50 protein-coding genes, 4 pseudogenes and 1 riboswitch (1 of these 55 running past the window's edge) are annotated in these 57,671 nt (G+C 67.9%); of the genes and pseudogenes, 35 read left to right on the top strand and 19 right to left on the bottom strand.

Going from position 1 to position 57,671, the window contains the following annotated elements; translation table 11 throughout:
- The 6 genes and pseudogenes from BG28_RS12760 to pheT all read left to right on the top strand — a co-directional run.
- A protein-coding gene (locus tag BG28_RS12760; protein WP_036477548.1) for a carbohydrate ABC transporter permease crosses the window boundary here: on the top strand, positions 1-138 show its 3' end. It extends 801 nt beyond the left edge of the window; 138 of the gene's 939 nt are visible here — the last part of the coding sequence; its start codon lies beyond the left edge, outside the window; it ends in the stop codon at positions 136-138.
- Positions 138-1,058, top strand: coding sequence for a carbohydrate ABC transporter permease (locus BG28_RS12755; RefSeq protein WP_036477546.1), 921 nt, complete (start codon positions 138-140; stop codon positions 1,056-1,058). Before BG28_RS12760 ends, BG28_RS12755 begins: the two co-directional genes overlap by 1 nt.
- Complete coding sequence (locus tag BG28_RS12750; RefSeq protein ID WP_084479724.1) at positions 1,055-2,842, top strand: glycoside hydrolase family 13 protein; 1,788 nt, start codon at positions 1,055-1,057, stop codon at positions 2,840-2,842. The genes BG28_RS12755 and BG28_RS12750 overlap by 4 nt, the downstream gene beginning before the upstream one ends.
- Before the next feature lie 206 nt (positions 2,843-3,048).
- Positions 3,049-4,092 (top strand): hypothetical protein, encoded by a 1,044-nt coding sequence (locus BG28_RS12745; RefSeq protein WP_051501441.1) that lies wholly within the window; start codon positions 3,049-3,051, stop codon positions 4,090-4,092.
- Between the two features lie 50 nt (positions 4,093-4,142).
- Positions 4,143-5,191: pseudogene (gene pheS, locus BG28_RS12740) on the top strand (phenylalanine--tRNA ligase subunit alpha).
- Between the two features lie 3 nt (positions 5,192-5,194).
- Complete coding sequence (gene pheT, locus BG28_RS12735) at positions 5,195-7,750, top strand: phenylalanine--tRNA ligase subunit beta (protein ID WP_036477544.1); 2,556 nt, start codon at positions 5,195-5,197, stop codon at positions 7,748-7,750.
- An 84-nt stretch (positions 7,751-7,834) separates the two neighbouring features.
- Here the strand turns inward: pheT and BG28_RS12730 are convergent, their stop codons facing one another.
- Together BG28_RS12730 and BG28_RS12725 are read right to left on the bottom strand one after the other, a co-directional pair.
- The gene (locus BG28_RS12730) at positions 7,835-9,031 is read right to left on the bottom strand and encodes an N-acetylglucosamine-6-phosphate deacetylase (protein WP_036477541.1); all 1,197 of its coding nucleotides are present in this window, start codon (positions 9,029-9,031) and stop codon (positions 7,835-7,837) included.
- Positions 9,032-9,066: 35 nt separating this feature from the next.
- The gene (locus BG28_RS12725) at positions 9,067-10,074 is read right to left on the bottom strand and encodes a quinone oxidoreductase (protein WP_051501440.1); all 1,008 of its coding nucleotides are present in this window, start codon (positions 10,072-10,074) and stop codon (positions 9,067-9,069) included.
- Positions 10,075-10,176: 102 nt separating this feature from the next.
- On the opposite strand from BG28_RS12725, the gene argC reads away from it, so the two are divergent.
- From argC to BG28_RS12645, 16 genes are all read left to right on the top strand, one after another.
- Entirely contained in the window at positions 10,177-11,208 is a 1,032-nt protein-coding gene (gene argC, locus BG28_RS12720; protein ID WP_036477535.1) for an N-acetyl-gamma-glutamyl-phosphate reductase, read from the top strand.
- Positions 11,205-12,404, top strand: coding sequence for a bifunctional glutamate N-acetyltransferase/amino-acid acetyltransferase ArgJ (gene argJ, locus BG28_RS12715; RefSeq protein ID WP_036477533.1), 1,200 nt, complete (start codon positions 11,205-11,207; stop codon positions 12,402-12,404). Before argC ends, argJ begins: the two co-directional genes overlap by 4 nt.
- A gap of 11 nt (positions 12,405-12,415) precedes the next feature.
- Positions 12,416-13,360, top strand: a complete 945-nt coding sequence (gene argB, locus BG28_RS12710; RefSeq protein WP_036477530.1) for an acetylglutamate kinase — start codon at positions 12,416-12,418, stop codon at positions 13,358-13,360.
- Entirely contained in the window at positions 13,357-14,718 is a 1,362-nt protein-coding gene (locus BG28_RS12705) for an acetylornithine transaminase (protein WP_084479723.1), read from the top strand. Before argB ends, BG28_RS12705 begins: the two co-directional genes overlap by 4 nt.
- Positions 14,715-15,689, top strand: coding sequence for an ornithine carbamoyltransferase (gene argF / locus BG28_RS12700; RefSeq protein WP_036477525.1), 975 nt, complete (start codon positions 14,715-14,717; stop codon positions 15,687-15,689). The genes BG28_RS12705 and argF overlap by 4 nt, the downstream gene beginning before the upstream one ends.
- A gap of 1 nt (position 15,690) precedes the next feature.
- Positions 15,691-16,191: an arginine repressor gene (locus BG28_RS12695; protein WP_036477523.1), complete on the top strand. Its 501-nt coding sequence runs from the start codon at positions 15,691-15,693 to the stop codon at positions 16,189-16,191.
- A 104-nt stretch (positions 16,192-16,295) separates the two neighbouring features.
- Positions 16,296-17,138, top strand: coding sequence for a sirohydrochlorin chelatase (locus BG28_RS12690; RefSeq protein WP_084479722.1), 843 nt, complete (start codon positions 16,296-16,298; stop codon positions 17,136-17,138).
- Entirely contained in the window at positions 17,135-17,971 is an 837-nt protein-coding gene (locus tag BG28_RS12685; RefSeq protein WP_051501438.1) for a sulfurtransferase, read from the top strand. The genes BG28_RS12690 and BG28_RS12685 overlap by 4 nt, the downstream gene beginning before the upstream one ends.
- 74 nt (positions 17,972-18,045) lie before the next feature.
- A riboswitch (SAM riboswitch) is annotated at positions 18,046-18,142 on the top strand.
- A gap of 4 nt (positions 18,143-18,146) precedes the next feature.
- Positions 18,147-19,919 (top strand): nitrite/sulfite reductase, encoded by a 1,773-nt coding sequence (locus BG28_RS12680; protein ID WP_304412467.1) that lies wholly within the window; start codon positions 18,147-18,149, stop codon positions 19,917-19,919.
- Positions 19,916-20,710 (top strand): phosphoadenylyl-sulfate reductase, encoded by a 795-nt coding sequence (locus BG28_RS12675; RefSeq protein WP_036477520.1) that lies wholly within the window; start codon positions 19,916-19,918, stop codon positions 20,708-20,710. Before BG28_RS12680 ends, BG28_RS12675 begins: the two co-directional genes overlap by 4 nt.
- Positions 20,711-20,827: 117 nt before the next feature.
- Positions 20,828-21,769, top strand: a complete 942-nt coding sequence (cysD, locus tag BG28_RS12670) for a sulfate adenylyltransferase subunit CysD (RefSeq protein WP_036477517.1) — start codon at positions 20,828-20,830, stop codon at positions 21,767-21,769.
- Complete coding sequence (locus BG28_RS12665) at positions 21,769-23,238, top strand: sulfate adenylyltransferase subunit 1 (protein ID WP_036477514.1); 1,470 nt, start codon at positions 21,769-21,771, stop codon at positions 23,236-23,238. The genes cysD and BG28_RS12665 overlap by 1 nt, the downstream gene beginning before the upstream one ends.
- Positions 23,235-24,065: a uroporphyrinogen-III C-methyltransferase gene (gene cobA, locus BG28_RS12660; RefSeq protein WP_084479721.1), complete on the top strand. Its 831-nt coding sequence runs from the start codon at positions 23,235-23,237 to the stop codon at positions 24,063-24,065. Before BG28_RS12665 ends, cobA begins: the two co-directional genes overlap by 4 nt.
- Positions 24,058-25,470, top strand: a complete 1,413-nt coding sequence (locus tag BG28_RS12655) for an FAD-dependent oxidoreductase (RefSeq protein ID WP_036477511.1) — start codon at positions 24,058-24,060, stop codon at positions 25,468-25,470. The genes cobA and BG28_RS12655 overlap by 8 nt, the downstream gene beginning before the upstream one ends.
- Entirely contained in the window at positions 25,467-25,784 is a 318-nt protein-coding gene (gene fdxA / locus BG28_RS12650) for a ferredoxin (RefSeq protein ID WP_036477508.1), read from the top strand. The genes BG28_RS12655 and fdxA overlap by 4 nt, the downstream gene beginning before the upstream one ends.
- A 126-nt stretch (positions 25,785-25,910) precedes the next feature.
- A complete protein-coding gene (locus BG28_RS12645; RefSeq protein ID WP_036477583.1) occupies positions 25,911-26,162 on the top strand; it encodes a PspC domain-containing protein in 252 nt (83 codons plus the stop codon).
- Between the two features lie 131 nt (positions 26,163-26,293).
- On the opposite strand, the pseudogene BG28_RS12640 reads toward BG28_RS12645, so the two are convergent.
- From BG28_RS12640 to BG28_RS12620, 5 genes and pseudogenes are all read right to left on the bottom strand, one after another.
- Positions 26,294-27,362 (bottom strand): annotated as a pseudogene (locus tag BG28_RS12640) (IS3 family transposase).
- 198 nt (positions 27,363-27,560) lie between these two features.
- Complete coding sequence (locus tag BG28_RS12635) at positions 27,561-28,571, bottom strand: sulfate/molybdate ABC transporter ATP-binding protein (protein ID WP_036477505.1); 1,011 nt, start codon at positions 28,569-28,571, stop codon at positions 27,561-27,563.
- Positions 28,561-29,367 (bottom strand): ABC transporter permease subunit, encoded by an 807-nt coding sequence (locus tag BG28_RS12630; RefSeq protein WP_036477502.1) that lies wholly within the window; start codon positions 29,365-29,367, stop codon positions 28,561-28,563. Before BG28_RS12630 ends, BG28_RS12635 begins: the two co-directional genes overlap by 11 nt.
- Complete coding sequence (gene cysT / locus BG28_RS12625; RefSeq protein ID WP_036477499.1) at positions 29,364-30,248, bottom strand: sulfate ABC transporter permease subunit CysT; 885 nt, start codon at positions 30,246-30,248, stop codon at positions 29,364-29,366. The genes BG28_RS12630 and cysT overlap by 4 nt, the downstream gene beginning before the upstream one ends.
- Position 30,249: 1 nt before the next feature.
- On the bottom strand, positions 30,250-31,269 hold the full coding sequence (locus tag BG28_RS12620; protein WP_036477496.1) for a sulfate ABC transporter substrate-binding protein: 1,020 nt from the start codon (positions 31,267-31,269) through the stop codon (positions 30,250-30,252).
- Positions 31,270-31,462: 193 nt separating this feature from the next.
- Here BG28_RS12620 and BG28_RS12615 point away from each other — a divergent pair, with 193 nt between their 5' ends.
- Positions 31,463-32,359: a sulfurtransferase gene (locus BG28_RS12615; RefSeq protein ID WP_036477495.1), complete on the top strand. Its 897-nt coding sequence runs from the start codon at positions 31,463-31,465 to the stop codon at positions 32,357-32,359.
- The gene (locus BG28_RS12610) at positions 32,356-32,787 is read left to right on the top strand and encodes a SufE family protein (RefSeq protein WP_036477494.1); all 432 of its coding nucleotides are present in this window, start codon (positions 32,356-32,358) and stop codon (positions 32,785-32,787) included. Before BG28_RS12615 ends, BG28_RS12610 begins: the two co-directional genes overlap by 4 nt.
- Positions 32,788-32,862: 75 nt before the next feature.
- Here the strand turns inward: BG28_RS12610 and BG28_RS12605 are convergent, their stop codons facing one another.
- Positions 32,863-33,321 carry an ankyrin repeat domain-containing protein gene (locus tag BG28_RS12605; RefSeq protein WP_133726598.1) on the bottom strand — a complete coding sequence of 153 codons (459 nt, stop codon included), beginning with the start codon at positions 33,319-33,321 and terminating at the stop codon, positions 32,863-32,865.
- A 166-nt stretch (positions 33,322-33,487) separates the two neighbouring features.
- Here BG28_RS12605 and BG28_RS12600 point away from each other — a divergent pair, with 166 nt between their 5' ends.
- The 3 genes from BG28_RS12600 (at position 33,488) to BG28_RS12590 (ending at position 37,090) form a co-directional block, all read left to right on the top strand.
- Positions 33,488-34,726 (top strand): argininosuccinate synthase, encoded by a 1,239-nt coding sequence (locus tag BG28_RS12600; protein WP_036477492.1) that lies wholly within the window; start codon positions 33,488-33,490, stop codon positions 34,724-34,726.
- A gap of 2 nt (positions 34,727-34,728) precedes the next feature.
- On the top strand, positions 34,729-36,231 hold the full coding sequence (gene argH, locus BG28_RS12595; protein ID WP_051501436.1) for an argininosuccinate lyase: 1,503 nt from the start codon (positions 34,729-34,731) through the stop codon (positions 36,229-36,231).
- Positions 36,232-36,346: 115 nt separating this feature from the next.
- A complete protein-coding gene (locus tag BG28_RS12590) occupies positions 36,347-37,090 on the top strand; it encodes a lytic transglycosylase domain-containing protein (protein WP_235181106.1) in 744 nt (247 codons plus the stop codon).
- On the opposite strand, the gene ykgO is transcribed toward BG28_RS12590, so the two are convergent.
- Complete coding sequence (gene ykgO / locus BG28_RS15105) at positions 37,050-37,172, bottom strand: type B 50S ribosomal protein L36 (protein WP_084479720.1); 123 nt, start codon at positions 37,170-37,172, stop codon at positions 37,050-37,052. The genes BG28_RS12590 and ykgO overlap by 41 nt on opposite strands.
- A 59-nt stretch (positions 37,173-37,231) precedes the next feature.
- Here ykgO and BG28_RS12585 point away from each other — a divergent pair, with 59 nt between their 5' ends.
- The 4 genes and pseudogenes from BG28_RS12585 (at position 37,232) to tyrS (ending at position 42,790) form a co-directional block, all read left to right on the top strand.
- Complete coding sequence (locus BG28_RS12585) at positions 37,232-38,308, top strand: GTP-binding protein (RefSeq protein ID WP_084479719.1); 1,077 nt, start codon at positions 37,232-37,234, stop codon at positions 38,306-38,308.
- 40 nt (positions 38,309-38,348) lie between these two features.
- Positions 38,349-39,011, top strand: coding sequence for a DNA-3-methyladenine glycosylase (locus BG28_RS12580; RefSeq protein WP_036477491.1), 663 nt, complete (start codon positions 38,349-38,351; stop codon positions 39,009-39,011).
- Between the two features lie 124 nt (positions 39,012-39,135).
- Complete coding sequence (locus BG28_RS12575; RefSeq protein WP_235181109.1) at positions 39,136-41,400, top strand: AAA family ATPase; 2,265 nt, start codon at positions 39,136-39,138, stop codon at positions 41,398-41,400.
- A gap of 74 nt (positions 41,401-41,474) precedes the next feature.
- Positions 41,475-42,790, top strand: a pseudogene (tyrS, locus tag BG28_RS12570) (tyrosine--tRNA ligase).
- Between the two features lie 193 nt (positions 42,791-42,983).
- Here tyrS and BG28_RS12565 read toward each other — a convergent pair.
- The 5 genes from BG28_RS12565 to BG28_RS12545 form a co-directional block, all read right to left on the bottom strand.
- A complete protein-coding gene (locus BG28_RS12565) occupies positions 42,984-44,438 on the bottom strand; it encodes a hypothetical protein (RefSeq protein WP_036477489.1) in 1,455 nt (484 codons plus the stop codon).
- Between the two features lies 1 nt (position 44,439).
- Positions 44,440-45,432, bottom strand: a complete 993-nt coding sequence (gene rlmB, locus BG28_RS12560) for a 23S rRNA (guanosine(2251)-2'-O)-methyltransferase RlmB (protein ID WP_051501433.1) — start codon at positions 45,430-45,432, stop codon at positions 44,440-44,442.
- Positions 45,433-45,434: 2 nt separating this feature from the next.
- The gene (cysS, locus tag BG28_RS12555) at positions 45,435-46,925 is read right to left on the bottom strand and encodes a cysteine--tRNA ligase (protein ID WP_051501432.1); all 1,491 of its coding nucleotides are present in this window, start codon (positions 46,923-46,925) and stop codon (positions 45,435-45,437) included.
- Between the two features lie 25 nt (positions 46,926-46,950).
- Complete coding sequence (gene ispF / locus BG28_RS12550) at positions 46,951-48,324, bottom strand: 2-C-methyl-D-erythritol 2,4-cyclodiphosphate synthase (protein WP_084479717.1); 1,374 nt, start codon at positions 48,322-48,324, stop codon at positions 46,951-46,953.
- 65 nt (positions 48,325-48,389) lie between these two features.
- On the bottom strand, positions 48,390-48,908 hold the full coding sequence (locus BG28_RS12545) for a CarD family transcriptional regulator (protein ID WP_036477487.1): 519 nt from the start codon (positions 48,906-48,908) through the stop codon (positions 48,390-48,392).
- 271 nt (positions 48,909-49,179) lie between these two features.
- Here BG28_RS12545 and BG28_RS14575 point away from each other — a divergent pair, with 271 nt between their 5' ends.
- Positions 49,180-49,740: a hypothetical protein gene (locus tag BG28_RS14575; protein ID WP_051501430.1), complete on the top strand. Its 561-nt coding sequence runs from the start codon at positions 49,180-49,182 to the stop codon at positions 49,738-49,740.
- Positions 49,741-49,937: 197 nt separating this feature from the next.
- Here BG28_RS14575 and BG28_RS12535 read toward each other — a convergent pair whose 3' ends face one another.
- From BG28_RS12535 to BG28_RS12520, 5 genes are all read right to left on the bottom strand, one after another.
- The gene (locus BG28_RS12535) at positions 49,938-50,198 is read right to left on the bottom strand and encodes a glutaredoxin family protein (protein ID WP_036477485.1); all 261 of its coding nucleotides are present in this window, start codon (positions 50,196-50,198) and stop codon (positions 49,938-49,940) included.
- A gap of 92 nt (positions 50,199-50,290) precedes the next feature.
- Positions 50,291-50,389, bottom strand: coding sequence for a 30S ribosomal protein bS22 (locus tag BG28_RS15100; RefSeq protein WP_081652675.1), 99 nt, complete (start codon positions 50,387-50,389; stop codon positions 50,291-50,293).
- 259 nt (positions 50,390-50,648) lie between these two features.
- Positions 50,649-51,833 (bottom strand): acetoin utilization protein AcuC, encoded by a 1,185-nt coding sequence (locus BG28_RS12530; RefSeq protein WP_036477484.1) that lies wholly within the window; start codon positions 51,831-51,833, stop codon positions 50,649-50,651.
- A 10-nt stretch (positions 51,834-51,843) separates the two neighbouring features.
- Entirely contained in the window at positions 51,844-52,515 is a 672-nt protein-coding gene (locus BG28_RS12525) for a TrkA family potassium uptake protein (protein ID WP_036477482.1), read from the bottom strand.
- Positions 52,516-52,642: 127 nt separating this feature from the next.
- Positions 52,643-54,052, bottom strand: a complete 1,410-nt coding sequence (locus tag BG28_RS12520) for a TrkH family potassium uptake protein (protein ID WP_255342490.1) — start codon at positions 54,050-54,052, stop codon at positions 52,643-52,645.
- A gap of 220 nt (positions 54,053-54,272) precedes the next feature.
- Between BG28_RS12520 and BG28_RS12515 the strand changes: the two genes are divergently transcribed.
- The 3 genes and pseudogenes from BG28_RS12515 to BG28_RS16555 form a co-directional block, all read left to right on the top strand.
- Positions 54,273-55,154, top strand: coding sequence for a potassium channel family protein (locus BG28_RS12515; protein WP_036477478.1), 882 nt, complete (start codon positions 54,273-54,275; stop codon positions 55,152-55,154).
- 856 nt (positions 55,155-56,010) lie between these two features.
- Positions 56,011-57,189, top strand: a complete 1,179-nt coding sequence (locus tag BG28_RS12510) for a PP2C family protein-serine/threonine phosphatase (RefSeq protein WP_051501429.1) — start codon at positions 56,011-56,013, stop codon at positions 57,187-57,189.
- Positions 57,190-57,507: 318 nt separating this feature from the next.
- Positions 57,508-57,671, top strand: a pseudogene (locus tag BG28_RS16555) (ISL3 family transposase); the annotation flags it as partial.

Here is a 57,671-nt window from a genome sequence, read left to right as displayed (position 1 = left end):
GTGGCGATGACGATCTTCTCCGGCTTCGACAACGGCGACTACGCCTATCAGATGGCGAACTCCACGATCTTCTTCCTGATCACGCTGACCATCGCACTCATCCAGCTGCGCCTGACCCGAGGAAACGCGAGAATCTGATGACCCTGCCCACCACCACCATTCCCGGCGGCGCCGCCAGCACCACCCCGCGCCGCTCCACAGACAACTCTCGGCGCGCCGCGCTGCCGACCTCGCGACGCTCCGACCGGCACCGCTGGGGCACCACGGTGCTGCTGATGCTCGGCGCGCTCACCGTGATCCTGCCCTTCTACGTCACCATCTCGATGGCGTTCAAGACCGGAGAGCAGGCAGTGGAAGGCGAAGCCTTCGCGCTGCCGGCCCCGTTCAGCGTGGAGGGCTTCTCCACCGCCTGGGCGCTGACCGACTTCCCCCGCGCCTTCACGATCTCGATCCTGATCACTCTGGCCACGGTGATCGGCACGATCCTGCTCAGCGCGATGGCCTCCTACGCGATCTCCCGAAACTGGGAGAAGAAGGCCTACCGCTGGGCGTTCTACTACCTGCTCGCGGCGATGTTCCTGCCGTTCCCGGTGCTCGCGCTCTCCCAGGTCAAGCTCACCGGCATGGTCGAGCTGGCGAACCCGCTGGGCGTCGCGCTGCTGCACATCATGTTCCAGATCTCGTTCAGCACGCTGCTCTTCACCGCGTTCCTGCGCTCGCTTCCCGCGGAGCTGGAGGAGTCCGCCCGGATGGACGGCGCCTCCACCGCAGGAGCCTTCTGGCGGATCGTCTTCCCGCTGATGGCCCCGATGAGCGCCACGGTCGGGATCTTCGCGTTCCTGAAATCCTGGAACGACTTCATGATGCCCTCACTGATCATCGCGGACCCTTCGCTGCAGACGCTGCCAGTGATCCAGGAGATCTTCCAGACCCAGTTCAGCAATAATTACCACGTCTCCTTCGCCTCCTACCTGATGGCGATGGCACCGGCGATCATCGCCTATGTGATCTCCCAGCGCTGGGTGCTCTCCGGACTCACCCAGGGCGCCGTCAAATGATCGGCTCGGGCCTGGAAGCAGGCTCCGAGAAGCACGAACCCGAGACCCACCCGCAACAGCGAAAGGACGAGAAACCCTTGTCATCCACCACCACCGCAGCAGCCCCGACCACGGCTTCCGGACTCGGCACCGACCCCCACTGGTGGCGCCAGGCCGCGGTCTATCAGATCTACCCGCGCTCCTTCGCCGACGCCGATGGCAACGGCATCGGCGATCTGCGCGGGATCACCGAGCGGGTGGACTACCTGCAGGACCTCGGGGTCGACGCCGTCTGGCTCAGCCCCTTCTACCCCTCGGCGCTGGCCGACGGCGGCTACGACGTGGACGACTACCGCGACGTCGACCCCAAGATCGGCACGCTGGAGGACTTCGACGCCATGATCGCCGCGCTGCACGGCGCAGGGATCCGGCTGATCGTGGACATCGTGCCCAATCACACCTCGGACCGCCACGAATGGTTCGTCGAGGCGCTGCGCTCGCCCAAGGGCTCGGCCGCTCGGGATCGCTATATCTTCCGCGACGGCGCCGGTGAGGCGGGAGAGCTGCCGCCCTCGGACTGGACCTCGATCTTCGGAGGACCCGCCTGGACCCGGATCACCGAACCCGATGGGACACCGGGCCAGTGGTTCCTGCACAGCTTCGCCAAGGAGCAGCCCGACCTGAACTGGCACAACCGCGAGGTCCACGAGGACTTCCTGCAGACCCTGCGCTTCTGGTCCGACCGGGGCGTGGACGGGTTCCGGGTCGACGTCGCCCATGGACTCTCCAAGGACCTGCCGGCGAACCTGCCGAGCCAGGCCGAGCTGGACGCGACGCCGAAGGACGGGGCCCACCCCATCTGGGACCGCGATGAGGTCCATGAGATCTACCGCGAATGGCGCGGGGTCTTCAACGAATACGACCCGCCGAAGATCGGCGTGGCCGAGGCCTGGGTGGATTCCGCTCGGCGGCCGAAGTACGCCTCCGCCGAGGGCCTGGGCCAGGCGTTCAACTTCGATCTGCTCGAGGCCGGCTTCGACGCCGCCCAGTTCCGCGAGACGGTGACCTTCAACCTGGAGCTGGCCGCGAAGTCCGGGTCCTCCAGCACCTGGGTGCTCTCGAATCACGACGTGGTCCGCCACGCCACCCGCTACGGGCTCCCGGCCAAGGCCTCGGGTGAGGAGAAGGCAGGGACCAACTGGCTGCTCACCGCCGGCGCCACCCCGGAGCTGCAGGCCGAGAGCGGGCTGCGCAAGGCCCGTGCCGCCTCGCTGTTCGAACTCGCCCTGCCCGGCAGCGCCTACCTCTATCAGGGCGAGGAGCTGGGTCTGCACGAGGTCGCCGAGATCCCCGACGCCGACCGGCAGGACCCGACGTTCTTCCGCAGCCCCGGGCTCAGCGTGGGCCGTGACGGCTGCCGGGTCCCGCTGCCCTGGTCCAGCGCCGGGCAGAGCTTCGGGTTCGGCGAGGCCGAGGCGCACCTGCCGCAGCCCGAGTGGTTCTCCCGCTACAGCGTGCAGGCGCAGGACGCGGCGCAAGACTCGACGCTGAACCTCTACCGTCGTGCGCTGCGGCTGCGTCGCGAGCTTCAGGGCGAGGACACCCTGGAGTGGATCGAGCTGCCCGGAGCCGGAGATTCCACCACCGAGGTGCTGGCCTTCCGCCGTCCCGGGGGGTGGATCTGCGTGACCAACTTCGGTGAGCAGGCCGTCCCGCTGCCCGCCGGAGAGGTGCTGGTCAGCTCGCAGCCGCTGAACTCGGAGGTGCTGCCGGGGGAGACCACGGTCTGGCTGCGCGAGCACTGATTCGTCCCGGCCCTCCGGACGCCCCGTCCGTGCCCTCGCAGGCTCCCCGGAGCATCTGTCGCATCCTCATGCCATGTCCCATCGCTATTTCCGTGCATAGCCATGGGACATGGCATAGGGATGCGACGAACCTGACTGGGCGCTTGGGTAGTCCCGAATACAGCCCGATTCCAGGGTCGCTGTGGTTCACCGGTAGCGTGAACGCCATGGACAGCCCCGCCCCGACCTCCCAGACCCAGCGCCCGGGACTCCTGCTCAGCGCCATGTTCCTCGCCGTGACCCTGCCAGCCTGCGGCGCAAGCGCCGAGGCTCCTCAGGACGCCGCCGCGGAACAGCCCGGCGCCACCCCGGAAGGTGATGGCGACGCCGAAGAGTCAGCTGCGGGGGAGGACTCATCCGATGCTGAAGGCTCAGCTGACGGGGAGGAGCCCGAGGCCGAGCCCGAGGCTGAGCCCGCCGAGCTCCCGGGCGGAGGCGACACGCTCTTCCCGGACCGGCGCTTCCTCGCCGCCTACGGCGCGCCCGGCATCCCCGCGCTCGGAGTCCTCGGCGAGGGCACCCCCCAGGAGGCCGCCGAGCGGGTGAAGTTCTACGCCGAGCAGTACCAGGAACACTCTGAGGAGCCGGTCCAGCCGGCCTTCGAGATCATCACCTCGATCGCGATCACCGAGCCTGGCGTGGACGGGAACTACACCAACGCCCTGGACCCGGAGCTCATCGAGCCCTGGGTGGACCTGGCCGCGGAGGAGGACATCTACGTGGTGCTCGACCTGCAGCCGGGCCACGCAAGCTTCCTGGACCAGGCCCAGCAATACGAGGAGTTCCTCGCCCAGCCCCACGTCGGTCTGGCGCTGGACCCGGAGTGGCGGCTCAGCGAGGGTCAGCGACACATGGAACAGATCGGTTCGGTCAGCGCCGAGGAGATCAATCAGGTCTCCGACTGGCTGGCGGAGCTGACCCGAGAGCACGAGCTTCCGCAGAAGATGCTGGTGCTGCACCAGTTCAAGCACTCCATGATCTCGGACCGTGAGGACATCGACACCTCCCACGAGGAGCTCGCCCTCCTGCTGCACGCCGACGGCCACGGAACACCTGGGATGAAGACCGAGACCTATGAGACCCTGCAGCAGGACCTCAGCGAGGACATCTGGCTCGGCTGGAAGAACTTCTACGACGAGGACTCGCCGACCTTCACCTCGGAGCAGACCTTCCAGGTCGAGCCCAAACCGTGGTTCGTGTCCTACCAGTGACCCGCATAAACTGACCGGGATTGTTTCCACCCACCTGACCCGGGAGCAGAATGTCCACGCCCGAAACACCGCATCCGCTGGATGAATCCGCCATCGACCATGCTGTGCAGCAGGCCGTTGACGCCTTCGCCGCAGCCGGAGACCTCGAGGAGCTTAAGGCCGCACGGCTCGCGCACACCGGAGACAAGGCGCCGCTGGTGCTGGCCAACCGGGCGATCGGCTCGTTGGACAAGACCGAGAAGGCCGCCGCCGGCAAGCTGCTCGGCGGCGCTCGCGGGAAGATGCAGAAGGCCCTCGCCGCGCGCACCCAGGTGCTCGAGGTCGAGCACGCGGAGCGGATCCTGCTGGAGGAGACCGTCGACGTCACCGCCGCGCCGCGTCGTCGTCCGCTCGGTGCCCGGCACCCGCTCTCGGTGCTGCAGGAGCGGGTCTCCGACGTCTTCATCGCCATGGGCTGGGAGATCGCCGAAGGTCCCGAGGTGGAGTCCGAGTGTTCAACTTCGATGCGCTGAACATCGCCCCGGACCATCCCTCCCGGGAGATGCAGGACACCTTCTTCGTGGAGCCCCCGGAGGCGCACCTGGTGCTGCGCACCCACACCTCCCCCGTGCAGATCCGCTCGCTGCTCAACCGTGAGCTGCCGGTCTACGTGCTCTGCCCTGGAAAGACCTTTCGCACCGACGAGCTCGATGCCACTCACACCCCGGTGTTCCACCAGTTCGAGGGCCTTGCGGTGGACAAGGGCCTGACCATGGCTGATCTGAAGGGCACCCTGGAGCACTTCGCCCGGCAGATGTTCGGTCCCGACGCCGCCATCCGGCTGCGCCCGAGCTACTTCCCGTTCACCGAGCCCTCCGCGGAGCTCGACGTCTGGCACGCCCACGCCAAGGGCGGCCCGCGCTGGGTGGAATGGGGCGGCTGCGGCATGATGAATCCCGCCGTGCTGCGCGCCGCCGGAGTGGACCCGGAGGAGTACACCGGATTCGCCTTCGGGATGGGCATCGAGCGCACCCTGATGTTCCGCAACGGGGTCCCCGATATGCGCGACATGATCGAAGGCGACATCCGCTTCAGCCAGCACTTCGGAATGGAGGTCTGAGACATGCGCATTCCGCTTTCTTGGATTCGTGAATACACCCAGTTCCCTGCTTCGGGCACCGCGGAGGACCTGATGGCCGAGCTGGTCCAGGTCGGGCTCGAAGAGGAGGACGTGCACCGTCCCACCGATGAGCTCAGCGGCCCGATCGTCGTCGGCGAGGTGCTGGAGAAGATCCCCGAACCACAGTCCAACGGCAAGACCATCAACTGGTGCCAGGTCCGCGTGGTGCCCGAGGGCGCCGCCCAGACCCTGACCCACGAGGGCATAGACCCCTCGGGCATCCAGGGCGTGGTCTGCGGCGCGCACAACTTCGAGGTCGGCGACAAGGTCGTGGTCACCCTCCCCGGGGCCGTGCTCCCCGGCGACTTCCGGATCGCCGCGCGCAAGACCTACGGCCACGTCTCCGCCGGGATGATCGCCTCGGTGCGCGAACTCGGCATCGGCGAGGACCACGACGGAATCCTGGTGCTCTCGCGCCTGGGACTCGACCCGGAGCCGGGCACCGACGCCATGGAGCTGCTGGGCCTCTACGACTCCGCCGCGGAGATCAATGTGACCCCCGACCGGGGCTACGCCTTCTCGCTGCGCGGGATCGCCCGGGAGTATTCCCACGCCACCGGGACCCCGTTCATCGACCCCGCCGGCCAGATCAGCACCACGAAAGACGACGACGACGCCGCCCGACCCGGTCACGAGGTCAGCCTCACCGATGACACCCCCATCTACGGGGTGCAGGGCTGCAGCCGGTTCGTCACGCACAAGGTCACCGGGATCAACCCGACGGCGCCCACCCCGCCGTGGATGGCGGCACGGCTGCGCCTGGCCGGGATGCGCACGATCAGCATCGCCGTGGACGTCTCGAACTACGTGATGCTCGAACTGGGTCAGCCCAACCACTGCTATGACGCGGCCAAGCTCGACGGCGGCATCGAGGTCCGCCGCGCCCGGATCGGCGAGCAGCTCACCACCCTGGACGAGAAGGTCCGCACGCTGGACGCCGAGGACCTGGTGATCGCGGATCAGTCCGGGCCCATCGGGATCGCCGGGGTGATGGGCGGGGCGCGCACCGAGGTGGACGCGACCACCTCGGCCGTCATCGTGGAGGCCGCTCACTTCGACCCGATCAGCGTCAGCCGCAGCAAGCGCCGGCACAAGCTGCCCTCCGAGGCGTCCAAGCGCTTCGAACGCGGTGTGGACCCGCTGCTGCCCCCGCTCGCCGCCCAGCGCGTGGTGGACCTGCTGGTCCAGCTCGCCGGCGGAACCGACTCGCGCGAGGTCACCGACGCCGGTGCCGCCGCGCTACCGCAGCCGATCCGGCTGGACCCCGCGCTGCCGGAGAGGCTCACCGGGGTGGCCTACACGCAGGAGCAGATCAGCTCCACACTGGGCGCCATCGGTGCCGAGGTCGGCCAGGAGGGGGAACAGCTGCTGGTGACCCCGCCGAGCTGGCGCCCGGACCTGACCATCCCCGCCGCCCTGGTCGAAGAGATCGCCCGGCTCGTCGGCTACGACAAGATCCCCTCCCGGCTCCCGGTGCCACCGGCCGGCCGCGGGCTCACCACCGCCCATCAGCGCCGACGCGGCGTCTATGCCGGCATGGCCGCCGCCGGCTTCACCGAGGTGCTCAGCTACCCGTTCTACTCCGAGGCCGCGAACACCCGCTTCGGGCAGGCCGAGGACACCGGAAAGCCGATGCCGATGCTGCGCCTGGCCAACCCGATCGCCAGCCAGCACCCGGCGCTGCGCACCACGGTGCTGCCCGGGCTGCTCGAGGCGCTGCGCCGCAACGTCTCGCGCGGCTTCACCGACGTCGCGCTCTTCGAAGCCGGCTCGGTCTTCCACCCGAAGGTCCAGCTCGGCTCGCCGAGCATCCCCGAGCTGGGGGCCTACCCCGGGGAAGAGGTTCTGGCCGGGCTCGACGCCGGCATCCCGGATCAGCCGCTGCACATCGCGGCCGCACTCAGCGGAGCCGAGTCGGCCGAGCTGCCCGGTGTGCCCGGACGCCGTCGGGACTGGGCCGACGCTGTAGATGCGGCGCAGAAGGTCGCTGACCTGCTGCGTGTTCGCCTCGAGGTGGTCCAGGGCCAGCACCAGGCCTTCCACCCCGGACGCACGGCCGAGCTGCGGTTCAACGGAGCACGGATCGGTCATGCCGGTGAGCTGCACCCGAAGGTCATCGAGGAGCTGGACCTGCCCGCCCGGACCTCGGTGATGGAGCTGGACCTCTCCGTGCTCATCGAGGGGTCCCCGGAGCAGATCAGCGCCGAGCCGATCTCGACCTTCCCGCCCACCACCCAGGACGTCTCGCTGATCGTGGCCCAGGAGCTGCCGGCAGCCGAGCTCGAGGCCACTCTGGTCGAAGGAGCGGGGGAGCTGCTGGAGAGCATCGAGCTCTTCGACGTGTACGCCGGTGAGCACATCGAGGCCGGTCACAAGTCACTGGCCTTCGGGCTGCGCTTCCGCGCCGAGGACCGCACGCTCACCGCCGAGGAGGCCTCCGCGGCCCGCGCCGAGGCCGTGGCCCTGGCACAGCAGCGCCACGGGGCCGTGCAGAGGTGACACTGCAGCGGTGACAGTCCAGAGGTGACGACTCAGCTCGGCGCCAGCCGCTGAGCGGCGTCACCAAGATGCTCTGGCGGGCGTTCAGCCCGCCGGAGCATCGGTCTGTGGACCAGGTCCAGGAGCTTCTCCCAGCCACCGACCGCGGCGCATGACGCTGTTGACCTGCCATGCCGGATCCAACAGCACCAGATCCGCGCGCCCGCCGGGGAGCAGCCTGCCGACGTCGGCGAGCCCGATCATCTCTGCAGGATTGGCGGTGGCCGCCATCAGCGCCTCGCCCGGGGCGATGCCCGCGTCGAGGATGCTCCGGCGCACCGCCTCGGCCAGGGTCACCGCCGAGCCCGCGATCGCGCCTTGCGCGCCGTCGGGTGCCTGAAGACGGGCGACGCCGTCTGCGACGTCCACGTTCAGCGTCCCCAAGGCATAGCGGCCCTCCGGGGCGGCGGCGCCGGCCATCGCATCGGAGACCAGGACCAGCCGGCGCGGCCCGCCGTTGCGGGCCGCCGAGTGCCAGGCGTAGCGGACCATCTCCGGGTCCAGATGCACTCCATCGCTGATCAGTTCCAGGAAGGCGGTGCTGTCTTCCAGCAGTGCCAGAGGTGGGCCCGGTTCCCGGTGATGCAGGCCCAACATTGCGTTGAACAGATGTGTGGCGGCGCTGGCCCCGGCGCTCAGAGCGGCCCGGGTCTGGGCGACATCGGCGCCGGTGTGCCCGACTCCCACGACCAGTCCCGCGGCTTGCAGCCGCGCAACGGCCTCGAGAGCGCCGGGCAGCTCCGGGGCGAGGGTGACATAGCGCAGCAGCTCAGCCGCCTGGTGCTCCAGCACGGCCGAGACGGCCTCCGGAGTGGGGTCGCTGAGCAGAGACGCCTCATGGGCGCCGCGATGGGCGCAGCTCAGCCACGGCCCCTCAAGGTGGATCCCGGCGAGCTCGCCGGTCTCCACCAGGGGCCGGAGTCGCTCTGCCTGGTCCAGCAGCGCCGGGATCGGCGCGCTGACCAGGGAGGCGAGCATGGTCGTGGTGCCGCGGTGACGGTGGGCCGTCAAGACGGTCCCGGCAGCAGCCGCGCCCTCCGTGAAGGCCGCGCCGCCGCCGCCATGAGCGTGGACATCGACGAACCCGGGTGCCAGCACGCCCTCGGTGAGGTGCAGATCCGGGGTCTCCGGCGGGTGACCGTGTCCGGCGTCGAGGATGCGTCCCTGTGCCAGGCGCAGCCAATACCGACCGAGGTCCCCCTCCGGGGTCAGCGCCGCCTCGGCGAGGATCAGCTGGGTCATAGGAGACGGACCCGACTCGGCATGGTGTGTGCTTCTCAGGGCTGCAACAGCAGCTTGCCGGTGGTCCGGCGGTTCTCCAGATCGTCGTGGGCCCGGCCCGCTTCGGCCAGCGGGTAACTGGCGCCGATGCTGAGCTTCAGATCTCCGGTGGTCAGCGCGCGGAAGAGCTCGGCGTAGCGCCAGGAGCGCTCCTCGGCATTGCGCAGATACCAGTGCGTGGCCGGGCGGGTCACGTAGAGCCCGCCGCGGCGGTTGAGCTCCTGCGGATCCAGCGGGGGCACCTGGCCCGAGGCCCCGCCGTAGAGCACGAACATTCCCCGGATCGCCAGAGACTCCAGGGACCCCGCATAGGTGTCTTTCCCGACGCCGTCGAAGACCGCGGCGACACCCTCGCCCTTGGTGATCTCCAGGACCCGCTCGGCGAAGTTCTCATAGCCCAGGACATAGTCGGCACCGGCGGCCTGCGCGATCTGGGCCTTCTCCTCGGTGGAGCAGGTGGTGATCACGCGCGCCCCCTTGGCCTTGAGCAGCTGGGTCAGGATCTGGCCCACCCCTCCTGCTCCGGCATGGGTCAGCACGGTCTCACCCGGGGAGACCCGGTAGGTGGAGTTGACCAGGTAATGCGCGGTGATGCCCTGCAGCGGAAGCGCCGCGGCCTGCTCATCGGTGACCTCATCCGGCACGCGCACGGCCTTGCCGGCGTCGACCAGGAAGTGGGAGGCGTAGGTGCCGGTGGAGGCCTCCAGGGTGGTGACCCGCTGGCCGACGGAGAGCGACTCCACGCCTTCGCCGGCGGCAAGGACACGCCCGGTGCCCTCGGTGCCCGGGGTGAAGGGATACTGCACCGGGTAAACGCCGCTGCGCTGGTAGGTCTCGATGAAGTTGACCCCGGTAGCGGCAGTCTCCACCAGCACCTGGTTCGGTCCAGGCTCGGGCAGCGACACCTGAGCCTCGACGAGCACCTCGGCGCCCCCTGCCTGCTCGGCATGCACCACTCGTGCTCTGTCGGGCAGATCCTCTGGGAAAACTGTCTGTTCATTCATGGCGGCAAGCGTACCCAACACAGGCCCGGAGCGGCGAAGTCTGCGGCCCCAGAGTATGCATAAATATTGGATATAGCGCATATATCCGCCTAGACTGCTGGGATGACCTATTCGATCGCTGTCTCCGGAGCCTCAGGCTATGCCGGGGGAGAAGTCCTGCGCCTGCTGGCCGGCCACCCCGAGGTCCAGATCGGCGCCGTCACCGCCCACTCGAGCGCGGGGGAGCGGCTGGGAAGCGTGCAGCCGCATCTGCTCTCACTGGCGGACCGGGTGCTTCTGGACACCACCGCGGAGAACCTCGCCGGACACGACGTCGTCTTTCTGGCCCTGCCGCACGGGGCTTCGGCGGAGATCGCCGCCCAGCTCGGCGAGGACACCATCGTGATCGACGCCGCCGCGGATCATCGGCTGGAATCCGCCGCCGATTGGGAGAAGTTCTACGGCTCTGCCCATCAGGGCACCTGGCCCTATGGGCTGCCTGAGCTGCCCGGAGCGCGGGCCAAGCTTGCCGGTGCCCGGCGCATCGCGGTGCCCGGCTGCTATCCCACCACCATCATGCTCGGCCTGGCCCCGGCGCTGGCCGCCGGGCTTGTCCAGCCCACCGACATCGTGATCGTCGCGGCCACCGGCACCTCCGGGGCGGGCAAGGCGCTCAAACCCCACCTGCTCAGCGCCGAGGTCATCGGTGGCATGAGCCCCTACGGGGTCGGCGGGGTGCACCGGCACACCCCAGAGATCGAACAGGGCCTCGGACACGCAGCGGGAGTCCCGGTCCAGGTCAGCTTCACCCCCACGCTGGCTCCGATGCCGCGCGGCATCCTGGCCACCTCCACCGCGAAGCTCGCCCCCGGCACCACCGAGGCGGCGCTGCGCGCGGCCTACCGCGAGCACTACGACGGCGAGGCCTTCGTTCACCTGCTCCCGGAGGGCCAGTGGCCGGCCACCAAGCAGGTGGTGGGCTCCAACCACGTCACCATCCAGCTTGCGGTCGATGAGCACGCCGGGCGCGCCGTCGTCGTCTCGGCCGCGGACAATCTGACCAAGGGCACCGCCGGCGGAGCCGTACAGTCCATGAACATCGCCCTGGGTCTGGAAGAGACCACCGGGCTCAATCTGCTGGGAGTCTCCCCATGAGTGTCACCGCCGCGAAAGGATTCAGCGCCGCTGGCGTCGCCGCCGGATTGAAATCCCCCGATGCGCAGGGCAACGCGCCGCGCGACGTCGCCCTGGTGCTCAACCATGGCCCGGACAAGCACGCCGCCGCGGTCTTCACCACCAACCGGGTCGCCGCGGCACCGGTGCTCTGGTCCCAGCAGGCCATCGCCGACGGGCGCGCCGATGCGGTGGTGCTGAACTCCGGCGGAGCCAATGCCTGCACCGGGCCCCAGGGCTTCGCCGACACCCACCAGAGCGCCGAGGTCGTGGCCGCGAAGCTCCAGGCCGCCGGCGCGGACATCTCCGCCGGGGACGTGCTGGTCTGCTCCACCGGACTCATCGGCGTGCGCCTGGACATGCCCGCGCTGCTTGAGGGGATCAGCGCCGCCGTAGCGCAGCTGGAACCGGCCGAGGCCGCCGGAGCGCGGGCGGCGCAGGCGATCATGACCACAGACTCGGTCATGAAGGTCTCCACCGCGACCGGTGCGGAGTTCACCATCGGCGGGATGGCCAAGGGTGCCGGCATGCTCGCCCCCGGGATGGCCACGATGCTCTCGGTGGTCACCACCGACGCGGTCATCGCGGCGCCCGACCTCGACGCCGCGCTGCGCGAGGCCGTCCGGCTCAGCTTCAACCGCGCCGACTCCGATGGCTGCATGTCCACCAACGACACCGTGATCGCGATGGCCTCCGGGGCGCATCCGCAGGCCGACCCCTCCGGAGTGGACCTGGCGGAGTTCCAGGCGGCGCTGAACCAGGTGTGCCAGGACCTCGCGACCCAGCTCATCGCCGACGCCGAGGGCGCTCACCACGAGATCGCGATCTCCACGATCAACGCCGCGACCGAAGAGCAGGCCGAGACCGCAGGCCGCTCCGTGGCCCGCTCCAACCTGTTCAAGACCGCGATCTTCGGCCAGGACCCCAACTGGGGCCGGATCCTCTCCGCCGTCGGGACCACCGACGTGGACTTCGACCCCTCCACCATCGACGTCAGCGTCAACGGGGTGTGGATCTGTCGCGCCGGAGGGATCGGGGAGGACCGCGAACTGGTGGACCTGCGCGGGCGCCACGTGAAGGTGGTCATAGATCTGAAGGCCGGCGCCGCCGAGGCCACGATCCTCACCAATGACCTGACCCATGACTATGTGCATGAGAACTCTGCCTACTCCAGCTGAAGAAGGACCCGATGACCTCCAGCATGAAACCCCGCGACGCCGGGAGCCTGAGCTCCGCCGGTGAGAAGGCCTCCGTCCTGGTCGAGGCGCTGCCCTGGATCCAGAAGTTCGCCGGAGAGACCATCGTGATCAAGTACGGCGGCAACGCCATGATCAACGACGAGCTGCGCCGCGCCTTCGCCGAGGACGTGGTCTTCCTGCGCCACGTCGGGGTCAACCCGGTGGTGGTGCACGGGGGAGGGCCTCAGATCAACGCGATGCTCCAGACCCTGGGCATCGAATCCGAGTTTCGCGCCGGACAGCGGGTGACCACCCCCGAGGCCATGGATGTGGTCCGGATGGTGCTCACCGGGCAGGTCGGCCGCGAGCTGATCGGCCTGATCAACAGCCACGGCCCCTACGCGGTGGGCCTTTCCGGGGAGGACGCCGCGCTGCTGCGTGCCACCCGCACCACCGTGGAGATCGACGGCGAGACCGTGGACCTCGGACTGGTCGGCGAGGTCAGCGGGGTCAACCCCGACGCGATCACCGACCTGCTCGACGCTGGGCGGATCCCGGTGATCTCCACCATCGCCCCGGAGTTCGACTCCACCGCCGCCGACGCCACCCCCACCGGCGAGGTGCTCAACGTCAACGCCGATCTCGCCGCCGCCGCCGTCGCCTCGGCTCTGGGCGCGGCCAAACTGGTGATGCTCACCGATGTGGAGGGCCTCTACGCCAACTGGCCGGACAAGTCCTCGCTGATCTCCTCGCTGAGCGCCAGCGACCTGCGGGCGATGCTGCCCAGCCTGGAATCCGGCATGATCCCGAAGATGACCGCGGCGCTGAAGGCCGTGGAGGCCGGGGTCCCACGCGCCCATGTGGTCGACGGCCGGGCACCGCACTCGATGCTGTTGGAGATCGTCACCACCGAGGGCGTCGGCACCCAGATCGTTCCCGATGGGGAGGCCGCATGAATGCCCAGAACACCCCCGAGGCTCAGGCCGCTGACCTGAACAGCGCTGATCTGAACAGCGCTGACCTCACCAGCGCTGACCTGAACAGCGCGGATCTCACCAGCGCCGATCTCAACAGTGCGGCGCTCGCGGCGGAACCCGGTGAGGCGCTGCTGGCGCGCTACACCGCGTCGCTGCTCGGGGTCTTCGGCACTCCGCAGCGCGTCCTGGTCCGCGGCTCCGGCGCCACGGTATGGGACGCCGACGGCCGGGAGTACCTGGACCTGCTCGGCGGGATCGCGGTCAACGCGCTGGGCCACGCCCACCCGCTGATCACCAGCGTGGTCTCATCCCAGCTGAGCACCCTGGGACACATCTCGAACTTCTTCACCAGCCCGACCCAGATCGCGCTGGCCGAGAAGCTGCTGCACCTGGCCCAGGCCCCCACCGGCTCTAAGGCGTTCTTCACCAACTCCGGCACCGAGGCCAATGAGGCCGCGTTCAAGCTGGCACGCCGCCACGGCGGCCAGGACCGGCCGCGGATCATCGCCCTGGAGCACGGCTTCCACGGACGCACCATGGGCGCACTGGCGATGACGCACAAGCCCAGCTACCGGGAACCCTTCGAACCGCTGCCCGGCGGCGTGGAATGGGTGCCCGCCGGGGATGCCGAGGCGCTGCGCGCCGCGGTGGATGAGACCGTGGCTGCGGTGATCATCGAACCCGTCCAGGGTGAAGCCGGTGTCCACGGCCACCCGGCCGGATACCTGCAGGCCGCCCGGGAGATCACCCGCGCCGCCGGGGCGCTGTTGATCTTCGATGAGGTGCAGACCGGCATCGGCCGCACCGGCTCATGGTTCGCCTCCGCCCCGTCAGACTCCTCCCTGTCAGACTCCTCCCCGGTGATCCCGGACGCGATGACCCTGGCCAAAGGCCTCGGCGGTGGGTTCCCGATCGGGGCGATGCTCACCTTCGGGGAACACGCCAGCACGCTGCTGAACCCCGGCCAGCACGGGACCACCTTCGGCGGCAACCCTGCGGCCACCGCCGCCGCGCTGGCCACGCTGCACGTGATCGAATCCACCGACCTGCTGGATCAGGTCCGGGAGGTCAGCGCCTACGCGGCCGCCCGGCTCGCCGAGCTCGACTTCGTCACCGAGGTCCGAGCCCATGGGCTGCTGATCGGCTTCGACCTGGAGGCCGCCGCCGGTCAGGCGCTGGCGCCTGCCATGGTCGCCGCGGCCCTGGAGGCGGGTTTCATCATCAACGCCACCGGCCCGTCCACGCTGCGCCTGGCCCCGCCGCTGATCATCACCACGGAGCAGATCCAGCAGTTCGTCGATGCCCTTCCCGAGATCCACCGCAGGAGCACCTCATGACCGTCCGCCACTTCCTCACCGACCTGGACCTCAGCCCCGCCGAACTGGACCAGGTGCTGACCCTCGCGGCGCATATGAAGGCCCACCCCTACGCGATCAAGGCCCTGGCCGGGCCCCAGACCGCCGCGGTCTTCTTCGACAAGACCTCCACCCGGACCCGGTTCTCCTTCGTGGCCGGGATCTCCGCGCTCGGCGGCACCCCGCTGGTGGTGAACCCCGGGGAGTCCCAGCTCGGCCATAAGGAGACCATCGCCGACACCGCCCGAGTGCTGGACCGGATGGTCAGCCTGATCATCTGGCGCACCTTTGCCCAGTCCGGGCTTCAGGAGATGGCGGCGCACAGCGCGGTCCCGGTGATCAACGCACTCTCCGACGACTACCACCCCTGCCAGCTGCTCGCGGATCTGCTGACCCTGCGCGAACATCTCGGCGGCACACAGGGTCGCTCCCTGGCCTACCTGGGCGACGCGGCGAACAACATGGCCAACTCCTATCTGCTCGCCGGGGTCAACGCCGGCATGGATGTCCGCATCGCCGGCCCCGCCGGCTACCTGCCTGAGCAGCGCATCATCGACGCCGCCCAGGCCCGCGCCGAGCAGACCGGGGCCAAGGTGCTGATCACCACCGATCCGGTCCAGGCGCTGGCCGGCGCCGAGGCGGTGGCCACCGATACCTGGGTCTCGATGGGACAGGAGGAGGAGAAGCAGCAGCGACTCGAGCTCTTCGGGGACTACCGGGTCGACGCGGCGGCCATGGCGCATGCCGACCCGGGCGCCGTCGTCCTGCACTGCCTTCCGGCCTACCGCGGAGTCGAGATCAGCGCCGAGGTCCTCGACGGGGCGCAGTCGGTGGTCTGGGATGAGGCGGAGAACCGGCTGCACGCGCAGAAGGCGCTGATGGCCTGGCTGTTGGTGCGCTCCGGGCTCGCCGACGCGCAGACCGCGGAACTGGTCCGGGCAGGGGAACGCTGAGATGGCACCGACCACCAAGACCGCGCGGCACGCGAAGATCCGTGAGCTGATCTCCCGCTCCCAGGTCCGGTCCCAGGCTGAGCTGGCCGAACGCCTCGCCGACGCCGGGGTCACGGTGACCCAGGGGACGCTCTCGCGGGACCTGGTGGAGATCGGCGCCGCCCGGGTGCGCGGCGCCCAGGGTGCGCTGATCTATGCGGTGCCCTCCGACGGACATGACCGTGAGCTGCAGGCCGACCAGACCGACGCGACGACGACGGCGCGGCTGATCGCGCTGTGCAAGGACCTCTTGGTCTCTGCCGAGCCCAGCGCGAACCTGGTCATCCTGCGCACTCCGCCCGGAGCCGCCCAGTTCCTGGCCAGCGCGGTGGACCACGCCGGGATCCCAGAGGTACTGGGCTGCATCGCCGGAGACGACACGATCATGGTGGTCACCACCGAGCCCGACGGGGGAGCCGCGGTGGCGCACCGCTTCACCGGATTCGCCGAGGGCCGGGGCTAGCCGCGGCGCTGCTCACACCGCGCTGACCGGCGCACCAGGAAATAAACGTTCATATCAATGTTCATAATGGTGCACCCTCTGGTGTCGGCCACTACTGTGCACCTATGCGAACACAGACAACAGCGCTCGTAGGCATTTCCCACGGCACCTCATCGAAGCGCGGCCAGGCCGTGGTGCGTCAGCTCATCGACGACGTCGCCCACCGGCTCCACGCCCCAGGGTCACCTGCGAGTCCATCCGAGACTCCACCGGACGTTTCTTCCGAGACCCCGCCCAAGACTTCGCCAGGGATTCCACCGGCGAGCCCGCCCACCGTGCGACTCGGCCACGTCGACGTGCAGCAGCCCGACGTTGACGCCACCCTGGGCAGCCTTCCTGCGGGCATGGGTGCGACCATCGTGCCGCTGCTGCTCTCCACCGGGTTCCACGTCAACGTGGATCTGCGCGAGGCGATGCAGAACCTCACCCGACCGGCCACGCTGTGCCGCGCGCTCGGCCCCGATGGTCGACTGACCGAGCTGCTGGCTCATCGGCTGGGGGAGATCGGCGCCGATCCCGACCGGGACATCATCATCCTCGGCGCGGCAGGCTCCTCCGACGGCTCGGCGGTCCGCGACTGCGAGACCGCCGCCGCGATGCTCGGGAGCCATCTCGGAGTCGAGGTCCACGAGTCCTATCTCTCCTTCGCGCAGCCCAGCGTCACCGCGGCGGTGGCGCGTGCCCGCGCCGAGCACCCTGGGCGGCGCGTGGTGGTGGCGAGCTATCTGCTGGCCCCGGGCTACTTCCAGACGCTGCTCGAATCGGCCGGCGCCGACCTGACCGCCGAGCCGCTGCTGGCTTCCGGTCGCCCCACGGCTCCGGCGCAGCTCGTCGACCTCGTGCTGGAGCGGTATTCCAAAGCCGTGCCCGTGCCGGCCTCCGCACCCCAGCCGCAGGAGGCGTCATGACCGGCGTGCCCACCTTGCCCGAGGTCAGCATCACCGTGGAGGAGCTCCGCGCCCTCCAGCGCACCGGTGCGCCGCTGACGCTGCTCGATGTCCGATGGCGGCAAGACCGCCCGGAGGGCCTTCCCGAATACCTGGCTGGGCACATCCCGGGTGCGGTGTTCGTCGACCTGGAATACGAGCTCAGCACCCCGGACCGGCCCGCAGGGGATGGCGCGCATCCGCTGCCCGACCCTGCCGCGTTCCAGGAGTCGGTGCGCCGCTGGGGCATTGGTCCGGAGGACACCGTGGTGGTCTATGACGACCTGAAGAACTTCTCCTCGGCGCGCGCCTGGTGGCTGCTGCGCCATGCGGGCCTTGCCGATGTGCGGGTGCTCGACGGCTCGCTGCGCGCCTGGGTCCAGGCCGGGCATGCCCTCGCTGAGGGCTTCGAGCTGCCTGAGGCCACGGAGGCGGAGATCAGGTTCGGGGCGATGAAGACCGCGGACCTGGGTGAGATCGCGGCCCTCGGATCCGAGGCGCAGCTGATCGACGCCCGATCCGCCCAGCGCTACGCCGGTGACGGGCGCATCCCGGGGGCGCTGAACGCGCCGGTCGCCGGGAACGTCGACGACCATGGACGGCTGCTCCCGGCTGCCCAGCTGCAGCAGTGCTACCTGGAGCTCGGGGTGAAGCCCGGGGTCCCCGTCTACTGCTACTGCGCCTCCGGAGTCCACTCCGCGTACGCGGTGCTCGCGCTCAGCGCTGCGGGCTTCGACCCGGTGCTCTTCCCCGGAGGATTCGGCCAGTGGGTCCACGGGGGAGACCGCACAGTTCACCCCACTCTTCGTCCATGAACTTTAATGACACATATATTTGATAAGTTCAGGTTTGTATTTTAGTGTGGAGTATCGCACCGCACGAGGGCGACCAACCATCCAGAGCGGCTGAGAGACCTGGCTCGACGACGCCGCAGCAACCCGGAACCGCATGCACATGCCGGGTGCTCACGCCGGGAACGATGGAGGCATTTTGTCGACCGATACAGCTACCACGACCGCCGCCAGCAGGCGGCCCGACCGTTCATCCCCACGGCCTAACGGCCAGTGGAAGATCGACGGCAAGGACCCGCTGAACCACAACGAGGAGCTCAAGCAGGCCGACGACGGCCTGAACGTCCGCGAGCGGATCGAACAGGTCTACTCCAAGGAGGGCTTCGACTCGATCCACTCCGATGACCTGCGCGGCCGCTTCCGCTGGTGGGGCCTCTACACCCAGCGACGCCCCGGAGTCCCCGCCGGTGCGCACAACTCGCTGCCCCCGGAGGAGGTCGACGACAAGTACTTCATGCTCCGGGTCCGGATCGACGGCGGCGCACTGACCACCGAGCAGCTGCGCGTGGTCGGTCAGATCGCCGTGGACTTCGCCCGCAACACTGCGGACCTGACCGACCGGCAGAACATCCAGCTGCACTGGGTGCAGGTCGAGGACGTCCCGGAGATCTGGCGCCGCCTCGAGTCCGTGGACCTGGGCACCACGGAGGCCTGCGGAGACGTTCCGCGGGTGATTCTGGGCTCTCCCGTGGCTGGGATCTGCGCAGAAGAGATCATCGACCCCTCTCCGGTGATCGCCGAGATCGCCCGCCGCTACATCGGGGACTCCACGCTCTCGAACCTCCCACGCAAGTACAAGACCGCGATCACCGGACACCCCAGCCAGGACGTGGTCCACGAGATCAACGACTTCGGCCTGGTCGGCGTCGTCCACCCCGAACACGGCCCGGGCTACGACGTCTGGGTCGGCGGGGGACTCTCCACCAACCCCCGGCTCGCCGAACGCCTCGGGGTCTTCACCACCGAGGACGAGGCGCCGGATGTGTGGCACGCGGTGACCCAGGTCTTCCGCGACTACGGCTACCGACGGCTGCGGCAGAAGGCCAGACTGAAGTTCCTGCTCAATGACTGGGGCCCGGAGAAGTTCCGGCAGGTCGTCGAGGACGAATACCTGGGCCACCGGCTCCGGGACGGGCTGCCTGCTCCCGCGCCGAGCCGCCCAGGGGACCACGTAGGCGTCCACCGGCAGAAGGACGGGCGCTACTACATCGGCGCCGCTCCCGTCGTCGGCCGGGTCAACGGGGAGCTGCTGGTGAAGCTGGCCGAGCTGCTGGAGGCCAACGGGTCTCACCGGCTGCGCACCACCCCGCACCAGAAGCTCGTGGTGCTCGACGTGCCCGAGCAGAACCTGGCCACGGTCAAGGCCGGGCTGAGCGACCTGGGTCTCGACCCCGATCCCACCGTCTTCCGCCGATCCACGATGGCCTGCACTGGCATCGAGTTCTGCAAGCTGGCGATCGTGGAGACCAAGACCACCGCCCAGAAGACGATCTCCGCACTGGAGATCCGGCTCGCGGACGTGGCCGATCAGCTTCCCGAGCGGCTCACCCTGCACATCAACGGCTGCCCGAACTCCTGCGCCCGCATTCAGACCGCCGACATCGGGCTTAAGGGACAGCTGCTGCCCGACCCCGACGGCGAGAAGACGCCCGGCTTCCAGGTCCACCTGGGCGGAGGGCTGGCCTCCTCCGATCGGGAGGATCCAGGGCTCGGTCGGACGGTCCGCGGCCTGAAGGTCACCGTGGAGGGGCTGGTCGACTACACCGAGGCGCTGATCCGTCGCTACCTGCGCACCCGGGACAGCTCCAGCGAGTCCTTCGCAGCCTGGGCCCACCGGGTGGAGGAGGGTCAGCTGCAGCTGGAGGAACCAGAGCCGCAGCTGCAGGAACCCGCGAAGGGGGCGGTCTCATGACGGACCCGACCCCGAGCACCAGCCGCTCCACCAGCAGCGTCAGCTCGACCAGAACCGCCAGTTCCAGCACCGACCTCACCACCAGCGCCGACGCGTCCCGAGAACTCGCCGCATCCGGGGCTGAGGCGCTGGGCGTGGAGTCCCGCGCTGAGGACGTCATCGCCTGGGTGGCCGAGAACTTCTCCGCCCGTGAGGTCGCGGTGGCCTGCTCCATGCAGGACTCGGTCCTGCCGGCCCTGGTCGCCGACCAGCTTCCCAGTGTGGACGTGCTGTTCCTGGAGACCGGATATCACTTCGTGGAGACCATCGCTGCACGCAATGAGGTGGCTCGCGCGCTCGACGTCACCGTCGTCGATGTCCTGCCCCGGCTCAGCGTGGCCGAGCAGGACCGCGTCCACGGCAAGGACCTCTTCAAGACCGATCCGGCCGCCTGCTGCCGGATGCGCAAGATGGACCCGCTGGGCGAGGTGCTCACCGGCTACCGGCTCTGGTTCACCGGCGTCCGCCGCGACGAGGCACCCACCAGGGTCGACACGCCCCTGGTCACCTGGGACGAACTGCATGGCCTGATCAAGGTCAACCCGCTGGCCACCTGGACCTTCGATGACCTGGTGGAGCATTCGCAGCGCAACGGCCTGCCGGTGAACCCGCTGCTCGACAACGGCTACCCCTCCATCGGGTGCAAGCCCTGCACCCTCCCGGTGGCGCCGGGGGAGGATCCTCGCTCGGGCCGCTGGGCCGGATCCGGGAAGGTCGAATGCGGCATCCACACCACCGAGGCGACGGCCTAGCCGCACCCGCCGCGGGGCGCCCCCAGCCCTGCAGACGCTCCACCGACTCCCCGGCGGTGGCGGCGTCGTCTGACCGACCATCCTCTGCCCCGCCTGACCATACCGAAAGGCCCCCTCATGACCAGTGCTCTCTCCGCTGAGGCACCGACCGCTCCGCCGGCACCTGCGGGCACCGCGGTGCTGGCACGACTTGAAGCCGAAGCGATCCATATCATCCGTGAGGTCGTGGCGGAGTTCGATCGCCCCGCGATGCTCTTCTCCGGCGGCAAGGATTCGGTGGTGATGCTCCACCTGGCGATCAAGGCGTTCGCTCCGGGTCCCGTCCCCTTCCCGGTGGTCCACATCGACACCGGGCACAACTTCCCCGAGGTCATCGAGTTCCGGGACCGCACCGTGGAGCGTCACGGTCTGCGCCTGGTGATCGGCTCGGTGAAGGAGCTCATCGACGCCGGCGCCCTGCAGGAACGCGCCGACGGAACCCGCAACCCGCTGCAGACCGTGCCGCTGCTGAACACCATCGCGGAGCACCGATTCGATGCGCTCTTCGGCGGTGCGCGCCGTGATGAGGACCGGGCCCGGGCCAAGGAACGGATCCTCTCGCTGCGCGATGAGTTCGGCCAGTGGGATCCGCGCAACCAGCGTCCGGAGCTGTGGAACCTCTACAACGGTCGGCACCGGCCCGGTCAGCATGTCCGCGCCTTCCCGATCAGCAACTGGACCGAGCTCGACATCTGGCGCTACATCGCGCTCGAGGACATTGCGCTGCCCTCGCTCTACTACGCCCACGAACGTGAGGTCTTCCACCGCGACAGCATGGTCCGCGCCGTCGGACCACACAGCCTGCCCGGGGAGCACGAACCCGTCGAACGGCTCTGGGTGCGCTACCGGACCGTGGGGGATATGTCCTGCACCGGCGCCGTGCGCTCTCGCGCCACCACCAATGACCTGGTCCTGAACGAGGTCGCCAGCGCGACGGTCACCGAGCGCGGAGCCACCCGCGCCGATGACCGGCTCAGCGAGGCCGCCATGGAGGACCGCAAGAAGGACGGATACTTCTGATGACCCACACACCCACTCCGGGCACGCTGCTGCGCCTGGCGACCGCCGGAAGCGTCGACGACGGCAAATCCACCCTGGTCGGCCGGCTGCTCCACGACGCCCACGCCATCCTCTCCGACCAGCTCGCCGCCGTGACCCGCAGCTCCGCGGAGCGAGGCTTCGGCGCCGCCCCGGCGGGCTCTGACACCCGGGACGACCCCGACGCCGGGCCGGCGCTGGACCTCGCGCTGCTGACCGACGGGCTGCGCGATGAGCGCGAGCAGGGCATCACCATCGACGTGGCCTACCGCTACTTCGCCACCGATCGGCGCAGCTTCGTGCTCGCTGACTGCCCCGGCCACGTCCAGTACACCCGCAACACCGTCACCGGCGCCTCGACCGCGGATGCCGTGGTGCTGCTGGTGGACGTGCGCCACGGCGTCGTCGAGCAGACCCGCAGGCATCTCGCCGTGGCCACCCTGCTGCGGGTCGAGCATGTGATCGTCGCGGTCAACAAGATCGACGCGGTGGACTACAGCGAGGAGGCCTTCCGCGCGGTGGAGCGTGACATCGTCCAGGTCTCCCGGGAGCTGCGCGGCCCTGAGCGGACCGGGTCCCCAGGCGGCCCCGAGCCGATCGTCGTGCCGGTCTCCGCGCTGCACGGCGACAACGTCGTCACCACCTCCACCCGCACCCCCTGGTACACACCGCACACCCCGGGTACCTCGGCGTACAGCGGACAGGCGCTGCTGCCGATCCTGGAGCAGCTCCCCGACGCCGACGCCTCTGCGCGCCGGACCGAACCGCTGCGACTCCCGGTCCAGAGCGTCATCCGCGCCCACGGCGGCTACCGGGGTTATGCGGGGCAGATCGCCGCGGGGACACTGCGGGTCGGCGACACGGTGCGGATCCAGCCCGGCATCCAGCTCACCCAGGTCACGGGACTGGAACGCACCACGCTGCAGGAGCAGCACGCCGCTGAGATGTCGACAGCAGGGACATCCGCCACGGCATCAGAGGTAGCCGCGGCGGGGGAGTCGCTGACCATCCGCCTGGCCGGAGACCACGACGTCGCGCGTGGCAGCGTGCTCACCGATCCGCAGCGCCCCGCCGTCGAACTCGACGAGGTGACCCTGCAGGTGGCCTGGCTGCATCAACGGCCCGCTGTCGCTGGCAGCCGGGTGCTGTTCAAACACGGCACCGCCACGATCAAGGCCCTGGTCGCCGAGGTGAGCGATCGTCTCGATCTGAACACGCTGCGCTCCGGGCCGGCAGATCAGCTTCAGCTCAACGACATCGGCACCGTGACCCTCCGGCTCGCCTCGGTGCTTCCCGTGGATGACTACTCGGTCTCCAAACGCACCGGTGCCGGGCTGCTGATCGACCCCGCGGACGGCAACACCCTGGCCGCGGCGATGATCCACCTTCCCGATCCGCAGGACGCCGACGCGACCGCGCCGGACAGCGACGAAGATTGGCTGAACTCATGACCGGTACGACAAGCCCAACAATCGGTCTCGTCGCGCTCGTCGGAGGCGGGCCCGGCGACGACGCTCTGGTCACGGTCCGTGGTCGTGAGCTGCTCGGCCTCGCCGACGTCGTGATCGCCGACCGGCTTGGACCGCGCGGACTGCTCGAGGAACTCGCTCCGGACGTGGAGGTCATCGACGTGGGCAAGGCGCCGGGAAACCACGCCGCGACCCAGGATGAGATCAACGCCCTGCTGGTCACCCACGCGCTCGCCGGTCGTCGCGTGGTCCGGTTCAAGGGAGGCGATCCGTACATCCTGGGCCGCGGCTCGGAGGAGCGGGAGCACTGCCGCCGCTTCGGCATCGAGACCGAGGTAGTCCCGGGCATCACCTCGGCGATCGCGGTCCCGGCCGCCGCCGGGATACCGCTGACCCACCGCGGCCTCTCCCGGGGATTCACCGTGATCTCCGGGCATGAGGACCTCGACGTCGTGCCGCGTGCCTCCGGGCACACCCTGGTGATCCTGATGGGGGTCAAGACCCTCCGCCGCTCGGCCACGCAGCTGATGGTCCACGGCTTCGATGCCGAGACCCCGGTGGGCATCGTCGAGTCCGGCTGCACCCCGGAGCAGCGGGTGACGCTGGGCCGGCTCGGCGGGATCGCGGACCTGGCCGTTGAGCGCCGCGTCCAGAACCCCGCCGTGATCGTCGTCGGCGACGTGGTCACCCTCGCCCACGACTGGCCACATTTCCCCGCTCCGACGATCCCCGCATCCAAGGTCCCCACATCCGAGATCCCCGCCCCTTCCATGGCAGGCGCTTCCCTGGAGAGATCCCACCATGACTGAGCAGACCCCTCGCATCGCCATCATCGGCAGCGGACCGGCCGGCGTGTACGCCGCAGATCTCCTCTCCCGATCCGAGGAGGGGGAGGACATCGCGATAGACCTGTTCGATCGATACCCGGCGCCCTTCGGGCTGATCCGGTACGGCGTCGCACCTGATCACCCGCGGATCAAGGGCATCGTCAAGGCGCTGCACAAGGTCATCGACCGCGGCAGGATCCGCTTCATCGGCAACGTGGACTACGGCACGGACCTGAGTCTGGACGACCTGCAGCGGCGCTACCACGCAGTGATCTTCGCGACCGGCGCCATCGGTGACGCGGAGCTGAACCTCCCCGGGATCGCGCTGGAAGGATCCTTCGGCGCAGCCGACTTCGTGTCCTGGTACGACGGTCACCCCGACTACCCGCGCAGCTGGCCGCTGGACGCCCAGCAGATCGCCGTGCTGGGCAATGGCAACGTGGCGCTGGACGTCGCACGGATCCTGAGCAAGCACGCTGATGACCTGCTCACCACGGAGATCCCGGAGAACGTCTATCAGGGCCTGAGATCCTCCGCCGTCACCGATGTGCATGTGTTCGGCCGGCGCGGCCCGGCCCAGGTGAAGTTCACCCCGCTGGAGCTGCGCGAACTCTCGCACAGCCGCGACGTCGACATCATCCTCTACGAGGAGGACTTCGAGTTCGACGAGGCCTCGGACGCCCTGATCAAGTCCAGCAACCAGGTCAAGACGATGGTCAGCACGCTGACGAACTGGCTGCTCGAGCAGGAGGAGCGGCAGTCAGACCCGCAGGTGCATCCGGCCTCGCGCAGACTCCACCTGCACTTCCTGCACTCCCCGGTGGAGATCACCGGGGAGGACGGCGAGGTCACCGGAATCCATTTCGAACGCCAGCAGCTCGACGGCAGCGGCAACGCACGCGGCACAGGAGAACAGCTGGAGTATGAGGTCCAGGCCGTCTATCGAGCCGTCGGGTACTTCGGCAGCCCGCTGGCAGAGGTGCCCTTCGACGCCGACCGCGGCGTGATCCCGCATCGCGGAGGTCGAGTGATCGACGCCGACGGGGAGCCCATCTCCGGGCTCTATGCCACCGGGTGGATCAAGCGCGGTCCGGTGGGACTGATCGGCCACACCAAGAGCGACGCTGCCGAGACCATCGGGAATCTGCTCGAGGACCTGGACCAGCTCACTGACCCCGAGGCGCCGGACGCCGATGTGGTCGAGCTGCTCCAGGAGCGCGGCGTGCAGAGGACCTCCTGGGACGGATGGCTGGCCCTGGACGCCCACGAGCAGAGCCTCGGCGCCGAGCACCAGCTCGCGGACGGTTCCACCCGCGAACGGGTCAAGGTGGTCTCACGCGAGGAGATGGTGGAGATCTCCCGGGCCCTGCAGGAGGCAACCCGATGACTTACATCATCGCGCTGCCCTGCGTAGACCTCAAGGACAAGGCCTGCATCGACGAATGCCCCGTGGACTGCATCTACGAGGGCGAGCGTTCGCTCTACATCCACCCCGACGAATGCGTGGACTGCGGCGCCTGCGAACCGGTCTGCCCGGTGGAGGCCATCTACTACGAAGACGATGTCCCCGAGCAGTGGTCCGAGTACTACCGCGCCAACGTCGAGTTCTTCGACGAGGTCGGGTCCCCCGGCGGCGCGGCCAAGGTCGGGCTGATCGAGAAGGACCACGAGGTCATCGTGGGACTGCCGCCACAGCGCTGACTGACCTGCAGCGCTCACAGACTTCCAGGATCGGGTGGTCAGCACCGGCGGGATCTGAGTCATCAGGTGCCGAGGGGATTCGGCGGCGCCGGGGTGGCAGGGTGTGGCGCGCGTACTATGGGCGGCATGGAAAAACTCTTCGAATCTATTCGTAGGATCGGTTTCCGTCGTGGACCTGGGCGCGTCGTCGCAGGCATCGGGGGAAGCCTTGCCAAGAAGTTCGGAGTCAACGTGTGGTTGGTCCGCTTGTTGATCCTCTTGTCCTTCTTGCTTCCGGTGTTGGGAGTCGGAGCGTATCTGTTGGTGTGGGTTCTGACGCCCTGGCAGGACGGCAGCATACCGTTGGAGCGCGCCTTAGAAGCCCGACGCTTGACTTGAACTCAACCAGGTCACGGCAGTGAGAGATCGTCCGGTCTCGTCGAAACGACCGTGTCTCATATAGCTGGGGTCTGCCGCACCGATAGGTGACATGATGACGTGCCCCATGGCTTGGTTTCCACTCGCTCTGACTAGCTTCCGGCGATGAGCGGTTGAATGTTGTGGGCGAGGTCGTAACCATGCGGCGTGGCGTAAGCGAGGCTGGAGTGGCGGCGTCGGCGGTTGGAGAACACCTCGATGTACTCGAATATGGCGTGCGCCAGCTCGACCCTGGCCCTCCACTTCTTGCGATTGAGCAGCTAGATCTGCATCGAGGACCAGAAGGACTCCATCATCGCATTATCGAGCCCATCACCCACGGTCCCGAATGAGGGCAGCAGCCCTGCTGAGCGGATCTTCTGGGTGAACACCCACGAGGTGAACTGAACTCCGTGATCTGCATGCACGATCCCTCCTGCCTTGGGGGTTCGTACTCGGATCGCCATAGCCTCAAGCGTTGATGACCAGGTTTGAGTCCTGCTTGGAGTCGATGGCCCAGCCGATGATCTTGCGGCTGCAGGCGTCCAGGACTGCTGCGCAGTAGATCTTGCCTTCCCTGGTGGGATGTTCGGTGATGTCTGTGACCCAGAGTTCGTTGAGTCCGAGCGGTGGAACTTACGTTTGACCAGGTCATCGGCTGTGGCCACGCCCTTGAGACGCTTGACCCTGGTGGGTCCTGGTAGCCCTCCGAGTCCTGCTCGGTTCATCAGTATCCAGACGAGCCGGCTGGAGCAGGTGATCCCCATTCCGAGCGTGAGTTCGGCGTGGATCCGCCGGTAACCGTAGGTGCCCCTGGATGCGATAGGGACCTCGCCTATGAGGCCGGCGAGCCAGCGTCGGCGCAGTTCCGTGGGGCTAGTGGGCGCCGTCTATAGCGGTAGTAGCCCTGCCGGGGGACTCCGAGTAGGCGGCAGCAGGTGTTCACGGGTTCCCCGGCGTCGACGAGACGGTCGATCACCGGGTGCGCTCTTTTGGGTCAAGGGGATCCTCATCGAGCCAGGTGGATGCTCGTCGTAGGATCGAGATCTCTTGCTCGAGCTGTTGGACCCTGGCGCGGGCTGCGCGCAGCTCGGCCGATTCCTGGGGGGTGTGGCCCGGTCGACCCTCGCGCACGAGCGAGATGGCGCGGGCCCTGAACTCTGGAGGATACGGGCGTGGCATGGTGATCAGCCTTCCATGAAGGCCATCGGCTAGCGAGAGATCGTGGAAACCAAACTGTAGGTCAGGTCAAACTGTCACTTATCGGCGCGGCAGACCCACCCCATCTCACCACAGACAGTATGCGGCCGATAGTTATAGAGGTTCACCCGCAGCGACAGGGCATGCCGACGAGCCCGACCCCGGATGGCGGAGTCAAGGTCAGCGCCCAGCGCCGACCCGGAGAACCTCGACCTCGCGCCCGCCGGCCGCGGCCCGGGGTCGCACCCAGATGGCGTCCCACTGCTGCAGGTCCAGTGCCTGGGACTCCGTGCGAGAGAGCTGCACGTTCACCGGTGGGTGCGCCCCGCCCGGGGACCCCGGGTCTGAGTCCAACACCACCTCCAGGCGCACCTCGAAGCCGATCCGCGTGAGCCGAGTGATCCGCCCGGGGTGCGAGCCGCTCTCGGGGTCCAGGGTCACCTCCACGTCGTGGGGCCGCAGCCGCAGCTCCCCGAACCGGGTGACCTCCCCGATGAATCCGAAGACGAAGTCACTGGCCGGATGGTCGTAGATCTCCTCGGGCGTCCCGACCTGTTCGATGCGCCCCTGATTCATCACGACCACGGTGTCGGCGACCTCCAGGGCTTCCTCCTGGTCGTGGGTGACGAAGACACTCGTGACATGGACCTCCTCGTGCAGCTGGCGCAGCCAGTCGCGCAGCTCCTTGCGGACCTTTGCGTCGAGGGCCCCGAAGGGTTCATCCAGCAGCAGCACCGAGGGGTCCACCGCCAGGGCGCGGGCGAGCGCCATGCGCTGCCGCTGGCCGCCGGAGAGCTGGGCGGGGAGCCTGTCGCCGAAGCGCTCCAGCTGGACTAGCTCGAGCAGCTCCTGCACCCGACGCCGGACCTGTGCCTTCGGGGTCTTGCGCACCTCCAGCCCGAAGGCCACGTTCTTGGCCACGGTCATGTGCGTGAACGCCGCGTAGTGCTGGAAGACGAATCCGATGTTCCGCTGCTGGGCGGGCAGCCGCGTGACGTCGCGCCCCGCGAGGTACACCGAGCCGGCATCGGGCTCCTCCTGACCGCCCAGTATCCGCAGCAGCGTGGTCTTGCCCGACCCCGAGGGGCCGAGCAGGGCGGTCAGTCCGCCGGAGGGGACCGAGAGGCGGATGTCTTCCAGGGCGGTGAAGCTGCCGAAGGTCTTCCTCACGTGGTGGATCTCAATTCCCACGGGTGTGCTCCTTTGGTCGTAACACGGTGACGATGGCCAGTGCGGCGATGCCGATGAGTGCGAGCAGGAATCCGATGGCGTAGGAGCTGCCGGTGGCGAATCCCTGGTGGAATCGCTGCACCGCCATGGTGGCGGTCTCGGTCTGACCGACCAGGCCCCCGGAAATGATCAGCACGGCCCCGAACTCCCCGACGGCGCGGGCCAGGGTCAGGATGATCCCGTAGGTCACCGCCCCCCTGATCGAGGGCATTGTGATCCGCCAGAGGATCTGCACGGCGTGGGCTCCGAGGCTTCGCGCGGCGACCTCCTGCTCTATGCCGATCTCGCGCAGCACCGGGATCACTGCGCGCAGCACCAGCGGAAGGCTGACGAAGGTCACCGCGAGCACGATCCCGGGGAAGGAGAACACCACCAGGATGCCCAGTTCGGCCAGCGGGCGGCCCAGCCAGCCCTGAACGGGGCCGTAGGCCAGCAGCAGCGCCAGGCCGACGACGATCGGCGAGACTGCGATCGGCAGGTCCACGAACAGTCCGAGCAGCCGCTTTCCCGGGAAGTCGTGGCGCACCAGCAGAATCCCCAGCGTGATCCCGAAGACCGTGTTCAGCACCACCGCCCAGGCGGCGGCAGCAAGGGTCACCCGCAGGGCACTGCGCACCGCCGGGTCCTGCAGCGTGGAGACCAGGTGGTTCTCCCCGGAGAGGAAGGTCTCCTGGACCACCATCCACAGCGGCCAGCCGACCAGGAAGAACAGGTACGCGATCACCACGGTGCGCAGCGCCGTCCGCGTGACGCTCACCGGTGGCGCTCCTGGGAGGTGAGGACCTCCACGAGCAGCGTCGCGGTCAGGGCCGTGGCCAGCAGCAGCACCGCCACGGTCGCTGCAGCGGCGGTGTTGTCGACCTCGATGTAGCTCTGGATGCGCATCGGTGCGCCCTCCGAGATGTTCGGACGATTCCCGGTGAGGATCACTAGGGCACCGAACTCGCCGACGCCGCGGGCGAAGCACAGCGTGGCTCCTGCGGCCAGTGCGGGGGTCAGCGCCGGGAGGATGATCCGGCGCACCGTGGTGGCGCGGCTGGCTCCGAGCGAATGGGCCGCCCGCTCGACGTCGCGATCCAGCTCGCCCAGCACCGGTTGCACCGTCCGGACCACGAAGGGCAGCGTCACGAAGAGCAGCGCGAGGAACACCGAGGCGGGGGTGCCCAGCACGTTGATCCCCAGCGGGCTCTCCGGCCCGTAGAGGCTCAGCAGCACCAGCCCGGCCACCAGCGAGGGCAGCGCGAAGGGGATGTCGATCATCAGCTCGATCAGCCACCGACCCGGAAAACGGTCGCGCACCAGCACCCAAGCGATGAGCAGTCCCATCACGAGGTTCACCGCCGTGGCGGCCAGCGCGGAGACCAGCGTGAGCCGGATCGCGTGGGCGGTCTGCACGTTGGTCAAGGTGTCCCAGAACGTGGACCAGCCGTCCTCCACTGAGGAGATGAGCAGCAGGGCCAGCGGGATCATCACCAACAGGCTGAACCACAGCACCGAGATCCCCAGGGCGAGCCCCGCGGGGCGGGTCAGCGTGGTGCGCCGCCGACTCCTGGGCCGGCGCTTGGACCGGGTTCTGCCCGGTGAGAAAGGAATCCTGGGAGTTGCGGAAGCTGGGTTGTTCAGCGCGCGGGTTGGCATCTCAGCTCCGTCCCGAATCCTCGATGAGCCGGGTGATCAACCCGTCCTCGTCGAAGTAGTCGGCCATCACCTGGTCCCAACCGCCGAAGTCTTCGTCCACCGTGGCCAGGTGCTCCACCGCGGGGAAGGGCCGGGCGGGATCGTTGGCTCCGCGGACCTCGTCGATCTCGATCGCGGCGCCGCCGTGCTCCACCGGGCGGAACCCGAAGCTGGCGTAGATCGCCTGACCCGCGGGGGAGAGCGCGAAATCATGGAACTGCCGGGCCTGGGCCGGGGCGTCCTCGGTGACCGCGGCGACGTTCTCGATCAGCACCGAGGTGCGCGGGACGATGTAGTCGAGCTCTTCTCCCTGCTGCACGCCCAGGATGGCCTCGTTCTCGTAGGAGACCAGCACGTCACCGGTCCCGTCGAGGAACGCCATGGTGGCGTCCCGCCCGGAGCCCGGGAACACAGCGACGTTGTCGACGAACTGCTCCATATAGTCTTGCGTCTCCGCCGGGGTGCTGCCGTCCTGCAGCTGTGACGCGAGGGCTCCGAGGATGTTCCAGCGGGCGGCACCGGAGGATCCCGGGTTGGGGGTCACGATGCTGACATCTTCGCGGATCATGTCCTCCCATCCGGTGATGCCGAGTGGGTTGCCCTCGCGGACCACCAGGACCACCACGGAGGTGGTCAGCTGGCCGCCCCAGGCGTTGTCGTCCCAGTCCTCCGCCACCAGTCCCGCCTCGACCAGGCGCTCGAGGTCGGGGGAGATGCTCAGGTGCACCAGGTCCGCGGGCAGCCCGTTCGCCACGCTTCGAGACTGATCTCCCGAGGCTCCGTAGGATTCCGCCTTCTGTGCCCGCTGACCCGCCGCGGTCTCTGTGAAAGAGTTGAACAATTCATCGTTCGCCTCGGCGGGCGCCGCGAACCCCACGAGGGTGATCTGCCCGTCGGGCTCGCCTGCGCAGCTGGTGAGCAAAGCTGCGCCGAGGACAGCAGAGACCGCTAAGTAAGTCGCTCTGCTTGCTGCTGTGCTCATGCGTGGACAACTCGTTCCTCGGTGATGTTCAGGTGATAGCCCCACCGTAGACAAAGTCGCACCGCATCACTAGTAATTCGTCATATAGGTTCATAAGTGTTCAAAAACAAAGTACGCTCGGTGGTGTCGTGGGAGATTGTGCACCACCACCACCACGCACTCACGGACGCCGATCGACGAAAGGGCACTCGACATGTCTTCAGACCAGGATTTCTCGCACTACGCCAACCCCGGCGCGCTCGTCAGCACTGACTGGGCGGACGAGCACAAGGACGACCCGCAGGTGGTGCTGCTGGAATCGAACGAGGACGTCCTCCTCTACGAGACCGGCCACATCCCCGGGGCACACAAGATCGACTGGCACACGGACCTCAACGACCCGGTCACCCGGGACTTTATCGATCCGGAACAGTTCGCCGCCTTCGCCGCGTCCAAGGGGATCACGCCCGAGACCACGGTGGTCTTCTATGGCGACAAGTCGAACTGGTGGGCCGCCTATGCTCTGTGGGTCTTCACCCTCTTCGGCCACGCGGACCTGCGCCTGATCGACGGCGGCCGGGCCAAGTGGGCGCAGGAGGGCCGTGAGCTGAGCACCGAGGTGCCGCAGCCGCGTGACGCGCAGTACCCGGTCCCGGCCACGCGCAACGATCCGCAGTGGCGGGCCTTCCGCGAGGACGTGCTCGAGGCCATCGGCAGCACCCCGCTGGTCGACGTGCGTTCCCCCGCGGAGTACTCCGGCGAAGTCACCTCGGCGCCGGGCTTCGAGGACAAGGAAGGCGCCCTGCGCGCAGGACACATCCCCACCGCCGTTTCGGTGCCCTGGGCATGGGCTGCGAACGAGGACGGAACCTTCAAGTCACGCGAAGAGCTTGCGGTGATCTACCAGGAGGAGGCCGGGGTGGGAAACTCCGAGTCCGTCATCGCCTACTGCCGGATCGGTGAGCGTTCCTCGCACACCTGGTTCGTGCTCAAGCACCTGCTGGGCTACGACGAGGTCCGCAACTACGACGGCTCCTGGACCGAGTGGGGCAACGCGGTGCGGCTGCCCATCACCGTCGGCGCCGAGCCGGGTGAGGCGCCGGCCTCGTGACGTCCGGCGCGCCGCTTGCCCGGATCTTCGAGGAGTTCCAGTCCGTGGGGGAGCAGCAGCGGCTGATGCTGCTGCTCGACTACGCGAAGCGCCTGCCGGAGCTCCCCGAGGCCTATCGGGACAGCCTCCAAGACATGAACGAGGTCGTGGAGTGTCAGTCTCCGCTGTTCCTGGCGACCGAGTTCGACGACGCGGCGCGGGTGGCGCACATCTACTTCGCCGCTCCGCCGGAAGCGCCCACCACGCGGGGCTTCGCCTCGATCCTGCAACACGGACTCAGCGGTCAGGGCTACGAGGCGATACTGGGCCTGAAGGCGGATGTGGGTTCTCACCTGGGCCTTGCCCGGGTGATCACCCCGCTGCGGTTGCGAGCGGTCAATGCCATGGTCGGGCGGATCTCCCGATCCGTCCTCGACCATGTCGGTTGACTGCTAGTGTCTGACCGCTGGTGACTCAGCCCCGCTCCGCGCCCGGGACGAAGTTCGGGGGCGGGTGCCCGCTGCTCAGCCCGTGTGGGCGTCGAGGATCGCGCGCATCGCGTCGAGGCCGAAGATCTCCGCCACGGCATAGGCGCTCTGCCGACCCAGGCGGGGATCGGCGCCGGCGGCGAGCAGCGCCTTCGTGGCCACCTCGTTCTGCCGGAACACCGCGCAGCCCAGCGCGGTCTGGCCCTGATCATTGACCCGGTCCACGTCGGCGCCGCGGGCCAGCAGTCCCTGGGCCTGCTCGGTGTGATCGTTGTAGACCGAGAGGATGAGCAGCGTGTCGCCCTTCTCGTTGCTCAGGTTCACCGGCACGCCGCGGTCCACAAGGTCAAGCAGCTCCTCGGTCTTGCCCGCTCGAGCGAGGCCGAACATCGAGGCCAGGAACTCCATCTGTTCCTCGGTCAGCTCCGGCGCGCCGCCTGCGGGAGGATGCTGGTTCTCAGAGGGATCGGCCGCGTGCTGGAAGTCCTGTGACATGGCCGCAAGTCTATCGGAGACCGGCGCGGGCGCCCGGATCCCTGAGGCCCGCGAAGGCGATAACCTGACCGGGACCCCGAACCTCACCGACACGCTTTATGCAGACCTGCGAATAATTATGTAGTCTGTATCCGAGCCAAAATTCCGTTCCCCAAGGAGATTCGTTGTGACTGATCGTATTGTTCTCGCCTATTCCGGCGGCCTCGACACCTCGGTGGCCATCGGCTGGATCGCCGAAGCCACCGGCCAGGAGGTCGTCGCGGTCGCGGTCGACGTCGGACAGGGCGGCGAATCCCTGGAGACGGTGCGCCAGCGCGCACTGGACTGCGGCGCCGTGGAGGCCTATGTCGCCGATGCCCGCGACGAGTTCGCCGATCAGTACTGCATGCCCACGCTGAAGGCCAACGGCCTCTACATGGACTCCTACCCGCTGGTCTCGGCGATCTCCCGCCCCGTGATCACCAAGCACCTGGTCGCGGCCGCCCAGCAGTTCGGCGCCACCACGGTCGCTCACGGCTGCACCGGCAAGGGCAACGATCAGGTCCGCTTCGAGGTCGGCATCCAGACCCTGGGCCCGGAGCTCAAGTGCATCGCCCCGGTCCGCGACCTCGCCCTGACCCGTGAGCTCGCCATCGAATACGCCGAGAAGCACAGCCTGCCGATCGAGACCACCAAGAAGAACCCGTTCTCCATCGACCAGAACGTCTGGGGTCGTGCCGTGGAGACCGGCTTCCTGGAAGACATCTGGAACGGTCCCACCAAGGACGTCTATGAGTACACCGAGGACCCCTCGTTCCCGCCCGCAGCCGACGTCGTCACCATCACCTTCGACCAGGGCGTGCCGGTGGCCCTGGACGGGCAGACCGTGACCGCCCTGGAGGCCATCGAGCAGCTCAACCGCCGCGCCGGCGCCCAGGGTGTGGGCCGGATCGACATCGTCGAGGACCGCCTGGTGGGCATCAAGTCCCGTGAGATCTACGAGGCTCCCGGCGCGATGGCGCTGATCGCTGCGCACCGCGAGCTGGAGAACATCACCCTGGAGCGTGAGCAGGCCCGGTTCAAGAAGACCGTGGACCAGCGCTGGACCGAGCTGGTCTACGACGGCCAGTGGTTCTCCCCGCTCAAGCGCAACCTCGACGCCTTCATCGACGAGACCCAGAAGTACGTCTCCGGTGAGATCCGGCTCGAGCTGCACGGAGGCCGCGCCACCGTGCAGGGCCGCCGCTCCGAGACCAGCCTGTATGACTTCAACCTGGCCACCTACGACGCCGGCGACGCCTTCGATCAGTCCAGCGCCCGAGGATTCATCGACATCTTCGGCCTCTCCTCCAAGGTGGCCTCCCAGCGCGAGCAGCGCATCCACGGCAAGCCGGACTTCTCCGGCCTCGGCAGCCTGGACCGCTGAGCATGAGCTCGGAGAGCACGACGCCGACGAGCCTGGATCAGCAGGATTCGGAGAGCAGGCACGGCACCAACGAGGGCGCGCTCTGGGGCGGACGGTTCGCCTCGGGACCCGCCGATGCGCTGGCGGCGCTGAGCAAGTCCACGCACTTCGACTTCCGCCTGGCCCGCTACGACATCGCCGGATCCCGCGCACACGCCCGGGTGCTGCACCGCACCGGGCTGCTCGATGAGCCCGAGCTGGCGGGGATGCTCTCTGCGCTCGATCAGCTCGAGGCCGATGTGCTCTCCGGGGACTTCACTCCGGCGCCGAGCGATGAGGACGTGCACGGGGCGCTGGAGCGCGGCCTGCTTGCACGCGCCGGTGAGGACCTGGGCGGGAAGCTGCGCGCCGGGCGCTCACGCAATGACCAGATCGCCACCATGGGACGGATGTTCCTGCGCGATCACGCCCGGGTCGTCGGCGCCGGGGTGCTGGGCACCATCGAGGCGCTGATCAGCCAGGCAGAGGCGCACCCGAACGCGCCGATGCCGGGCCGGACGCATCTGCAGCACGCCCAGCCGGTGCTGCTGAGCCACCACCTGCTGGCCCACGCCTGGGCGCTGCTGCGCGATCTGCAGCGCCTCGTGGACTGGGACCGGCGCGCGGCCACCTCGCCCTACGGCTCCGGCGCCCTGGCCGGGTCCTCGCTGGGCCTGGATCCGCAGCGCGTGGCCGAGGAGCTCGGCTTCAACCAGGCGGCCTGGAACTCCATCGACGGCACCGCGGCACGAGACGTCTACGCGGAGTTCTCCTGGGTCAGCGCCATGATCGGCGTGGATCTGTCCCGGATCAGCGAAGAGATCATCTTCTGGGCCACCAAGGAGGCCGGCTTCGTCACCCTCGATGACGCCTTCTCCACCGGCAGCTCGATCATGCCGCAGAAGAAGAACCCCGATGTGGCCGAGCTCGCCCGCGGAAAGTCGGGCCGTCTGATCGGTGACCTGACCGGGCTGCTGGCCACGCTCAAGGGCCTTCCGCTGGCCTATAACCGGGATCTGCAGGAGGACAAGGAGCCGCTCTTCGACGCGGTGGACACCCTGGAGCTGCTGCTGCCGGCGGTCTCCGGGATGATCGCCACCCTGGTCTTCCACACCGACCGGATGGCCGAGCTGGCCCCGCGCGGCTTCGCGCTGGCCACCGACATCGCCGAATGGCTGGTCCGGCAGGGCGTGCCCTTCCGGGTGGCCCACGAGCTCTCCGGCGAGGCTGTCCGGGTGGCGGAGGCCCGCGACGTCGAGCTCTGGGACCTCACCGATGCGGAGCTCAGCGGGATCTCGGCGCAGCTGACCCCGGCGGTGCGTGAGGTGCTGACCACCTTCGGCTCGCTGAACTCCCGGTCCTCCCGGGGCGGCACGGCACCCTCCGCCGTGGCGGAGCAGCTTGACGAGCTCAAGCTGCAGCTGAGCCCGATCAAGGAGTTCATCGGCTCAGCGGGCAGCAACGTCGGTCCAGACAGCGTCAGCTGAGCTGGCCGCTGGACCGGCTGCCGAACTGGCCAGCTGAGCTGACTCAAGAACCTGACGATGGAGTGAGCACAGCATGACGCGAGGCCCTTCGAGGCGAAGCAGGAGCGCCCCGGCCGTGCTGGCCGGGGCGCTCCTGCTTGCGCTCAGCGGATGCGCCGAACCGCGGCAGGCTCCGGCCCTGGACTACCCGAGCGCGCCGGATCAGCGGCTCCCAGAAGCCGCTGCCCCCGCCGAGGACCCGGCGCCGGGTCAGCCCTGGGCACCGATCGCCGGGCTCGCCGACGAAGCGTGGCTTGAGGAGGTGGCCGAGCGCACCGGCATTCCGCAGCGCGCCCTGGCCGCCTATAGCGGGGCGGCCCTGCTGGTGGCGCAGACCCGGCCGGAGTGCGGACTGGGCTGGAACACCCTGGCCGGCATCGGTCAGGTCGAGTCCCATCACGGCACCTACGCCGAGGCGCAGGTCGAGCCGGATGGACAGGTCGCCCCCGCGATCATCGGGATCCCGCTGGACGGGTCCCCGGGACTGGCGGAGATCCCCGACACCGACGGCGGCACCCTGGACGGAGACACCGAATGGGACCGCGCGGTGGGACCGATGCAGTTCATCCCGGCCACCTGGGCGCTGTATGCCCAGGACGGCTCCCGCAGCGGCGACTCAGATCCGCACCACTTCGACGACGCCGCGCTGACCGCCGCGGTGTATCTGTGCGAGAGCGGGGAGGACCTGAGCAGCGACGAAGGCTGGGTGGACGCCGTCGTCGCCTATAACCAGTCGGTGCGCTACGTCAACGACGTCGCTGCCCGGGCTCAGGAGTACGTCAGCCCTGACGCGCCTTCAGCCGCGGATTCTTCTTATTGATCACGTAGGTGCGCCCCCGGCGGCGCACCACCTGTGACCCCGGCTTGTTCTTCAATGCACGCAGTGAGTTCCGGACCTTCATTATGACCTCCTAGTGAGAATGAGTAGCATTAGCGTTAACACTACTCGAAGGGAGCGACGATGACGATGTCAGGTGAGGGATCAGCTGTCCGAGTGGTCGCGGTGATGGGGGCCTGCGGGCCAGAGCGTAAAGACTTCGCCGCGGCCCTGGCCCGGCAGCGCGACTCCGTGCTGCTGCAGGCGGACCGCATCGCGTCAGACGAGACCGCGCTGGAGTCAGCGCTGCGGCTGCTCCAGCTCGTGCCCAGCAGCACCGAACTGGTCGTGGAGTACCCGCTGGCCAGCGCGATCACCGAGGTCATCGGCTCACTGACCGGCTCAGGCGGTGACCCTGAGCCGCAGGCCCGGCTGTCCGAGGTGATCTGCGTGGTCGATGCCGCCCACCTGCTTGATGATCTCTTCCGCGACGACTACGTGGTGTTGGAGGCCGATCAGCGCTGGACGCACCCGGGGGAGCTGGCCTACGTCTGCCGCGCCGAGGTGATCGTCAAGCAGATCGAATACGCCTCGACGGTGATGATGATGAACTGGCAGCGGATCGACCCGGACGAGCTGGCCATGCTGGCGGCGCTGGTGGCGCACCTGAGCCCGCTGGCCCAGGTGCGGTTCGACGGGGAGCCCGCGGCTCGGACTCACCGCTCCACCGTGCCCGGCTACTCGGGGCAGGAGACTCGCGCCGGCTGGACCTGCCTGTTGAACAGGGACTTCCATCCGCGCCGCAGACACAATCGGGTCTCGGCCTTCCGCTACGAACAACATCGTCCCTTCCATCCCGGCCGGCTCAAGCAGCTCTTGGATCTGCGCGTCGAGACCGAGGAGTTCGGCCGGGTGATCCGCTCGGCAGGCTTCGCCCGCCTCGCGACCCGCCCGCACGTCACCGCACAGTGGGAACACATCGGGCAGATCATCTCGCTGGCTCCGCTGGCCTTTGATCACCAGATCGAGGACCCCGAGGAGATGCTGGCCTTCGGTCAGGACATCGCCTTCATCGGGATGGACCTCGAGGTGGCAGGACTCGCCGCAGCCCTTGACGAGGCCACGCTCACCGATGCCGAGCTCACGGCCGGGCCCCCGCTCTGGCGCACCTTCGCTGACCCCTTTCCCCTCTGGCAGTCGGTCACAGAGACCGAGGACTGACCGGTCAGCTGCTCGGGGAGGTCTCTGCGATCATGGGCAGATGGATTCCGCACGGCTGCACTCCCTCTTCGACGCCCATGCCACCGAGCTGGCCCCAGCGCTGTTGGGCTGCGAGCTCACGGTCGCGACCGCCGGTGGATCCGTGCGGGTCCGGCTGACCGAGGTCGAGGCCTACGGGGATCAGGGCGAGGACCCCGGGGCGCACAGCTTCAACGGCAGGACCGCCCGCAACGCGGCGCTGTTCGGGCCGCCCCGGCACACCTACGTCTACCTCAACTACGGGATCCACCGCTGCCTGAACTTCGCCTGCGCGGCCGAAGACACCGCAGGAGGCGTGCTCCTGCGCGCCGGTGAGGTGCTGACCGGCCGGGACCTGGCGATCGAGCGCCGCGGCGGCCGTGACACCGGGGCGAAGCTGCTCTCGGGTCCGGGTCGACTGGGCCAGGGTCTGGGCATCACGCTGCCGATGGACGCGCTGCCGGTGAACTTCGAGCAGTCAGCCGGCCACGACGACCCGGCCCGGTTCACGCTGAGCCCGCCGGCGGATCCCGTGGGCGCTGACCGGATCCGTCGCGGACCGCGCGTCGGGGTCTCCGGCGCCGGGGGCAGCCGGGCCTATCCCTGGCGCTACTGGCTCGACGCCGATCCCACGGTCTCGGTCTATCGGGCCGGGCGCAATGTTCCTGCGGAGGTCAGCTCATGACCTGCACCGAATCTGGCCACATCAGGTTCACCTGAATAGAGGTATGATTGGTGGTCAGCAAATTCGCGACGGAGAGCTGCGCTGCTTGATGAGTGATTCACAGTCCTCGGCCACGGCCGAGATGATGCCCGAAGACCACGACGTTCCGATGCCCGGCCTCGAGGCCGGCGTGGAGCAGGAGCGCGAGTACGTCGGGGTGCTCTACTCCCGGCTCGATGAGCTGCGGGCCGAGAAAGAGGTCCAGCTCGCGAAGGTCCGCCGGGTCGGGTCCCGCGGCACCATGCAGAACGCCTCCGAGCGCGATGCCTTCGCCGCGATGTATGAGGACCGGCTCGCGCAGCTCAACGCGGTCGACGATCGGCTGGTCTTCGGCCGCCTCGATCACGACTCCGGGGAGTGTCGCTACATCGGGCGGATCGGCCTGACCTCCGCGAGCCACCAGCGACTGATGCTGGACTGGCGCGCTCCCGAAGCCGGGGTGTTCTACCAGGCGACCGCCTTCGAACGCCAAGGCGTGCGCCGTCGTCGGCACCTGCTGCTCAAGCGCCGCGAGGTGCACGGGGTGGAGGACGACGTGCTCGACGCCAGCATGTTGGAAGAAGCCAGCCACAACCATGGCGACGGCGCCCTGCTCGCCGCGCTCACCGCGCGCCGCACCGGACAGATGGGCGACATCGTCGCGACCATCCAGTCCGAGCAGGACCGGATCATCCGCGCCGATCTGCCCGGAGTCATGGTGGTCCAGGGCGGACCCGGCACCGGCAAGACGGCGGTGGCGCTGCACCGCGCGGCCTACCTGCTCTACAGCCACCGGGACCGGTTGAAGTCCGCCGGTGTGCTGATCGTGGGCCCGAACTCCACCTTCATGTCCTATATCGACCGGGTGCTGCCCTCCCTGGGGGAGACCGGCGTGGTGCTGTCCTCGCTCGCGGAGCTGTTCCCCGGGGTGCGCGGCACTCAGGAGCAGGACCCACGGGTCGAAGAGATCAAGGGACGCCTGGACTGGGTGCAGATCATCGACGCCGCCGTCGCCCACCGCCAGCGCACCATCCCCGAGGTCCGCGACATCACCGTGGACGGCACCCGGGTCGGGGTGACCCCGAAGATGGTCAACCGGGCTCTGGAACGGGCCCGCGCCACCGGCAAGCCCTATAACGAGGCTCGCCCGACCTTCGTCAAGGTCCTGGTCAAGGAGATCGCTGAGAAGCTCGAACGCATCATCGAGAAGCGCTCCGAAGGCAACGACGCCGACCGGTCCTATCTGCTCGAAGACGTCCGCACCGCCCGCGATGTCCGGGTGCTGCTGAACCTGTGCTGGATGCCGCGCAGCCCGCAGGGACTCCTCGAGGACCTCTTCAGCAAGCCCAAGTACCTCGCCGACGTCGCGCCCGAGCTCACCGCGCAGGAGCGGGAGCTGTTGCAGCGCCAGCCTGGAAGCGCCTTCACCAGTGCCGATGTGCCGCTGCTCGATGAGGCGGCTGAGCTGCTGGGCGCGCTGGACGAGTCCGCCGGACGCGAGGCCGCGCGGCAGAAGGCCGCCGCTGCCCGTTCCCTGGACAACGCCCAGCGCGCGGTGGAGAACGCCACCCCGCAGCTCGAAGAGATGGGCATCGAGGGGTTCCTCGACGCCCAGGCCGTGGTGGACATGAACGCCGAGTCCGGCCCCCGGCTGACCGCCGCCGAGCGCGCACAGGTCGACCGCAGCTGGACCTACGGCCACGTGGTGGTCGACGAGGCGCAGGAGCTCTCGGCCATGCAGTGGCATGTGCTGATGCGGCGCTGCCCGCTGAAGTCCTTCACCATCGTCGGAGACATCGCCCAGGGCTCCACGCCCTCGGCCGCCCCGAGCTGGCAGCAGGCGATGGCTCCCTTCGTCGGCAACCGGATGCGGGTCGAGGAGCTCACGGTCAACTACCGCACCCCCGGCACCATCGTGGAGCTGGCAGAACGCGTCGCCGCGGCCAACGGGCTGGAGACCACCTCGCTGCGCACGGTTCGGGACGGTGATCACCCGCCGGTGATCGAGAAGGTCGAGGCTGATCAGCTGGTCAGCGCCGCGATCGCCGCGATGGGCGCCGAGCATGAGCGCCTGGGGGAGGGGCTGGTGGCCGCCATCGTGCCGCAGCGGCTGCTCTCCGCGACCCGCAGCGCCCTGGTCGCCGAGTTCGGCGCCCGCGTCGGCCGCGGCGCCGGCTCGCTGACCGAGGACATCCTGGCGCTCTCCGCCGATGAGGCCAAGGGCCTGGAGTTCGACGCCGTGGTGCTCATCGAGCCTGCCGAGATCCTGGAGGAGACCGCCGGGCGGGTGGGCAGTCTCTACGTGGCCCTGACCCGGCCCACGCATGCGCTGCATGTGATCGCCGCCCGCGACCTGCCGGCAGGATTCTGACCGGTCCCCAACGATTCCGACGTTTCGGAGCGGTTCGGCAGGAGAAGATTGGTAACGTACCTGGTGTGACCCAGATGAGCCTCGAATCCACGAACCCGGCGCTGGCCGCTCAGCGCAACGATCCAAGCTTCGACTCGCTCTGGCAGGAGTTGAACTGGCGAGGCCTGGTTCAGGTCTCCACCGACGCGGACGCGCTCGAAGCGGCGCTCACCGGTGAGCCGATCGTCTACTACTGCGGATTCGATCCCACCGCGGCCTCCCTGCACCTGGGTCACCTGGTCCAGCTGCTGACCATGCGCCGCATCCAGCTGGCCGGGCACAAGCCGCTGGCCCTGGTGGGCGGCTCCACCGGGTTGATCGGAGATCCGCGTCCCTCCAGCGAACGCACACTGAACACCCCCGAGGTGGTCTCCGGCTGGGTGGACTCGCTGCAGTCCCAGATCAAGAACTACATCTCCTTCGAAGGAGACAGCGCGGCCACGATGGTGAACAACCTCGACTGGACCCAGGGGGTCAGCGCCATCGAGTTCCTCCGCGACATCGGCAAGTACTTCCGCGTGGGCACGATGATCAAGAAGGACATCGTGGCCAAGCGGCTGAACTCCGAGACGGGCATCTCCTACACCGAGTTCAGCTACCAGGTCCTGCAGGGATTCGACTACCTGCAGCTGTTCCGGCAGTACGACTGCACGCTGCAGTTCGGCGGCTCGGACCAGTGGGGCAACCTGACCTCCGGCACCGAGCTGGTCCGTCGGGCCGAGGGCGCCACGGTGCACGCGCTGGGGACACCCCTGATCACCAACTCCGACGGCACCAAGTTCGGCAAGTCCGAGGGCAACGCCATCTGGCTCGACGCCGAGCTGTGCTCGCCCTACGCCTTCTACCAGTTCTGGCTCAACCAGTCCGATGCCGATGTGATCGACCGGCTCAAGGTCTTCACCTTCCGTACCCGTGAAGAGATCGCCGAGCTCGAGAGCTCGGTGCAGGATGCGCCCTTCAAGCGCGAGGCCCAGCGGGCACTCGCCTGGGACGTCACCTCCCTGGTCCACGGCGAAGACGCCACGAAAAAGGTGATCGAAGCCTCCGGTGCGATCTTCGGCAAGGGTGAGCTGGACCAGATCGATGAGCCCACGCTGCACGCGGTCGCCTCAGAGCTTCCGCATGCCAGCATCCCGGCGGAGGAAGCCACGGCCGTGCGCCTGCTCGTGGACACCGGACTGGTCAAGTCCAACGGCGAGGCTCGTCGTGCGATCAACGACGGCGGCGCCTACGTCAACAACGAGAAGATCACCGACCCCGACGCCTGGTGACCGAGGCGATGTGGCTGCATGAGAAGTTCCTGCTGGTCCGCCGGGGCAAGAAGAACCTCGCGCTGGTCCATCGGGGCTGAGCCCGCCCCGGGGACGGGGCTGGGATCCCGGGGATCCCAGCCCTGCCCTACACTCCGTGCCGTCCCGGTCAGGCTTCCGCAGTCGGGTGGCCTCAATTGGGCCGCCTCCCCCACTGCGGACCAGCCGGCCCGGATCCTACGACCGAGAGCATCCGGGTCGAACCAGCGGACTCTGTCCTGGGTCCTCTCCGGATCAGGTCTCGTGCTTACCGGATCCGGTCTGGTGCTTGTCCGACAGGCAAGGTCCCAAGACCCAGCGGGCGCCCCACCGGTGGAACAGCTCGAGGGATTCGGTGACCATGGCGGCCTCGAAGAGGGGCGTGTCGATTCCCGAACTGCTGGCATCACTGTCCCGGTAGCCCTGGAGAACTGCCTTGGTCACCTGTTCGTACCAGAGCCCGAGGTCCTTGATCGATGCCTCCGGCTGAGCCGGTGCGGTATCGGAGTCTCTCTGGGTGACCTCCCGCACGAGCTCCGCGAGCGAGGCGATCAAGGAGAGCACGTCGCGCAGCGGCTGAGCGTGATCGATCATCCCGCCGTCCTCGTCGATGATCCAGCCGGTCTCGTGCTGGCGGAGTCGTTCAAGGGTCAGGTCCCCATGGATCTTCTGCAGGTCCATCACCTGGTCCACGCTGCGCAGCGCTGTGCCTAGGCGGCCTATGAGATCCCCCAGCTCGGGAGTCGCGGTCTCATCGGAGTCCTCACGCACCTTCGTCCAAGCCTGTTCCAACTGCTCCGCGGCCTGGTCCTTGCTGGTTTCGAGCTGCGCGGCGGTCTGCGGGTGTGCCCCGAAGGTTCCGGCGAGGTCTGCGTGGAAGTCACCCAGGATCCGACCCAGCGCGGTGGCCTCGGGAAGGAAGTCTGATCCTTCCGCCAGAGCGGCGCGGGCCCGCGTCGATGCTGGTGCGCCGCTGATGGAGACCTCGCGGATGATCCCGAGATCACCGGTGACCCACTGGGGCTCTCCGCTGCCCGGGTGCGGCTCTGGCCAGCTGCCCGTGACCACGCCCAGGACTCGTGCCACGGTGCGGCTGCCGTTCCTGCTCATCTGCAGCACGGTGTCCAGAGCGTCGGGGCGATGCTGGTCCGGACGGCGGATGAAGTCGACCAGGGTCTTGGAGGTCTCTTCGGCTCCACCTTCGACGGTCACCGCAGTGCGGGCCACCGCCGGCGCCGGCGCATCCAGGGGGGTGCGCTGCAGCTTGGCCGGGAATGCGGGCCAGGTGTTGAACTCGGCGAAGGCCTCCCCTCGGGACCGGCCGTTGCGACTGCCCTGTCCGCGGCGAGCCATCTCGTGCCAGGCCGCGAGGAAGGCTCGATCGCGGGCGCCGTCGTAGACCCAGAGGTCTCCGGCGGCCGCGCTGAGGCGACCGATGAACGCGGTCTTGCCGGCCAGCGCCGAAGGTCGGCTGCGCAGCGCCATCGGGACGGCCACGCGCGCCTGTCCGGCGGCGTGGTCCACCTGGATGATGTGCAGCTCCAGGCGCAGACCCTGATCAGGGTCCCCTTCCGGGGCGGGGAGCCGCAGACCACCGACGCGGGTGATCACCCGGCGACCTGGTGCAGCCTGGAACCAGGACTGTTGGGACAGCCAGGTTCCGACCAGGTCTCGAAATCCTGGTTGTTCCTCGCCTCGGAAGCTCGCCATATTACTGCCGTGCCCCCTGGCGTCGCATCGCGATCTCGTAGAGGCTGATCCCTACAGCCATGGAGGCGTTGAGGGATTCGGTGGCCGAGGTGATCGGAATCGAGACGATCTGATCGCAGGTCTCACGGACCAGGCGGGAGAGGCCCTTGCCCTCCGAGCCGACCACGATGATCACCGGCTCCTGGGCCAGTTCGATGTTCTGCAGCGAGATGTCGCCCTCGCCGTCGAGCCCCAGCACGAAGAAGCCCAGCTGCTTCGCCTCCTTCAGCGTCTGGGTCAGGTTCTTCGCCCGGGCCACCGGGATCCGCGCCGCAGCTCCGGCGGAGGTCTTCCAGGTCGTGGCGGTCACACCGGCGCTGCGCCGTTCCGGGATCAGCACCCCATGGGCGCCGAAGGCCGAGGCGGCGCGGAGCATCGCGCCGAGGTTGCGCGGATCGGTGATCGAGTCACATGCCAGGAACAACGGCTGGTGCGGGATGTGGCCCTTGGCCGCGCGCTCCAGCTCGTTCTCGGCCAGCTCCAGCGCGTCGATGTAGTCGTAGGGTTCCAGCAGCAGCGCCAGACCCTGGTGGACCGCACCTCCGGTGGAGTTATCCAGCTGCCGACGGGTGACTTCGCGGACCCGGACCCCGGCTTCTGCGGCGAACTGCAGCGCCTCCCGGACGCGGCCGTCGGATTCCACGTCGGTGGCGACATGCAGCTCCTTCGCCGGGACCCGTTCGCGCAGCGCCTCAAGCACTGAGTTGCGTCCGGCGACCATGTCCTCGGCACCGAAGCCGGAGCCGCGCTGGCGGGGCTGGTTGCTGCTGGTCTTCGTGGCTGCCCGATCGGCCAGCATCTTCTGCCGGTGCGCCTTGTGGTAGACCCGGTCCTCCGCCTTAGGCGTGGGTCCCTTCCCACGCAGCGCGCGCCGTCCCTGACCTCCGGACCCGGTCTGCGGGCCCTTCTTCTCTCTGCGGATCGCAGCCGATTTCGGCCGTGAATCTTGTCCCATGTTCAGCCTTTCCTAGCCCCGGTGGCGGGGCTGGTGGTCGAACTCGTCCGGGCAAGCGCCCAACGAGTTCCATCTTTGGAGTCTTCCAGCGCGATTCCGGCTGCGGTGAGCCGGTCGCGGACAGCATCGGCGCGGGCGTAGTCCTTGGCGGACTTGGCCTCCACGCGATCGGTGAGCAGCGCCTCGATGAGTTCACCCAGCGCGGCCTCAGCCTCGGAACCGCCGGCGGCCCCTACCTCGGGGACATCGCTGAGCCCGAGCACCTGGACCATGGTGCTCACGGCGCCGGCGCTGCGCACGAGCTGCTCGGTGTCTTCGGCGTCGAGGGCGATGTTGCCCGCCCGGACGGTCTCGTGGAGCACCGCCAGCGCCTGCGGGACATTGAGGTCATCGTTCATCGCTGCGGTGAAGGCTTCCGGGACAGCGTCATGGGAGCCCAGACGCTGGCCGGAGAGGGCCTCCGCCGCGCGGCCCAGGAAGGTCTCGATACGTTCGACGGCGGCCTGGGCCTCCTGGAGCGAGGTCGGGCGGTAGTCCAGCTGGGAGCGGTAATGGGCCTGACCCAGGAAGTAGCGCACGGCGCGTGGCCGGGCGGCGCTGAGCATCTCCTCCGGGGCGATGGTGTTGCCCACGGATTTGGACATCTTCTCCCCGGCGTAGGTGACCATCCCGTTGTGCAGCCAGAACCGGGCGAAGTCGTCGCCGGCGGCGCCGGACTGGGCCAGCTCGTTCTCGTGGTGCGGGAAGCGCAGGTCCAGGCCCCCGCCGTGGATGTCGAAGCGGCTGCCCAGGTACTTGGTCGCCATCGCCGAGCACTCCACGTGCCAGCCGGGCCGGCCGGCGCCCCAGGGGGCGTCCCAGCGCGCGGTCTCCGGGTCGGTGGCCTTGTGGCCCTTCCATAGCGCGAAGTCGCGCGGGTCGCGCTTGCCGCGGGCATCGGCGTCGGCGGCGTCCTGCATGTCCTCGGCCCGCTGATGGGTGAGCTCCCCGTAGCGGGGCCAGGAGCGGACGTCGAAGTAGACGTCACCGGAGCCGTCCTGGGCGGGGTAGGCGTGGTCGGCGTCGATCAGTCGTTGGATCAGCGCGAACATCTCGGTCATATGCCCGGTGGCGCGCGGCTCGTAGCGCGGGCGCTTCACCCCGAGCGCGTCGTAGGCCTGGTGGAAGGCCTGCTCGAAGCGGTAGGCCAGGGCGAACCAGGGCTCCTGCGCGGGGTAGTCCGGGCTGGGGGTGTGCTCGGGCAGGTAGGAGAGCGCCGACTTCTCCAAGATCTTGTCGTCGATGTCGGTGACGTTGCGGACGCTGAGCACGTCGAGGCCGCTGTGTTCGAGCCAGCGGATCAGGATGTCGAAGGCCACTGCCGATCGCACGTGGCCCACATGGGGTCGCCCCTGGACGGTGGCGCCGCAGTAGTACAAGGACACCCTGCCCGGCTCGAGGGGCTCGAAATCTCGCACGGTCGCCGTCTTGGTGTCATAAAGTCGCAGTGCCACGCGGTCAGCCTATCCGGTCCTCGGTTCAGATCGTGTAGATCACGGCGGTGGCCGTGGCCAGGATGCCCTCGCCGCGACCGGTGAAGCCGAGTCCGTCCGAGGTCGTGGCGCTGATCGCGACCGGCGCTCCGGCTGCCGCGCTGAGCACCTGCTGGGCCTCTTCCCGTCGCGGACCGAACTTCGGTCGCTTCGCCACGAACTGCACCGCGATGGATCCGATGCCGAAGCCTTCCGCCGCCAGGATGCGCGCGGCCTCGGCGAGCAGCCGCGCCCCGGAGGCGCCTTCGAGCTCGGGGCGCGCGGTGCCGATGGTGTCAGCCCCGAAGTGCACCCCCAGGTCGCCGAGGCCTGCGGCGCTGAACAGCGCGTCGCAGCAGGCGTGCGCCACGGCGTCGCCGTCGGAGTGCCCGGTCAGGCCCTGCTGGCCGGGCCAGAACAAGCCGGCGAGCCAGAGGTCCCGGGGCTCCTGTGCAGGGGCGAAGGCATGGACGTCGTGGCCGATTCCCACCCGCGGCAGCACCGGTCTCCTCGGGGCGGGTGTCTCGCGCTGCGCCAGCGTCGCCTGGGCGGCGGCGAGATCCTCGGCGGTGGTGATCTTCAGGGCGCTCTGGGAACCGGGGACCATCGTGACCTCGACCCCCATGGCCTCGGCGATCATGGCCTCGTCGGTCAGCGTCTCGGCCTGGGCGTCGGGGAGGTCCCCGATGAAGTCGAAGGCCTGCTGGAGCAGCTCGAGCGTGAAGCCCTGCGGAGTCTGCACGGCGCGCAGCGAGGAGCGCGGCACGGTCTCGGCGACCCGTTCGGCGCCGGGCGTCGCGGACGGCTCGGCATGCACCCGCTTGATGGTGTCGGTCACGGGCAGAGCCGGGACGACGGCGGCGGCGCCGGCCTCCACGGCGGCGAAGACCCGGGCGTAGACCGCCTCGGGGGTCATGGCGCGGGCCGCATCCTGGATCAGCACGGTGGTGCGCGCTGGGTCCCAGTCTGCGGCCGCGGCGCGCAGCAGCTCTCGGATCCCGGCACGCACCGAGGAGGAGCGGCTGCCTCCGCCGCGGGTGTGGTGCACCGACACGCCGGTGGCGGCGCTGAACTGCTCCCCCACCGTGGCCAGCTGGTCATAGCTGACCTGGTCCGAGGGCAGCACCAGCACCACGGCGTCCAGTCCGCGAACCGCTCCGTCCTGGCGCGAAGGGTCCTGGTGCGCGGGGTCCTGTGTCGGCAGGCCCTGGGCCAGCCCGTGGAGGCGCTCCATCACGTGGGCGAGGATCGGGCGTCCGCCCAGATCCACGCAGGCCTTGGGCCGTCCGTGTCCCAGCCGTTCTCCGCTGCCGGCCGCCACAACGATGAGCGCCCGGCGCGCTGTGACAGGTTTCCCTGTCCCGGCGTCCGGGCGACTCATCGACGGTGCTCCTGCTGGAGCATCTGTGGCTGCCGGTGCGACCTGTGGTCCCACCTGGCTCATCTCTACTCTGCGACCTTCTCTGGCTCTGCCGGAGTCGGGGCCTGATCGAGGATCTCGTCCAGAAGCTTCGCAGCCTCTTCCTCGTCGAGCTTCTTCGCAAGCGCCAGCTCCGAGACCAGGATCTGCCGGGCCTTGGCGAGCATGCGCTTCTCACCTGCGGAGAGACCGCGGTCGTTCTCGCGCCGCCACAGGTCACGCACGACCTCGGCGACCTTGTTCACGTCACCGGAGGCGAGCTTCTCGAGATTCGCCTTGTACCGGCGTGACCAGTTCGTGGGCTCTTCGGTGTACTCGGCACGCAGCACGTCGAAGACGTGCTCCAGGCCTTCTGCACCGACGACATCGCGAACGCCGACCAGATCGACGTTGTCTGCCGGTACCTCTATCGTCAGGTCTCCCTGGGAGACCCGAAGCTTGAGGTACATCTTCTCTTCGCCCCGAATGGTGCGGGTCTTCACTTCTTCGATCGTCGCAGCACCGTGGTGCGGGTATACGACCGTCTCGCCGACCTCAAAATTCATGTAATGATTCCCCTTTCCCGACCTCAAGTTTATCACGCGTCACAATTGCCTCCGCGTGTCGCTCCGGATCCCCTCCGGCGTCACGACATAGGGTTCGCCGCCACCGGATTTCGACATCCTGTAGAATTACCTCCAGATCAGACCATCACGTGGGCAGAGACTTCTCCGCTGACGTGGACGACATCTGCGCTGCATGCCAATCTCCGGGGTCCCGCACCGCGTACCCTGGAGCTGATCCGCATCGCTCCAAGCCCGTGAGGAGACTCTCCACGTGAAGTTCTCAGCCGATAAGACCCGCCGCCTGGCAGCGGTCTCCGTGGCTGCCGCCGCACTCCTGGGCGCCAGCGGCTGCAGCGCCGTCAACTACCAGGCCACCACCCAGCAGTACGCGGCCTCCGACGGCACCCGTGCCGACGTCGGGGAGGTGCAGTTCCGCCACATGGCCTTCATCACTGATGAGGCCGGCAACCCCGCGCGGGCGATGGGCTCGATCATCAACAGCGGCACCGAGGACGCCGAGGTGGAGCTCGACGTCGACGGCGAGACCTTCTCCGCGACCCTCCCGGCCGGAGAAAAGGTGTCCCTGGAGCTCGACGAGGAGCTCGTCGTCGAATCCTTCCAGGCCGACCCCGGCCAGATGCACGAGATCACCGTCAGCGTGGACGGCGAGTCCAAGCAGGTCATGGCCTCGGTCTTCGACGGGGTCCTGCCGGAATACCGGCACCTGCTCCCCGACGGCTACGACGAGTCCATGACCGAGCACCTCGTGCACGGTCCCGACACCTGGGGCAGCGGCGCGGCGCACCACGACTCGGGCGACGACGGCCACTGACCCAGGCCCCACCCACGCTGCGGCCGAACCGCCGCACAGCGCTCGGGCATTGAGCGCACATACAGAAGAGGGCCCGCTTCCTTGGAAGCGGGCCCTCTCTGTATGTGCGCGCGCTCTGCGGCGCCGCTCGGCGGACTCCGGCGACGCTAGTGGACTCCGGCGACGCTCGTGGACTGCGGCGACGCTGAGCACCCGCGTCAGGAGCCTGCGAGGGCCTCACGCAGCAGCCGGCGCAGCCGCTGCGGGTCGATGCGCCAGAAGTCCTTGACCTGACCATTGATCCGCAGCACCGGGATCTCCTCGGCGAAGCTGGAGAGCAGCTCCGGCTTCTCGGTGATGTCGTGTTCGAGAAGCTCCACCGGAAACTCTGCGCAGACCTCTCGGGCCACCGTCACGGCATCTTCGCACAGGTGACAGCCCTGCTTGACGAGTACTTCAACCTCGACTGACCGGCTCACGCCTTCTCCTTCGCTCGGGGATCCTCAGGGTGGGACGAGGAAACCCCGGCCGCCTGCTGGCTGCCGGGGTTTCTTCACGCTGACAAGAACTCTTACTTCTTGTTGCGGCGCTGGTGACGAGTCTTCCGCAGACGTTTGCGGTGCTTCTTCTTCGCCATGCGCTTGCGGCGCTTCTTGATCACTGAGCCCATGGGGTGCAGTCCTTGTCTGTAGGTAAACAACGAGAAAAAGGTCTCGGAACAGTGTAGCCGCAAGGCAGTGCTGGCACAGAATCGAGGGGGAAGGTCCCGTCTGTGGCCGAAACCGCGGGAGCACGGGCCCCGGCGACTCCCGGCACCGGTGCGCCCAGGGGCCGGTCTCGCCCGGGGGATCAGTCCAACCAGGAATCAGTCCAACCGGGGGTCAGTCGAACCAGGAATCAGTCCAACCGGGGGTCAGTCGAACCAGGAATCAGTCGAACCAGGGGTCCAGCCCGTAGAGCGGGAAGATCTCCTTGCGGGTCTGCATCACCGCGCGGTCCACGGCGTCCGAGGGATCGTAGCCGAGCTCCCAGGAGCGCCACCATAGCTGCGCGTCGTCGCCCATGGTCTCGGGCGTCTCCACGTGGTGGCGTTCGCGCACATAGTTCCGCCAGGAGCCGGGCACCGCGGTCTTCAGCGACACCGGCGATCCGACGATGATGCCGGTCAGGTGGGTCCAGCTGCGCGGGACCACGGTGTGCACCGCGTAGCCGCCTCCGCCGGTGGCGATCCAGCGACCTTCGCAGTGCTCGTCGGCCAGGTGCGCGATGTCCAGGGCGCTCTGCCGCTGGGCGTCCACACTGAGCTGCAGGTCAGACAGCGGGTCCTCCCGGTGCGAGTCACAGCCGTGCTGGGAGACGATGACCTCGGGTTCGAAGGCGGCCACCAGCTGCGGGATGACGGCGTGGAAGGCGCGCAGCCAGCCAGCGTCGCCGGTGGTCTCAGGCAGCGCAATGTTCACGGCCGAGCCCTCGGCGCCCGGGCCTCCGGTCTCGTTCGGGAATCCGGTGCCCGGGTAGAGCGCGACGCCGGTCTGGTGGATCGAGATGGTCATCACCCGCGGGTCGTCGTAGAAGATGTCCTGGGTGCCGTCCCCGTGGTGAGCGTCGACGTCGATGTAGACCACTCGGCGGGTGCCCTGCTCGAGCAGCAGCGCGATGGCCGCCGCGGAGTCGTTATAGACGCAGAAGCCGCCGGCCCGGGACCTTGCGGCGTGGTGCATCCCCCCGGCGAAGTTCAGCGCCCGCACCGCGGTGCCCTCGAGCAGCGCCTGGGCGCACCGGACGGTGCCGTCGACGATCCTGGCGGCGCCGAGATGGATCTCGCTGAACACCGGGGTGTCCTCGGTGCCCAGCCCATGGTCCTGGGAGGAGTGCCCATGCTCGGCGGCGTTCTTGACTGCCGCGATGTACTCTGCGCTGTGGACCGTGCCCAGCACCGCGTCGGAGGCTATCGCGGTCTCCAGCCGCTTCACATTGGACCCGCTGAACAGGCCGAACTCTTCGCAGAGCCTCGCCGTGAGCTCCAGCCGCACGGGGTTCATGGGGTGGTCGGCGTTGAATCGGTACTCGAGCAGCGCCTCGTCCCAGACGACGGCGGCGGGAAGTTCTCCCACGGTGGCCTCCTCAGGCGTGGTCGGCGAAGTACTCCAGCTGAGAGACGTCTCCGGAGACGATGATGGTGTCTCCGGCGGAGACCAGGGTGTCGGGCTGGGCGTAGACGAAGTCCTTTCCCGGAGACTTCACGCCCACCACGTTGACCTTGTGCCGGCTGCGCGGCTGGCACTGGTCGATGGTCTTGCCGTGCAGCTCGCGCGGCGGGCGCATCTTCACGATGGCGAAGTCGTCGTCGAACTTGATGAAGTCCAGCATCTGACCCGAGACCAGGTGTGCGGCGCGCACGCCGGCGTCGTGCTCGGGGTAGATCACATGGTGACAGCCGATCCTGGTCAGGATCTTGCCGTGCGTCGGATTGATGGCCTTGGCCCAGACCTGGCTGACTCCGAGGTCCACCAGGTTGGCCGCGATCAGCACCGAGGACTCGATGGAGGTGCCGACGCCGACGACGGCGGCGTCGAACTCCTGGGCGCCGACCTGACGCAGCGCCTCGATGTCCGTGGCGTCAGCCTCCACGACGTGGGTGAGCATATCGGCGTATTTCTGGACCAGACCGCGGTTCTGCTCCACGGCGAGGACCTCTTTGTTCTGGCTCACCAGCTGGTTGCTCAGCGCGATGCCGAAGCGGCCTAGCCCCACGACGAGGACCGGCTTGTTGCTCTGGGGATTCAGCTTGGCCACGAATGCGTCCTTTTCCGCGAATGAACCTGCTCGACCTGCGGGGCCGAGTCCTGAAGTGCTGACTCCAGGGTAAACCCCCTCGGCCTGGCCGGTGTCACCGGGAGCATGCTCGTCGGGCGATGCTGGATCAGCCGATCATCGGGCGGCCCTCGGGGTAGCGGTACCGGACCCGGCTGCGCTGGCGCACGGTCAGCGAGGCGGCGAAGGTGATGATCCCGACCCGGCCGGCGAACATCAGCGCCGCGAGCACGTAGAGCCCCTCCGGCGGGAGCTCCTCGGTGAGCCCACTGGTGAGCCCGACGGTCGCGAAGGCGGAGATGGACTCATACAGCGGGCGTCCCATATCCAGTCCGGTGATGTACATCAGCCAGACCGTGGAGATCAGCACCAGCGTCGCGCCCATGGCCACCACGGAAACCGCAATCCGTACCGCAGAAGCAGGAATGGTCCGACCATGGGCGGTGGACTCGGCGTCGCCGCGGGCCTCGGCGAGGAACGCCAGCCAGATCACCGCGATGGTGGTGACCTTGATGCCTCCGGCGGTGGAGGCCGAGCCGCCGCCGGCGAACATCAACGCATCGGAGATCAGCATGGTCTCGGAGTTCTCCAGGTTCGACTCCACCACGGCAAAGCCGCCCGAGCGCATGTTCACCGAGGCGAAGAGTGAGTTCTGCAGCTTCTCCCCGAGGCTCATCTCCCCGATGGTGGAGCTGTTGGACCACTCCATGACCCCGTAGAGCACCGCGCCGATGACCAGCAGCAGCAGCGTGACCTCCAGGGTGAGCTTGGTGTGCAGGCTCCAGCGGCGCACATGCCAGCGGTTGCGCCAGAGCATGAACAGCACCGGGAAGCCCAGGCTGCCCAGGAAGACCCCGACCATGATGGTCCAGATGACCACCGGGTCATTGTCGAAGCCGGCGAAGCCCTCGGCGTGCGCCACGAAGCCGGCGTTGTTGAACGCTGAGATGGCGTAGAAGGTTCCGTCCCACAGTCCGGCCGCGACGTCGCCGCCGTTGATCACGATGAAGCGCGGGATCAGCACCAGCATCAGCATCGCCTCCACCACGGCGGAGCAGATCACCACGGTCCGGATCACCTGGCCGGTCTCTCCCATCGAGCCGGTGGAGATGCCGCCCTCCTGGGCGACCAGGCGGGTGCGCAGCCCGAGGTTGCGGGTCACTGAGATGGCCAGCAGCGCGGCGATCGTGATGATGCCCAGGCCGCCGACCTGGATGCCGATCAGGATGACCAGTTCACCGGCGAAGGACCAGTGCTCCGCGGTGTTCACCGGGGTCAGACCGGTGACGGTGACTGCGGAGGTGGCCACGAACAGCGCATCATGAAACGCCGCAGAGGAACCTGAAACCGTGGCCCAAGGCATGTTCAACAGTGACGTGAACACGGCGATGGTCACGGCGAAGATCAACATCGCCGCCCGTGCTGGGGTCGTGGCGGTCAGGCGTCTCATCCACCACTTGACCCGGGCCAAGACTGTGTCCGTGTCACTGCTGCTGCGCTCTGAGCGACGACCCCTCATCATGGCCACTACTGTATGACGGGGTTCAGGCCGCGACCCTCGTCATCGGGCGCGGACGGATGTGCGTTCGCTGCTGAGACGTGAACATCATCGATGGCGGCGGATCTCGTGCCAAAGCGAGTCTGATAGTCGCTGCTACCAGTAGGGTGGCATTGAAACCGTCACTGGGACGCCGGGGTGGCCAACCCCTGCCCGAATCTCTGCAGAAAGCGCGTGATTCTTGGACACCTTTCTGACACTCCTCGGAATCGCCGTCGTGGTCCTGGGGCTGAACGACATCTTCCACACGTTGCTTCACCCCATCGGGAAGGGCTGGTTCAGTCAATGGATTGCCAGCGGAGTTTGGCGGGTCTCGAAGTTGACCGGTCATCGGTTCGGACAAATCGCCGGACCCACAGCCATGGTGGTGGCTGTGGTCTCGTGGACCTTGTTGCAGGGACTGGGATGGGCACTGATCTACTACCCCCACGTGCCGGAAGGATTCTCCTACTCCGCTGACATCGATCCTGGGTTGTATAGCGAATTCGCCGAAGCCCTCTACATCTCATTGGTCACCTTAGGCACCCTCGGTTTCGGCGATGTGATACCCGTGGATCCTTGGATCCGTCTCTTCTCACCCATTCAGGCTCTGACCGGATTCGCCCTTCTCACCGCGGCACTGTCGTGGTTCGGCCAGATATACCCTGCTCTTGGGCGCAGGCGGACACTATCCATTCGGGTGCACCTGCTGGAAGACAACGGGTACGTGGAGACCCTGCGCGAACCTGAAGCATCAACGGGAAATCGTCTCCTCGAAGAGGTGGCTGCCAGCATCACCGAAGTCAGGGTTGATCTGACGCAGAACACTGAAACGTATTATTTTCGGGAGACGGATCCCCGGATGTCCTTTGCCGCGTCCATGCCCTATCTTCAGAAGCTCAGCGTCGCCGCACGGGACTCAACTGTGAGAGAAATCCGGGCCGATGGAGAGCTGCTCCAGTCAGCGCTAGATGATCTCACGCGACACTTTTCCACCCAATTCGGACTCTCCGGGGATTCAACCGGAGAGATCCTCGATCATTTTGTCCGCGATCACGGGCATGCCGTGCAGAAAGAGACCTGATCCCTCTGCTCCAGCGACGACAGGTACGAAGGCTCGTGCCGTGGGAAAGCGGTCGAAACCAGCCGAGGCACACGCGGCGCCCTGTGAAGCTGACGTAATCGTGGTTCCAGGTCTAGCCCGTGCGACGGAGGGTTTCGTGCGACTTCGATGAGCTAGCCCATTCCTGTGGCGCATAGCGATAAGTGGAGGTCTCGTCGCGGCGCTAGATCTCATTCCCTGCACGTAAGCCCATGGTCTTGCGGGCACGTCACCGCTTCCACCATTCCTGAAACGGTCGCCATCGGCTAGGACCCGCTGCAGAATCTCTCTAAACACTCATCGCGTCAACGCCGCCGCTCGGACCCTGCCCTCCATCTAGTTACTCGCTCCGAAATCGTGTGGCCCCGGAGGAGTCGTCGGTTCCCAATCTGGTGATGGTCTCAGCAAACCCTTGGCAAGCACCCCTACTCCCAAGGGAAGACTGCAAAGCCCACGATGATAAGAATGCTCTCATCGCCGGAAGCTAGTCAGAGCGAGTGGAAACCGCACCATGGGGCACGTCAGTCGCGCTGAGGACGTTTAAGCTCGTCCGATCATGTCGCGGCGAGCGTGCTCCGGGCAGTAGCGCTTCGGATGCGACACTGATCTGCGCCTGGCAGCGCAGTCACGGCCGGGCGTGCCGGGCTGGCGCAAGAAATCCTGGGCCCTAACTCGCATCCGAGATACACCCAGCACCTGGACTGGCTAGACATCTTAGGTTCAGAGCGTCGATTTCGACTCGCTCCTAGAGTTGATTCCAATACTTATACCGGATTTTTATACAAGAGCATCCAGACCCAAAAACCTGTGCTAGCTTCAGACGCATGGATACGCAGACATGTATCCGCTCAGTGAAGAGGGTTATCTCATGCTGGATGAAAAGCGTCGACAACGAGCACTTGATTCCCTCCATGTCCTCGACACGCCCCCCGATGAGCGCGTGGACCGGATCACGCGCATGGCCCAGCAGATCTTCGATGTGCCGATGGTGAGCGTGAATCTCTTGGATCGAGAGCGCCAGTGGAGTAAATCCTCAGCCGGCTTCGATGCTCCAGAAGTACCCCGAGAGGGCGCTTTCTGCGAAGTCACGATCAACCAGACTGAGACTCTGGTCATCGAGGATCTCGAAGAAGACGCGAGATTCGCGTCCAGCCCTTATGTCACTGAGGCCCCGAATCTTCGGTTCTACGCAGGACACCCCATCGAGGCACCCGGCGGCGAACATGTAGGGGCCCTGTGCCTGATGGACACCAAGCCACGCCAGCTCGATGACCATGAGCGCGACTTGCTGGAAGATCTTGCCCACTGGGTACAGACCGAACTGGCCCAGCAGCAGGAGCTTGATCATGCCGTCGTCATCCAGCGGGCGCTGGCGCCCCGCGATCTGCCCCAGCCGGCCGGGTTTACGGTGACGGCCGGCACTGTTCCCGCGGGCTGCGTCTCGGGCGATTTCCACGACGTGATCCTCCGGGAGGGCAAGTTGCGCGTCACCCTGGCTGATGTCATGGGCAAAGGCACCGGTGCCGGCATCATCGCGTCGGCAGTCCGGGCCTCCATGCGCACCACCCCGGGGCGTTCCCTGCTCGCCACCGTGGCAGAGACCGACAAGCTTCTCGAGCAGGACGTCGGGGACTTGAGTATGTTCGTCACCCTGTTCTGCGCCGACATCGACACCGCGTCCGGCGACATCAGCTATGTGGATGGTGGCCACAGTCTGAGTTTCATCCACCGGGCCGACGGCGGCTGGGATCATCTGAACTCCACCGGGTTGCCGCTGGCCATGGGCCTGGGTGAGCCCCACCGTCTCGGCACAGCCCAGCTGCACCCTGGTGATGCGCTCATGTGCTGCAGCGACGGGGTATTGGACCTGCTCGACCTTCAAGACCCCTTCGCCCAGGCCGACGACGTCCTTGCCAAACACGGCGTCGACGAGGCGGTGCAGGAAACCCTGCGACGGGCTCGAAAAGCTCAGGTCCCCGACGACGTCACCGTGGTCGTAATCCGGAGAGATTCCTAAGCCCCCTCCGATCTCGAGGCAGAACGCTCGATCAGGCCTCACAGGCACTCGACCCTTTCCCGGACCATCAGAGATGAACCACCCGCGCCGCCCGTAAGCCGATCCCTCAGCGTGCACTGAGTCCCGGAATGAAGCATGAGTGCCCGCAAGACGGACCCTCAGCGAGCACCTACTTGGGTATAACGACCCCAAGCCTGGGGTCACCTAAAGTGGCTCTTCCCAGTTGAGCGTGGGGGTGTCGTGAGTCAAGCGGCTCGTGCCCTTGCTTGAGGATGGATTTTGCGACGAATCTGCCCTCGACCACGAAGGACACGAGCCATGTCTCAGAATACGTGCGCACCCTCGACACTGTCTGCCCACCACACCACCGAACAGGCCAGAGAGCACCGGGGCCGGGATGCGGCATCGGTGGTGTTCAACCTGACCGGCTACACCGTCACCGACGCCGCTGACCTACCGCTGGGTGGAAGACGCGTCGTGGT

This window comes from Nesterenkonia sp. AN1, assembly GCF_000582475.1.
Classification (GTDB): Bacteria; Actinomycetota; Actinomycetes; order Actinomycetales; family Micrococcaceae; genus Nesterenkonia; species Nesterenkonia aurantiaca.
This window is presented reverse-complemented; position numbering and strand designations above follow the sequence as displayed.

What these genes read in the sequence shown, in the direction of transcription:
- BG28_RS12655 (WP_036477511.1), top strand. Translation starts at nt 24,058, where the DNA reads ATGACTGAGCAGACCCCTCGCATCGCCATCATCGGCAGCGGACCGGCC.
- BG28_RS12520 (WP_255342490.1), bottom strand. Translation starts at nt 54,052, where the DNA reads ATGAGGGGTCGTCGCTCAGAGCGCAGCAGCAGTGACACGGACACAGTC.
- BG28_RS15100 (WP_081652675.1), bottom strand. Translation starts at nt 50,389, where the DNA reads ATGGGCTCAGTGATCAAGAAGCGCCGCAAGCGCATGGCGAAGAAGAAG.
- BG28_RS12730 (WP_036477541.1), bottom strand. Translation starts at nt 9,031, where the DNA reads ATGACCCAGCTGATCCTCGCCGAGGCGGCGCTGACCCCGGAGGGGGAC.
- BG28_RS12665 (WP_036477514.1), top strand. Translation starts at nt 21,769, where the DNA reads ATGACCCACACACCCACTCCGGGCACGCTGCTGCGCCTGGCGACCGCC.
- argH (WP_051501436.1), top strand. Translation starts at nt 34,729, where the DNA reads ATGAGCTCGGAGAGCACGACGCCGACGAGCCTGGATCAGCAGGATTCG.
- BG28_RS12620 (WP_036477496.1), bottom strand. Translation starts at nt 31,269, where the DNA reads ATGAGCACAGCAGCAAGCAGAGCGACTTACTTAGCGGTCTCTGCTGTC.
- cysT (WP_036477499.1), bottom strand. Translation starts at nt 30,248, where the DNA reads ATGCCAACCCGCGCGCTGAACAACCCAGCTTCCGCAACTCCCAGGATT.
- BG28_RS12545 (WP_036477487.1), bottom strand. Translation starts at nt 48,908, where the DNA reads ATGAATTTTGAGGTCGGCGAGACGGTCGTATACCCGCACCACGGTGCT.
- BG28_RS12575 (WP_235181109.1), top strand. Translation starts at nt 39,136, where the DNA reads ATGCCCGAAGACCACGACGTTCCGATGCCCGGCCTCGAGGCCGGCGTG.
- BG28_RS12565 (WP_036477489.1), bottom strand. Translation starts at nt 44,438, where the DNA reads ATGGCGAGCTTCCGAGGCGAGGAACAACCAGGATTTCGAGACCTGGTC.
- BG28_RS12745 (WP_051501441.1), top strand. Translation starts at nt 3,049, where the DNA reads ATGGACAGCCCCGCCCCGACCTCCCAGACCCAGCGCCCGGGACTCCTG.
- ispF (WP_084479717.1), bottom strand. Translation starts at nt 48,324, where the DNA reads ATGAGTCGCCCGGACGCCGGGACAGGGAAACCTGTCACAGCGCGCCGG.
- BG28_RS12695 (WP_036477523.1), top strand. Translation starts at nt 15,691, where the DNA reads ATGGCACCGACCACCAAGACCGCGCGGCACGCGAAGATCCGTGAGCTG.
- rlmB (WP_051501433.1), bottom strand. Translation starts at nt 45,432, where the DNA reads ATGGGACAAGATTCACGGCCGAAATCGGCTGCGATCCGCAGAGAGAAG.
- BG28_RS12690 (WP_084479722.1), top strand. Translation starts at nt 16,296, where the DNA reads ATGCGAACACAGACAACAGCGCTCGTAGGCATTTCCCACGGCACCTCA.
- BG28_RS12580 (WP_036477491.1), top strand. Translation starts at nt 38,349, where the DNA reads ATGGATTCCGCACGGCTGCACTCCCTCTTCGACGCCCATGCCACCGAG.
- BG28_RS12750 (WP_084479724.1), top strand. Translation starts at nt 1,055, where the DNA reads ATGATCGGCTCGGGCCTGGAAGCAGGCTCCGAGAAGCACGAACCCGAG.
- BG28_RS12725 (WP_051501440.1), bottom strand. Translation starts at nt 10,074, where the DNA reads ATGAATGAACAGACAGTTTTCCCAGAGGATCTGCCCGACAGAGCACGA.
- ykgO (WP_084479720.1), bottom strand. Translation starts at nt 37,172, where the DNA reads ATGAAGGTCCGGAACTCACTGCGTGCATTGAAGAACAAGCCGGGGTCA.
- BG28_RS12675 (WP_036477520.1), top strand. Translation starts at nt 19,916, where the DNA reads ATGACGGACCCGACCCCGAGCACCAGCCGCTCCACCAGCAGCGTCAGC.
- BG28_RS12755 (WP_036477546.1), top strand. Translation starts at nt 138, where the DNA reads ATGACCCTGCCCACCACCACCATTCCCGGCGGCGCCGCCAGCACCACC.
- BG28_RS12705 (WP_084479723.1), top strand. Translation starts at nt 13,357, where the DNA reads ATGAATGCCCAGAACACCCCCGAGGCTCAGGCCGCTGACCTGAACAGC.
- argF (WP_036477525.1), top strand. Translation starts at nt 14,715, where the DNA reads ATGACCGTCCGCCACTTCCTCACCGACCTGGACCTCAGCCCCGCCGAA.
- BG28_RS12510 (WP_051501429.1), top strand. Translation starts at nt 56,011, where the DNA reads ATGTATCCGCTCAGTGAAGAGGGTTATCTCATGCTGGATGAAAAGCGT.
- argJ (WP_036477533.1), top strand. Translation starts at nt 11,205, where the DNA reads ATGAGTGTCACCGCCGCGAAAGGATTCAGCGCCGCTGGCGTCGCCGCC.
- pheT (WP_036477544.1), top strand. Translation starts at nt 5,195, where the DNA reads ATGCGCATTCCGCTTTCTTGGATTCGTGAATACACCCAGTTCCCTGCT.
- argC (WP_036477535.1), top strand. Translation starts at nt 10,177, where the DNA reads ATGACCTATTCGATCGCTGTCTCCGGAGCCTCAGGCTATGCCGGGGGA.
- BG28_RS12685 (WP_051501438.1), top strand. Translation starts at nt 17,135, where the DNA reads ATGACCGGCGTGCCCACCTTGCCCGAGGTCAGCATCACCGTGGAGGAG.
- BG28_RS12585 (WP_084479719.1), top strand. Translation starts at nt 37,232, where the DNA reads ATGACGATGTCAGGTGAGGGATCAGCTGTCCGAGTGGTCGCGGTGATG.
- cobA (WP_084479721.1), top strand. Translation starts at nt 23,235, where the DNA reads ATGACCGGTACGACAAGCCCAACAATCGGTCTCGTCGCGCTCGTCGGA.
- BG28_RS12615 (WP_036477495.1), top strand. Translation starts at nt 31,463, where the DNA reads ATGTCTTCAGACCAGGATTTCTCGCACTACGCCAACCCCGGCGCGCTC.
- argB (WP_036477530.1), top strand. Translation starts at nt 12,416, where the DNA reads ATGACCTCCAGCATGAAACCCCGCGACGCCGGGAGCCTGAGCTCCGCC.
- BG28_RS12645 (WP_036477583.1), top strand. Translation starts at nt 25,911, where the DNA reads ATGGAAAAACTCTTCGAATCTATTCGTAGGATCGGTTTCCGTCGTGGA.
- fdxA (WP_036477508.1), top strand. Translation starts at nt 25,467, where the DNA reads ATGACTTACATCATCGCGCTGCCCTGCGTAGACCTCAAGGACAAGGCC.
- BG28_RS12605 (WP_133726598.1), bottom strand. Translation starts at nt 33,321, where the DNA reads ATGTCACAGGACTTCCAGCACGCGGCCGATCCCTCTGAGAACCAGCAT.
- cysD (WP_036477517.1), top strand. Translation starts at nt 20,828, where the DNA reads ATGACCAGTGCTCTCTCCGCTGAGGCACCGACCGCTCCGCCGGCACCT.